This window comes from Clostridium beijerinckii (assembly GCA_003129525.1).
GTDB lineage: Bacteria > Bacillota > Clostridia > Clostridiales > Clostridiaceae > Clostridium > Clostridium beijerinckii_D.
Genome location: CP029329.1, coordinates 332672 through 390342 on the forward strand (window position 1 = coordinate 332672; position 57671 = coordinate 390342).

A 57671-nucleotide genomic window follows, 5' to 3' on the forward strand; every position below is an offset into this window, starting at 1 on the left:
ATTTTAGCAACAATTTTGTTATGAACACATTGTATCAATTCAACTTTTACAAAAAAATCTATCTTAATTCCTTTTTCAAAACTTCCTTCTAATATTATTCCATCATCAATAAATACACTTTTTACAGTCAAACCTTGAATTTTAACAAACTCATTAATAATACTTAATATGTCCGGCCCAAGTAACTTAACCTTAACCTCTGATATGTTCATAATTAATTCCCCTTATAGAGTATATTTCTACTTTTAATTAAACTTCTCTCATATTCATTTGCTCTTAATACTACGTATATAATAAAATAGCAAGTCAAAGATTCAATAGTATATTTTGCGTCAGAGAACAGGAAAGGATGTTATTTCATAGTAGGCTTTTATGTGAGTATGACACGAAATATATTACCATACTGACTTGTTATTTTTTAACATTCCTAATTTTAATAATATAAATATAGAACTTATATTTTCACTTAAAAGTATACAATAATTCAAAGAATTATTAAAGATATGCTTTCCCTTTAGACTAAACTTCTTTATCAAGGTAATATTATGAATCAAAACTTTCTATATGTATTAAATGCAATGGACATGCATCTACGCATATAGGATTTTTACCTTGTTTAAGTAATTCAATGCACATATCACATTTTATAGCTTTTCTTGTTTTTTGTTGTAATTCTATGGATTTATAAGGACAAGAACCTACACATACACCGCATCCAACACACTTTTCTTCATTTATAGTAACTATTCCATCTTCTTTTCTTTTTATTATTGCACCTACTAGACATTTTTCTACACACATTGGCTTATTACAATGGTTACAGGTTGTACTTATATAACTTACTTTTAAATTTTGATTATCATCTATAATTTCTTTACCAATTACTTTTCTTAAATTTATTCCTACTTGTAAAGAATGTTTATCCTTGCAGGCTTGTTGACATGTTTTACAACCAGTACAGTATTCATTTTCTTGTATAAATTTCGATTGCACTTTCTAGCCTTCTTTCTCCACCAATTTTACCTCTACTAAATTACTATGTTGAGGGTTTCCCTTTGCAAGAGGTGTTGGTCTTGAACTAGTAATAGTATTAATACTTCCTCTAATATCAATTCCATTTTTATTAGGTTTATACCAAGCTCCTTGCGCTACTGCAACTACTCCTTTTACAATACGTTGTGTTACATGAGCTGGAATTTGTATTATTCCTCTATCGTTCCAAATTTCAACTAAATCACCATCTTTTATATTTCGTAATTTTGCATCAATCGGATTAATCCACATTTTATGAGGTTCTATCTCCTCCATCCACTCATTATTATCATGAGTGGAGTGACATCTTCGTTTTGTATGCCATCCTATCATTTGAAGTGGAAACAGTTCTCTCTTAGGATCACTTACCCCTTCAAAAACACCTATATATTTAGGAATTGCAGGTATTTCTTTAGGATTTTTTATATCATATAATTTTTTAGAAAAAATTTCTATTTTACCTGATGACGTTGGAAATGGATTATTATCAAAGTCTTCTATTTGCTCTTTAAATGCAATATAACTTTCTCTTGGCTTATATTTATAAACTCCTCTTTTAGTAAACTCCTCAAATGTTGGTAGTTCTGGTTCTTCCTTTTTAGTTTCTTCATATATTGCTTTCATCCATTCTTCTACAGTTTCATGTCCATCAGTGAATTTTTCTTTAAGCCCCATTTTTTCTGCAACTTCTTTTAACCAATCATATTCAAATCTTCCTTCAAAGAGTGGTTCTATTGCTTGATTATTATACATTATATAATCACCTTGAGACCAAGGAGTTGTAATATTCACACCTTCAAACATTGATGTTCCTGGAAGTAGAATATCTGCAAATTTAGCACTTGGTGTCATAAATAAATCTGAACAAACAATAAATTCACATTTAGAAGTATCCTTTAAAATTTCTATTGTTCTATTAATATTAGAATGTTGATTAATAAGCGTATTTCCAGCTAAATTTATTATCATCTTTATATCGCTTTTTAGTTTATCAACACCTTGAACACCATCGTTTTTTGAAGTCATCTCTGTTCCTCTTATAATAGCATCTGTCCATAAAAAAGTTGGTATTTTGCCTTTATATGGATTGTCAAGAACATCGAGTTCTGGTTCTTCATGTTGTTTCACATAGTTGGCTCCAGCAGCACTTCCACCTTTAATACCAACATTTCCTGTTAAACACGCTAACATAGTGGAACTTCTTATGGTTTGTTCTCCATTGGAATTTCTTTGTGCCCCATATCCTTGAACAATCGCAGCCGGCTTAGCTGTAGCATATTCACGAGCTAAATTATAAATCATCTTCTTATCTACACCTGTAATTTTCTCAGCCCATTCTGGAGTTTTGGGAATTTTATCTTTTTCTCCGAATACATATGAATAATAGCTTTCTTCTTTATCAAAGCCCTCTGGCATGTGCTCTTTGTCAAATCCTAAGCAGTATTTATCCATAAACTCTTGATTTTGTAGGCCTTCTGATAAAATCACATATGCCATAGCATCCATAAGTGCACTATCTGTAGTTGGTTTAAGTCCTATCCATGTATCCCCAAATCCAGCTGCAGTATCACTATAACGAGGATCAACTACTATAATTTTTGCACCAGCTTCTTTTGCCTTTTTTAAATAATAACCCATTAGCGGATCAAAGATTGTTTCAGCCGGATTATGTCCCCAAAGTATAATTAATTTAGAATTCACTAAATCCTTTGTACTATTTCCAGCATAAATTGTTCCATAAGTATATGGAGTTGTATACTTAATGCATGCAGTACTATAGTCATTATAATAGCCTAAATATCCTCCATCTAATGCTAATAATCTTCTTGATAATCTATCGCCTCTGAGAACTGCACTGACTCCTGTTGAGTAATTAATATATCTAGATTCAGGTCCATATTCTCTTTTTATTCTTTGAAATTCTGATGCTATTGTATCTACTGCTTCTTCCCATGAAATTCTTTTAAATATACCTTCGCCTCTTTCTCCAATTCTCTTCATAGGATACCTCAAGCGATCTGGACTTAGAAAAGTTTTACGATACCCTCTCCCCCTAACACAGGCACGAATTTGGGGTCCTCTATCAGTTTCTTCCTCTGTATCAGTTGTTAATTTAATTATATTTCCACCCTTTACATGAGCTTTTATTATACAACGGCCACCACAATTATTACGTCCAGAAGTAGAAACTATTTGCATTTTTTCTTCATATTTTCTTTCATATTCATCTAGTTCATACAATCCTATTGGTTTTTTATTTTCCACACCGCTTTCCATATGTATAGGATCATCATCACGTTCGAACTGTTCTATATCTTTCATTTCCCATAATGAATTTATTTCTTTTTCAACATACTCTAATAAAAATTGTGCCATACTTTTGTAAAAATCATGACTTGCTTTTTCTCTTAGTCTTTCGCAAAATAATGGTAAAAACGTTAAAACATGTTTATTAAAAAATTCTAATTGTCCTTCTATGTGATTCTTAAATTCATCAATATTATTTTGCTTTAAAGTTTTTAACATAGATTTGTTAATCCAAGCTAAAAAACTAAGTTCTAACCCAATATGGTCACAAGGTTGTTTTATGTCTTTTGTTACTCCAATTCCCCATGCTTTATAATACTGTTGAACTTTAAAAGTATTTTCATCTAATAAAATATTTTCGCTTCCTTTGTATGCAGATTCCCATAACGGAAGATTAAATCCTCTGGTCCCTTCAAATAAAGCAGAATATTCTTCTTGCAACTCAATCCATTCTTCACTTTTATAGCCCTTTATTTTTTCCAATTCTCCAATAAATATCTGTACTTCTTTTGTTTGAATTTCTTTAAATTCTTGGATTATCTTATCTTCTAAAAGACTTTCCAAAGCTTCTTTTGATGGCATTTTTAATAAATTTATTGAAAAATAATTATAAACCCATATTTTTAAATGAATTTTATTTTCTATTTCTCTTATTCTCATCCTTTATATTTCCTTTCATAAATCTTTTATCTAATATAACTTGAATAGATTATTTTGAAAATAATATTAATTATACTTGAATATTCTTTACTGTCATATAATATAACTATTATCTTACTCTCTTTAGGTAATATAAATACTAATTAGATTAGATTTTATTAGATGTTTTAATGTCTTAAAAATTTCAAATTTTTCACTACATTAAAAAGAGGATAAGCATTTTGCTCATCCTCATATTTACTTCTATATCAATCCTATTAAAATACTGGAATTACTGATCCACTATATTCTTTTTCTATGAATGCTTTAACTTCTGGTGAAGTCAATGCTTTTACTAAAGCTTCAGTCTTTGCTTGTTTTTCATTACCTTCTTTTACAACAACTATGTTTGCATAAGGTTTAGCAGCTTCTGAGTTTTTATCTTCAATTGCAAGTGCATCTTTTGTTGGATCAAATTTAGCTTCTATTGCATAGTTACCATTTATTACAGCTGCATCAACATCATCTATTGCTCTTGGAACCGCTGCTGCTTCTAATTCAGTAAACTGTAAGTTCTTTTTATTTTCTGTTATATCCTTTGGTGTAACTAATTCACCATCTTTAACTTTAATTATTCCCTTACCTGCTAATAGTTTTAATGCTCTAGCTTCATTTGTTGCATCGTTAGGAATCGCAATTGTAGTACCATCTTTAAGTTCATCTAAACTCTTGATTTTATTGGAAAATAATCCCATTGGTTCTAAGTGAATAGCTCCTACTGAAACTAGTTTAAATCCTTTTGATTCATTTTGATCCTTTAAATAAGGCGCATGTTGAAAAAAGTTTGCATCTAATGACCCTTCTGATACTGCAGTATTTGGTTGAACATAATCATTAAATTCAGTTATTTCTACTGTATATCCTTCTTTTTCAAGTAAAGGCTTAGCTATTTCTACTATTTCTTTATGTGGTTTTGGTGTTACTCCAATCTTTATTATCTTATCATTTTTAGAATCTGTACTTCCTGTATTAGTTGAACCCCCACAACCTGCTAATCCTACTGCCAATACTCCTGCTAAAACTACTGATAAAATTGATTTCTTTTTCATTTTGTTTCCCCCTATTTTGATAATTTATTATACAAATAATTCCCAATAAGTTGTAATACTTGAACTAATATAAATAAAATAATACATGTTACTATCATTACATCTGTTTGGTATCTTTGATATCCATAACTTATTGCTACTTGGCCAAGTCCTCCGCCTCCAATTGTGCCCGCCATTGCTGAATATCCAACAATGCTTATAATTGTAAGAGTTATTCCTGACATTATTGAAGGAATTGCTTCTTTAAGCATAACCTTAAATATAATTTGAGTGTTTGATGCTCCAAAAGATTTTGCTGCTTCAATAACACCTTTATCAACTTCTCTTAATGATGATTCTATAACTCTTGCAACAAAAGGTGCTGCTGCAATTGTAAGCGGAACAATAACCGCTTCTGTACCTATAGATTTACCAACTATTAATCTAGTTAAAGGTATAACTACCACCATTAATATAAGAACTGGAAAGCTTCTTAATGTATTGACTATTAAATCTAAAATATTGTAAATAATTTTATTTGGCTTTAATCCATCATTAGCAGTAATTGTTAATATAATTGCAGGTATAAATCCTAAAATAACTGCAAAAATAGTTGATACAAATACCATTTCTAACGTTTCTATTAAAGCTTTTCCTATTATTTCACTCATTATTCAATCACCTCCAATAGAATATCTTTATTTTCAAGGTATTTCATAACCTTATCTTTATCTTCTTCTTTTATATTTATTACAAGGCCTCCCAATACGTCATCCCTAAACTTTTCAAGTTTACCCCAAACTATTGAAAAATCTATTTCTAGTTCTCTAGCCATTTTAGTTATAAGTGCATTTTCTGAAGAATTGCTTGGGAAAAATAATTTAATATTAACTCCATCATCCGGTAAAATTTCATCATCTTCTTCACCTAAGAATTTCTTTAATGACTTTCCTGGTTTTAAAAATAAATCTTCGGCTTTTCCTTCTGCTTTTATTTCTCCTCCGTCTAATAAAGCAACTCTCTCACAGACTTCTTTTATAACTTCCATTTGATGAGTAACCATTACTATCGTTATACCTAATTCCTTATTAATTTTAGAAAGTAAGGCTAAAATATCTTTTGTAATTTTAGGATCCAATGCTGATGTTGCTTCATCACAAAGTAATATCTTTGGATCTAATGAAAGGGCTCTTGCTATTGCTACTCTTTGCTTCTGCCCACCACTAAGTTCCGATGGTTTACTAAATCTTTTGTCTTCTAAACCAACTAGCTTTAGTAAATCTAATACCTTATCTTTTATTTCACTCTTATTGTAGCCCCATACCTCAAGAGGAAGAGCAATATTATCAAAAACATTTTTTCTTTGCATGAGATTAAAGTTTTGAAAAATCATTCCTAAATCTTTTCTAAATTCTCTAAGGTTCATACCTGTTAATGACGAAACTTCTTTCCCCATTACATTAATAGATCCTCCATTATACGATTCAAGCCCATTTATACATCTAAGTAATGTAGATTTTCCTGCTCCACTATGTCCTATTATTCCATAAATTTCGCCTTCTTTAATACTTATTGATACATCTTTTATAACTTGTGTTTCCCCAAAACTTTTAATTACATTTTTAATTTCTATCAAAACACATTTCCTCCTCTGATTTTGTTTTTCTTAGTTTTCGGATAACAAAAACAAAAGCGCCAGAGAATAAATCTCTAGCGCATAAAACACCATGCAAATTTATCCTCTCATCTATCAGCTAAAAAAGCTGCTGGAATTAGCACCATAAAAACATTGATAAAAGAATCAACATTTCGGTTGCCGGGTTTCACAGGGCCAGTCCCTCCACCACTCTTGATAAGATATCCGATTATTTAATTTAGTTTCTGACATGATTATATAAGCATTTTTTTTATTTGTCAATATCTAAAAAATAATCATAAAGTTCTTTTAATCCTTAGTATTGTCATCAGATTAGTTTTATTATATATACTTATTGATAATATTGCAAGTATTTTTATTAATTATTATCATTATAACAATTAACTTTAAGTTTAATTCACAGAAACATTATTTTATTCTGAAAACTTCATCTCAAAATTCTTAGTTTTAAAGGTTTAGAGCACTACTATTTATCATAAAAACTTAATTTCACAGAAAAAGAGATGCTATTATATAACACCTCTTAATCATAAAATACAATATTTCTATTTTTAAGCTACCCATTCTCCATTTGAATCTAATGTGTAACCATCAGCTGTAGTAGTATTAGAAGCCATTGAACCATCTGAATTTAAGTAGTACCATTTGTCATTAGTCTTTACCCAGCCAATAGACATATAGCCACTTTCATTTAGATGATACCATGTATTCCCTTGTTTATTCCAACCTGTTTGCATAACTCCATTAGATGGTGATAAATAAACCCAACCAGCATTATCTTTTTGCCATCCTGTCTTTGGATCACCAGTTGCATTTACTAAATACCAACTATCAGATACTTTTGCCCAACCTTGAGTCACTGTTTCTGTTGGAGCCATTGGTACTGTAGCTGCATAGTAAGTTGCATTAGCTTGAGTTGGAAGCGTTATAGCATCTGTTCCTATTGTAACTCCTTCAGTTAATTGAATGTACTTACCTAGTAGAGGTACAAACTTATAAACTGCTTTTACTTTTCCTTGAGTAGATGATACAGGTATTGTTGTTGCAGCACTATCTTTTTCTGATGTTACAACTGCACCTACATACTTTCCTTCTTTGCTTATTGCAGTTAAAGAAAGTTTATTTCCATCTACGTTAGTTAATTGTTTTGGTGTTTCAGCAGTTACACCTACACCAACTATTGTACTTAAAGTATCTATTACTTTTTTAGTAACAATTTCAGCATTAGATGCTTTTTCTTGTGTCTTGTCTGTTTTTGAAATATTATTTTTGTGCTTGTTACTACTTGAACTACTAGATCCTGTATTATCTACTACAACTTCTTTAGTAGATAATCTCCAGTTATTTGAACATACTGGATTTATTATCTTAGCATCTTTAATATATGAAATCATCAAGTTTCTAATTTGTCCATCATCACCAAGAGCTTTAGCAGAACTATAAGTAACTATACTTGGATCTGTGTTACTTAATCCAGCTTCTTTCATAAAGCCGCCTCCGCCATTATATCTGTAATCATTAATGGCAACAGTGAATACATCTGTATTATTGATTAAATTTCCATTGTATTTCAAATTAACTATTCTGCTTCCAACAGGTTTTGTTAAATCGATATCGTAAGATGCACCATATAATTGATCTAAATTATAATCTGGAATATTTAATTGAGCATCTTTTTCAATTTTGTCTGTTTCATTTGAAACTTGTTTATAATATCTTACAGAATATTCCAACCACCTTTTAACTTGTTCTCCAGTCATCTTTACTCCATAAAGATAATTTTCAAATACATAAGTTCCCATAATGTCCTTATTGGTTACATTTCCACTTGGTATATTAGCAGTTGTACTTAATGGTGCTGCTATTGAAAGTTGTGCATTAGCATATTGAGCTTGCACTTTATTTATTAATTCCATTATAGCAGTTGCAGATGTAATTTGGTCTTTACCTGGAAATGCATCTGTTGCTTGTCCTATTTGTGTACCTGTATATTGTAGTGTTGCATCTTTATAAGGTTTCATTATTGAAATAATATTTTGATCTTCTGCTATAGTTTTATCCATTGCAACATTTTTTATATTTACAGCTTTAACTGCATTGTTGCTATCTAAATTTATATCTATTTGTGATATAAAACTTGCGCCTTTATTTGGCTCAAGTACTGGTACAATTTTTCCATCTGGATTTTTTAAAGTAAGATCATTTATAGTTGAATGAGCATGTCCTGCAATTATTGCATCTATTCCTGAAACTTTAGTAGCAAGTGCTTTAATTTGGTTTTCTGGAATAACATCACTAGCTCCTTCTTCTCCACTATGAGCAGCTACAATTACAACATCTGCTCCAGCTTTTTTCACAATAGGAACCCATTTTGTAGCTTCATCAACAATATCATTAAAATGAAGTCCTTTATAATGTTCTGGATTTTCCCAACTAGGAATGCATTTATTTGTAAGTCCTACTATTCCAACCTTTACAATCTTTCCATTTGCATTTAAATCTTTAATATAATAAGGTTCTACGAAATTACTATTATCAGTATTATAAGCATTAGCTGCTAAAACTTTAATTCCTTGATCTTTATAATCATTTTTTACTCTATTTAAAGTATCAAGGCCAAAATTAAATTCATGATTACCTAAAGTCCATGTATCGTATTTCATTGCTCCCATTACTTTTGCCATTGGATAAACAGAAGTTTTGTCTTTCATATTGTAATAGTAAACAAGAGGAGTACCTTGCATTGTATCTCCATTGTCTATTAACATTACATTAGGATTAGAAGCTCTTAAATTGTTTACATAAGTTGAAACTTTTGCTAATCCTCCCTTTCCAGTAGTACTATTTGTACCATAGTCCCAATCGAAAGCAGCTCCATGAACATCTGATGTTGCTACTATTGATATTGTAGAGTTTGAATCTTCACTAGGATTAACTACATCAGATGCATCTCTTACAATTAATTGAACATTGTTAAATTTACTTACCATAGCTGTAACATCTTTTACATCATTAACTTTTAATGCAGTTACAGTTGGCATTTTATAAATAATAGATGTTCCTGTTGAATCTTTTATAGCTGGAGATTCGTCTAAACTTGTAAATGTAACTTTTTTAAGTTTAATTAATATTCCTTGTAAGTCATCATTTATATCTTTTATAGTAACTACTTTAGGTGTGATTGTATTATTTTGGCTTGATACTGAAACGTTTGATGTCGCAGCAAGTGTTATTTCTATTAATCCATTATATACTGATAATGGTCCTGTTACTGTAATCTTATCTCCCTTAGTAACAGTAGATCCACATGCATTATATAAAACTATGCCTGCTGTTGGATTAGTAGGATCATCTTGTAAAAATACAGTTTTTCCACTTACTCCACTAACAAAGCCTTCTATTGTTGCTGAAGCTTTACTTGCTGCTGCTGCTTTTGCTTCTTTAATTGTCATTGTTGGCGCTGAAGTTTTACTTAGATTCACTAATCTTTTATCCATAGTTACATTTATTTTTTTATTAGCTGTAACATCTGCAAGTAAAGCATCTCTTACAAGAGTGTGAGTATCATAATAAGTATCTGCAATTGGTTTGTCTAAAAATCTTGTAAAAGCATCTCCTCCAGTAGCAAGGAAATCTGGTGCTGCTACTGTTAACATATCGTCACTCTTTATAGGTGTTCCATCACTTTCTCTAACCATACTTACAACTCTTTCTCCATCTGTAACCGCTTCCTTATAAGGCGTTTTAGAGGAATCATAAGCAATCTTTACTCCTGAGATTTGAAGTCCTTTTCCACCATCTACTATTCCTTGTTCGATAATAGTCTTTAATTGAGCACCAGTCATTTTAACTGTAGTAACAGTATTATCAAATGGCATTATAGAAAAAATTGTACCAACAGTTATATCTCCAGCTGGAGTGTCTATTCTTATTCCACCGTTATTTACAATACCCACATCAGCCTTAACATTATTTCTAACTACATCTGACATCCAATTCCCAAGCTGTGATTCTCCATAAGGTGAAGCAGTTTGAGTTCTTGTATAAGCTACTTCATCATATCCAATTTTCTCATTAAAAGTTGGCGCTAATGCGCTATAAGCTCTAGCTACAAGGTCTTTGCATTCTTTATCTACAGATGTATCCGCTGTAACTTGAGGAAGACCATTCCAATTTTTACCTTGTTGTGAAAATCCAATTATTTTTTTATTTTCGTCTAGTGAAATTTTTAAATCCATAAACCCTTTACCTGAAGAATATGCAGTTAATGTAGGTATATTATTATCATCTTTGTCTTGTAATACTACATCATCATTTGAATGAGTGTGTCCACCGAAGACTGCATCTACTCCATGTAAATTACTAACAATATTCTTTAATGATTCCTTTCCATCATGTACAACTGATAATACAACATCTGCTTCATTATTATCTCTAATTTCTTTTGCACATTTATTAATTTCAGTTGCAGGATCAGTAACTGTATAATCTTTCATATTAGCTGGTAAAACTATAGTAGCTACATCCTTTAGTATAGCTCCTATAACAGCTATTTTTACGCCACCTTTTTCTACTATCTTGTAGGGTTTATATAGTGGTTTATTTGTTGACTTGTCATATAAATTAGAACAAACTATTTCATAACCTGCACCCTTCATTGTTTCGTTATTTATTGTATTAAGACCCCAATCAAATTCATGATTTCCTAGTGTTGTTACTTCCATTCCCATTTTTGATAATACTTGTTGAACTGGAACTCCGTGTAACATATTTGATACTGGTGTCCCTTGATATAAATCTCCACCACCAATTACAAGAGTATTACCTGGATTTTCATCATTAACATCTTCAACAGCCTTTGCTAGTGCTGCTCCAACATGATAAGTATTACTAGTATCTAAAAGTTGACCATGAAAATCTGTAATCTCTACTATATCCAAAGTAACTGCTGCTCCTGTTGTAACAGTAACTGCTGAACCAGTTGTAACATTTACTGAGGAATTACTAATACTAATTGTATCTGCCTTGGCTATTTTAATTTGGCCGAACATAACAAAATTAGATAGCATAAATGTGAATACTAATAAAGCACTCAATATTTTTTTGTTTTTTTGTTTAAGCATAATAATTATTGCCCTCCCTAATTTTATTTATAATTTAAGCAAAAATTTAGTTAATATTTTCCTCCTTTCAAATTTTATGAATAACTATACTGTAAAATTTTACATAATATATATATTATACAATTAATTCTATTAATTACAAGTGATTACATAATCGAACATAAATATATATCATGTTAATTTTTTACTTTAATCCATGAAAAAAAATAGTAAATAACCTTGTTTTTACACAAAGCTATTTACTATCTATTATATTATTTGATTATCCAATTATGCTAATATTTATTTCGTTCTTTAATGGCTCTATCTATATCCCTTTTATGATCTTTTTCTAACATAGAATCTCTCTTATCATAGTTTTTCTTACCTTTACATACTCCAAGCGCAACTTTAACCTTACCTTCTTTTAAATAAAGTGATAACGGTATTAAAGTATACCCATCTTGAGATACTAAACCATCAAGTCTTTTTATTTGATCTTTATGAAGCAGTAATTTTCTTTCTCTTATAGGGTCAACATTAAATATATTGCCTTGTTCATAAGGACTTATATGCATACCTTTTATAAATATTTCTCCATTGGAAATATCAGCATAGCACTCCTTAAGATTAACTCTGCCTTTTCTTATGGATTTAACTTCTGTTCCAACTAACACTAGTCCAGTTTCCATTGCTTCTTCCACAAAATAATCGTGTCTTGCTTTTCTATTTTCTGCTAAGGAATTCTCATTCTTTTTTCTTGCCATTTTTATCACCCACTTAATTCAGTTAACAGTTAACAATTAACAGTTAACAGTTTATGCTAATAAAATTATATTACACCTATCTTTTTAAATCAACAAATGTGTATTAAATAAAATAATAAACTAAAAATTAAATTTAGGTGGAATATAAATTCCACCTGAAAAGCTTCACTTCATTATTCTACTTCATCTATTTCATTTTTTAATCCTTCTGTACTATTTTTTGGTATCTTTAGCTCTTCTGTCTCTTCTCTCTTTGGTTCTTGTGTAATTTTAAAGAATACTTCTCTATTTGCTATATCTACATTTACACATTGTACTTTTACTTTATCTCCGAGTTTATAAATCTTCTTAGTTCTTTCACCCATTAAACTAAGATGTGCTTCATTAAATATATAATAATCATCATCTAAATCAGTAATATGAACTAAACCTTCAATTGTGTTTGCTAGTTCCACAAATAATCCAAAAGTTGTAACTGAAGATATAACTCCATCAAACTCTTCTCCAATTTTGTCTTCCATATATTCAGCTTTTTTAAGGTCATCAACTTCTCTTTCTGCATCTTGTGCTTTTCTTTCCATTTCTGATGATTGCTTAGCTGCATATCCTACTATATTTTTTAATTTATTTATTCTCTTTTCATCTACTTCTCCATGCAGAAATTCCTTAATAATTCTGTGAATTTGTAAGTCTGGATATCTTCTTATTGGAGAAGTAAAGTGACAATAATATTGCGCCGCTAGTCCAAAGTGACCAGTACACTCTGGTGCATACCTTGCTTGCATCATAGAACGTAGCAATAAAGTACTTACAACAGTTTCTTCGTTTTTTCCCTTGACTTTTTCCAGAACACCTTGGAAACTCTTTGGACTTATCTCCTCTGTCCACTGAACTGTATATCCTAAATTATAAACAAATTCTTTAAATTTAGCTAATTTCTCCTCATTTGGATTCTCATGTATTCTATATACAAAAGGTAAATGAGTCTCAAACATATGCTCTGCAACTGTTTCATTAGCAGCTAACATAAATTCTTCTACCATTCTATTAGATATTTCACGATCATAAGGTTTAATTTCAATTGGTTTTCCAAGCTCATTTAATGTAATTTTGGCTTCTGCAATTTCGAAATCAATAGCTCCTCTTCTAGTTCTCTTTGCTCTTAATATCTTGCAAAGCTCTTCCATATTCTTAAAGTCTTCATAAAGGTAATCATATCTCTTTATTAATTCTTCATCATGATCCTTTAAAATCTTTGTAACGTCTGTATATGTCATTCTTTCATTAGTTTTAATAACAGATTCCACTATTTCATGATCTACTACTTTTCCTTTATGATCTATTTCCATAAAACAAGTTAATGTCAATCTGTCTACTTTAGGATTCAAGGAACATATACCATTAGATAATTTTCTAGGTAGCATTGGGACAACCCTGTCTATTAAATAAACTGAAGTTGCTCTTTTTAATGCTTCTTTGTCTAAAGGGTTATTTTCCTTTACATAGTGAGTTACATCAGCAATGTGAACTCCTAGCTTAAAGTTTCCATTACTTAACTTTTCAATAGATACAGCGTCATCTAAATCCTTTGCATCTTCTCCATCTATTGTAACCATTTTTAAATCTCTTAAATCTCGTCTTCCTTTATATTCTTTTTCATCTATTTCCTCGGAAATACCGTCAGCGAAATTCAACACTTTATCACTAAATTCTTCAGGAAGTCCAAGTTTCTTTATAATCATTAAAATATCTATTCCTCTATCGCCTTTTCTCCCTAAAACTTCTGTTACAACACCCTCTGCCTTTCTTTTTTCATCTGGCCATTTAGTAAGTTTAACTGTAACAACATCTCCATCTTTAGCACCATTTCTATCCTTCTTTGAAATAAAAACGTCTTTAGATATTCTGGTATCTTCTGAAACTACAAATCCAAAATTCTTACAATCTTCATATATACCTACTATATTAGTTGTATTCCGTTCAATAATTTCAACTACTTCTCCTTCTCTTTTCTTAGTATTTGTATCTTCCCTAGTTACTTTAACAGATATCTTATCCCCGTTCATAGCACCATTCATAGAAGTACTTTGAATAAACACATCATTTTGTCCTTCTTCATCTGGAATTAAAAATCCAAATCCCTTTGCATGTGATTGAAGCTTTCCTATAACTAATCCTTCTTTTTCCTTACCGCTCTCAGCTATCATATATTTATTTTTCTTAGTTCTCATAATAAAGCCTTCATCTTCCATTATTTTTAAAGTCTTTTTAAAAGCATTATATTCATTTCTCTTTATATTAAATACAGCAACCAATTCTTCAATATCCATTGGTTTATACGCAGATTCTTTCATAAAATTTCTTAAAGTTTGTTTAATTCCCATGATACTTACCTCCATTATACATTTTTATATGTATTATTACTTTATATCTATATACTACCACATTAATGTTCTACAACATAGATTTTATCTTTTTTATATTATTAGTATTGACATATAATTGTTTTTTATTTAATCTTTTTTTTAGATAACAATCTCACTTTTTCAAAAGCTTATTCATCATTAACTTTTATTATTCCCTCTTATATTATTAATGTTATAGGCTAATCCTACTTCTATTTTTTAACTTAGCACTCTAGTATGCATTTCATTTAGTTCTTTAGGTGTATTAAGATTTATTAAAGATAATAATTTATCATCATATAACTTGATTTCATTTTCATAAATCTCTCTTACTTTAATCTCAGTAAAAATATTTGAAATTTTTAATTTTTCTTCACTTAAATGTTGCTTCATAACATTCAAACAATTTTTAGAATATGTTGCAAATAATGGCTGAAATCTACCATCTATTTTAGGAACCACTGCATCATATCCTTTAATTTGTATTATATGATTTATTAATTGTAAATTTATAAAAGGCATATCACATGCAACTACGAAACACTCATTAAAAGTTGCTTCTTTAATACCTGTATATAATCCTCCAAGTGATCCTTTATTGGTTATTATATCTTTCACTAAACGGACATTTGTGTATTCAAAATCTTCTGGTGCATTTGTAACTATTATTATTTCTGAAAAAAGCTCTCTAAATATATTTAAAATAATATCAATAATAGGTATGTCACCTATTTTTATAAATGCCTTCTTCCGTCCCATCATCCTGCTATTTTTTCCTCCAGCTAATATTATCCCTGTCATAGTATCACCTCCTAGAAGAACAATAAACTATACTAAGTGTGCTTCTAAATAACTATAGAATCTCCCTTATTTTAATATATTTGTCTTCTATAAAATTAGCAATTGAATTAATATCATTTAAATCTAAAAGTTGTATATCTATATTCAGCTCTTCATCACTAGCTACTGCAATAAAAGTTGAAATATTAAAATTACTATCTTCACACAATAATTTATTATCAACAGATTTTCTGTGAACTTCAATTTTAGGATAATTATTGTTTTTGAAACCTTCAATTAAAACAATATCTAAATTAGTAAAATATCTCATAATATCCTCAATATCTAATTCCTGCCTTACTGTTTGAATCATAGCAAGTTTTTCCGAAGAAGAAATTATTACATTATCAGCTCCTGCTTGTGTAAATCTATAGCTATCTTTACCTTTTTTATCAATATCAAGTTTATGAGCATCATGTTTTAATACTCCTACACTATAATTTCTCTGTTTTAAAATTTTAATTAAGCTTTCAATAAGTGTAGTTTTTCCAACATTGGACTTTGTTGCAACAATAGAAATTACTAAATTTTCTTTTTTATTTAAATATAAATCTGCCATTAAAAACTTCTCCTACATGCACATCTTCAACATCTTCCGGTATAATAACAATTCCATTTGCTTTACTAATAGTCACTAATTGATTTGAACTTTGTGAACCAATTTTATGTGCATAATAAACTTCATTTTCTTTTTTTAAATCAACGTAAACAAAATCTCTTCTACCTACTTTAGACTTAAAATCATCTGCTAAAATCACATTAAATTCTTCATTATAAAAATTATTTTTCCTCATAATTTTTTTTATTGCTGGTTTAACAAATTCCTCAAAAGTATTAATTGCAGATAACGGATTTCCTGGAAGTCCAAAAAATAGTTTTTTCTTATAAGTAGCAAAGGTTACAGGCTTCCCAGGTTTAATAGCTACTTTATTAAATTTTATATCCGCTCCAATGTCGCCTAAAATCTCTTCTATAAAATCATAATCACCTACTGAAACTCCTCCAGAAGTTATTACAATATCGGATTCCTTTAGAGATAAATTAATCTTTTCACGTAAGATGTCTTTGTCATCACAAACAATTCCAAAAGATATTACCCTTGCCCCTATTTTTTCAATTAAAGAAATTAAAGCATATTCATTGCAATTTCTTATTTTACCGTTTGATATTGTACTATCTATATCTACTAATTCATCTCCAGTTATAATTAGTGCAACAACAGGACTTTTATGTACTTTAACCTTTTTATAACCTAACGATGCTAATAATCCTATCTCAGAGGGCCTTATAATACTGCCTTTTTTTAAAGCTAAATCCCCTACTCTAAGTTCCTCCCCTAATTTAATAATATTTGTGTCTTTTTTTACCTTTTCATTTATATATATTTTATTATTTTCTACAATGACTTTTTCAATTTCTATTACAGAATCAGCATAATTGGGTACTGGTGCTCCAGTCATTATTTTATACGCCTCACCATGTTCTAATATTTCCGTGCAATACTCCCCTGCTTTTATTGTATTTTTAATTTTAAATTCAGTTATATTTTCATTACTAGCACTTTCTGTATCTTCACTTTTTATTGCATACCCATCCATAGCAGATTTATTAAATGGTGGTAAATTATCTTTAGAATAAATATTTTCTCCTAAAACTCTGTCATTGCATTGTAGTATGTCTCTTTCCTCTAAAGACGATAATTCTATATAATCAAAAATTATTTTTTGAGCTTCCTTAAAATTAATCACTGTATAATTTCCTTTCAATAATTATTTTTATTTATATATTTCATAGTTAAATTGTTACCTTTTTTACTCTAAACATGCTAATACGCTTGTAAATATTCCTTCCCTAAGAAGGACATAATCACCTACTAAGTTCTTAATTTCACAACCATTATGGCATTACTTTACTATTTGAGTTGCTTCTAATAAGAAAAGATGTCATGATTCTGGTGTGTTCCGAACCTATTTCTGATACTCCAGTTAGAGACATCTAATGCCTCTAGCTTTCTAGTCAGCTTAAGGTAAATTATTCATACAAGTTTTATATATATAAAAACACCTTATTCTATACTTGTCAATTTTAAATTTAGTATTTACTTTAAAAGAATTGCCTCCCAATGAATTTAATCTGTTGAGAAGCAATTCTTTTATTTTATAAACAAAAAAAGCTACTTGAATAAAGTAGCTCAGATTTATTATTTTACTAAATTTAATACAATCGAATTTATTGCAAAAAGTGCCATAAACATAACTGTTAATCTTACAAGAATTACTTCTTTAGTTCTTGATTTGTTTTTTGAAAAGAATGTTTCTTGTGTACTTCCTTGTATTAAACCACTTAAAGCATCAGATTTACCAGGTTGCATAAAAATTGTTACGACAACACCTAATCCAAATAACACTTCAAAGACTAATAATATATTTTGCATAGGTAACACCTCCTATAATGATCAATAACGTCAATCTAAATAATATCACATTTATTCATTCATTACAACTTTCTGTAGTGAAAATTTCATACTACTACAATAAAAACTTGTGTAAATATAAAAATAGTTGATAATACAAAAAATTCACATTTCTTATACTACCAACTATATGTCAATTCATTTTATTTAATGTTAAAGAAAGCTTTCTTACCTCTATATTCAGCTACATCATCTAATTCTTCTTCTATTCTTAATAATTGATTATATTTTGCAACTCTTTCAGATCTAGCTGGTGCTCCAGTCTTTATTTGACCTGCATTCACAGCCACAACTAAGTCAGCTATTGTTGTATCTTCAGTTTCACCTGATCTATGAGAAACAACTGCTGTATATCCAGCTCTGTTAGCCATTTCAATTGCATTTAGAGTTTCTGTTAATGTACCTATTTGATTTAACTTAATAAGAATTGAGTTAGCTACACCAAGGTTAATTCCTTTTTCAAGTCTTTCAGTATTAGTAACAAATAAATCATCACCAACTAATTGTACTTTCTTTCCTAATCTTTCAGTAATTAGCTTCCAACCATCCCAATCTTCTTCAGCCATACCATCTTCAATTGAAATAATAGGATATTTATTGACCCATTCTTCAAAGAAATCAACCATCTCTGCTGATGTTAATGTTCTTCCTTCATGTTCTAATACATACTTACCATCTTTATAATACTCTGATGAAGCTGCATCAATTGCAATAAATATTTCCTCTCCTGCTTTGTATCCAGCTTTTTCTACTGCTTCAATTATAACATCAAGTGCTTCTGCATTTGACTTTAAGTTTGGAGCAAATCCACCTTCATCACCAATACCAGTTGAGTATCCTTTATCATTTAAAATTTTCTTTAATGTATGATATACTTCAGCACACATTCTTACAGCTTCACTAAATGTTGGTGCTCCAGCTGGCATAATCATAAATTCTTGTAAATCTACAGAGTTATCAGCATGTGATCCTCCATTTATTATATTCATCATAGGAACTGGCAATACTTTTGCATTTACTCCACCTATATATTTATATAAAGGCATATTCAACGAAGTTGCAGCTGCATTTGCAACAGCTAATGATACTCCTAAAATAGCATTGGCTCCTAATTTTTCTTTGTTTTTAGTTCCATCTAATTCAATAAGCATTTTGTCAATATAAGTTTGGTCAAATACATTACTTCCTATTAATTCTTCTGCAATAGTGTCATTTACATTCTTAACTGCATTTAAAACGCCTTTTCCTAAAAACTTATTTTTGTCTCCATCTCTTAATTCTACAGCTTCATACATTCCAGTCGATGCACCTGATGGTACCGCTGCTCTTCCTACAGTTCCATCTTCTAAATATACTTCTACTTCTACTGTTGGAAAACATCTCGAGTCTAAAATTTGCCTTGCAACCACATCTACAATTTCTAAGTAATCTTTCATTTAATATTACCTCCTCATTTTATAATTACATTGAGAATTCTTCTCATTGTAATTATAATACATAACATCTAAATTTAAAAGCTTTTTTTCATTTACCATAATATTATTAGTAAATTATTTAATGAATATTCATATTAATATAGAATAATAAAAAAATTAACTATAGATACTCCAAGTTTAAGTTGAACTTAGATTTAGAGTATCTATAGTTAACCTTTATTTTTATTCTAATGTAGATAAATTTGTTCTTTCACAATACCTTTTAAATTTCAATTCCCATGATATTGCTATCTTTGAATCTATTTTTTTTATACCTGTAAAAAATTCTTCTAGCACTCCAATTCTATTTAATCCTTTCATTAAATGCCTTGGATGATCAACTTTTCTAGTATAAGCTTTTTTAGGGTCTATTATCATAAGTTTTTCATTATCTGAAACATAAATATCTCTACATCTAATATCTAACTTCTTGAATTTAAGCCTCTTAAATTCTAATAGTAAATCATATATATTTTCAATTAATCTTTGACTAATTCCATTTTGTTTTATATATTTGTCAAGTCTTTTGCCTTCTACCATATCTCTTATAACATAGAATTTCCCCCTTTTATATAAATACGGAAAATATTTAGATCCATTTGTTTTAGCAAGAATACTTCCTTCATCATTACATACCTTTTTTCTTAAAAATATTTTGATAGCTTTTTTATTTGGTAATTCGTACACCACTCCATTATTCCCTTGACCTAGATAATTAGCCTCTCTAAATAAATTTTCAGTGATTTCATCAAAATCAGCAGAGTATGCAAAATTCTTTTTCATATCATCAACCTTAAATCTTTTTTATAAATATATTAATTTAAAATTTAGTTTATGCGGTTTTACTTAAATGATTCTCTAAAATTTCGCAAATTTTATTACTTTAAAATACTTTCTGTAAAAAAAATTGTCTCAAAATAAAATAAACTTGTATACTTTTACGAATATTATGTTGTTTTTAAGTAGATAAGTCTGAATCATTTAGTCTACTAATGAATGTGAGTATAGTTTCCTAAGTATCATTATTTTTGAACATATAAAAACTGCCTTAAAACAATTTAAAATTATCTTAAGGCAGTCATCTTATGTAAGGCCCTTGAAAATAACTAGTCAATATCCTAATCTATATTTGACTTATTATTTTTTCATTTACCTTTAAATTATTTATTTACTACTAAATTTTCACCAGTCATTTCAGCCGGTATTTCAACACCTAATTGAGTTAACATTGTTGGTGCAATATCAGCAAGTTTTCCATCATTTAACTTCTTATTTTCTGTATGATTTGATACCCAAACAAATGGTACTGGTTGTGTAGTATGAGCTGTAAATGGAGTTCCTGTTGAGAAATCTATCATAGTTTCAGCATTACCATGGTCTGCAGTAATAAACACGCATCCATCCTTTTCTAATACCTTATTTACAACATTCCCCAAACATTCATCAACTGCTTCTATTGCTTTAACAGCTGCTTCAACAATTCCTGTATGACCAACCATGTCTGGATTTGCAAAGTTTAAGATTATCATGTCATATTTATCACTATCTAATCTAGCTAATAATTCTTCTGTTACTTCATATGCACTCATTTCTGGCTTTAAGTCATAAGTTGCAACCTTTGGTGAAGGAATTACTATTCTATCTTCACCTGGATTTTCTTTTTCTACTCCGCCATTAAAGAAGAAAGTAACATGGGCATATTTTTCAGTTTCAGCGATTCTTAATTGATTTAATCCCTTACTACTTACATATTCTCCAAGAGTATTAGCTAAAGTTTGTGGAGTATATGCAACATTTACACCTTCTAAAGTCTTATCATATTGAGTCATTGTTACAAAAGTAAGGTTTAAAGTTTCTCTCTTAAACCCAGCAAATTCTTTATCGTTAATAGCTCTAGTTATTTCTCTAGCTCTATCTGGTCTAAAGTTAAAGAAGATAACTGAATCTTCATTTTTTATGTTACCACCTTCAGTTATTACTGTTGGTAGAACAAATTCATCAGTTTTATTATCGTGATATGAATTTTCCATAGCTTCTACTGCGCTATTTGCAGTTTCACCTTTTCCTAAAACTACTGCGTTATATGCAAGTTCAACTCTTTCCCATCTATTATCTCTATCCATAGCATAATATCTACCGCTTATAGTAGCAATCTTACCTATACCTACTTCAGCCATAATTTTTTCAGTTTTTTCTACGAATTCTTTTCCTGATGAAGGTGGTACATCTCTTCCATCCATAAATGCATGAAGATAAACATTTTGAACTCCTTCTTTTTTAGCAAATTCTAAAAGTCCTCTTAAATGATCAATATGTGAGTGAACCCCACCGTCTGATAAAAGTCCCATTAAGTGCAAAGCTGATCCACTTTTTTTTGCATTATCCATAGCTAGCTTAAGAGCTTCATTTTCAAAGAAATCTCCATCTGAAATTGCTTTTGTAATTCTAGTTAATTCTTGGTATACTATTCTACCTGATCCAATATTCAAATGTCCAACTTCTGAATTACCCATTTGGCCTTCTGGTAATCCAACTGGCATTCCACTTGCTTGTAATTGTGAAGTAGGATATTTTTCAAACAATTTATCTAAATTAGGTTTATTTGCTAAACTTACAGCATTTCCTTCTGATTTTGGTGCAATTCCAAAACCATCCAATATCATTAACATAACAGGTTTTTTTGACATTTCCTATCCCTCCAAATTTCCTCAATTTTAGATCATAATATATTAATCTTACTTTATTATATACTATATTTAATCTATTAAATTATATTATTTTTTTACACTTATTGCAACTTATAAAGGCTAAAATAGGTGTATATAACTTAAATAAGAGAATATAAATACTTTGTTTGACCATAATAATAAAAATTGCTTAAAAAATGGAATTTTTAAAATTAAAATTTATTTTTTAGGCGATTTCTATAGAAATATGTGATTTCTTGATAAATTCTAGAAAACATAACTTTAATCAGTATTTTTTTATTATATAATAAAAAAAGCTATGAACAAAAAGTTCATAGCTTTAAAAAACATCTTAATAATTAGCTATTGCAGAGAAATCAGCAGCAACTAAACTAGCTCCACCAACTAATGCTCCATCTATATCAGACATTTCCATTTGAGCTTTTATTGTGTTTGGTTTAACTGATCCACCGTATTGAATTCTTACTTTATCAGCAACTTCTGATCCATACATTTCAGTAACCATAGCTCTTATTGCTTTAATTGTTTCATTTGCTTGTTCATCAGTAGCAGTTTTACCTGTTCCAATTGCCCAAATTGGTTCATAAGCAATAACAAGTTTTTCTGCTTGATCATTTGTTAATCCAGCTATATCAACTTTAATTTGAGCTTCGATAACTGTATTAGTAGTTCCATTTTCTCTTTGTTCTAGAGATTCTCCACAGCAAAGAATTGGAGTAATGTTGTGTTCAAAAGCTTTTTTAACCTTTTTATTTAGTGCTTCATCAGTTTCATTGAAGTATTCTCTTCTTTCACTGTGACCTAAAACAACATATTCAATTCCCATAGCTTCTAGCATTCCTGGAGAAACTTCTCCTGTGAAAGCTCCACTTTCTTCAAAGTGCATGTTTTGTGCAGCTACCTTTATATTTGATCCGGCTACTGCCTTTTTAACAGCATCTAAACATACAAATGTAGGGCATACAACTACGTCACATGTAGCATTTTTAACTAATGGCTTTAATTCTTCTACCATTTTAACTGCTTCATCAATAGTTTTATTCATTTTCCAGTTTCCTGCAATAATTGCTTTTCTCATTATATCCACCTCATAATTAAAATTTTAATAAGACACATGAAATAAAATAACATACTTAAGAAGCTTTTGGCCGAAAGCTTCTTAAGTACTAATTGAATAAAATTTTTAAGTATACTTTATAATTTTATTAGTAATTACTATTTTAAATTTTCCTTATTTTAATACATTAGTTGTTAATATATTAAAATAAGAGATATTAATTATTTTTCATATAAATTAGTTATTTAATGCAGCGATTCCTGGTAATACTTTACCTTCTAAGAATTCAAGAGAAGCACCACCACCAGTTGAGATGTGAGTCATCTTGTCGCCAAATCCTAAGATGTTAACAGCAGCTGCTGAATCTCCACCACCTATAATAGTAGTAGCATCTGCATCTGCCATAGCCTTAGCTACTGCAATTGTTCCCTTATTGAAGTTTTCGAATTCGAATACTCCCATAGGTCCATTCCAAATTACTGTCTTAGCATCTTTAATAGCATCAGCATATAAATCATCAGTCTTTGGTCCGATATCTAATCCCATGCTTCCAGCTGGAATATTTTGATCTTCTGTAACTACAGCTTCTACATCTTTAAATTCTGCAGCAACTCTATGATCTACTGGTAATAAGAATTTAACACCTTTTTCTTCAGCTTTTGTAATCATTTCTTTAGCATAGTCAAGTCTATCTTCTTCAACTAATGAAGTTCCGATTTCATATCCTTGAGCTTTTAAGAATGTATAAGCCATTCCACCACCAATAATGATTGTATCAACTTTATCTAAAAGATTATTGATAACAGCAATTTTATCAGAAACCTTTGCTCCACCTAAGATAGCAACAAAAGGTCTTACTGGACTTTGAACTGCATTTCCTAAGAACTTTAATTCTTTTTGAATTAAGTATCCACATACAGCAGTATCAAGATAATCAGTTACTCCAACTGTTGAACAGTGAGCTCTATGAGCTGTTCCAAATGCATCATTAACAAATACGTCTGCTAATGAAGCTAATTCTTTAGAGAAGTCTGCAATATTCTTAGTTTCTTCTTTTCTGCATCTAGTGTTTTCTAATAATACGATGTCTCCATCTTTCATATCAGCAACAGCTTTTTTAGCATTTTCGCCTACAACTTCTTCATCTCTAGCAAAAATAACTTCTTTACCTAGCATTTCGCTTAATCTTGTAGCAACTGGTGCTAATGATTTTGAAGCATCTTTTCCTAAATGTGAGCAAAGAATAATTTTTGCATTATGTTCTACTAAATACTTGATAGTTGGAAGTGCTCCAGCTAATCTGTTTTCATCAGTTATAACGCCATCTTTTAATGGTACATTAAAATCACATCTAACTAAAACTTTTTTACCATTTACATCTATATCTTCAATTGTCTTTTTATTAAAATCCATTAAAACTCACCTCAAAAAATTATTTTATCCGATAGCTAGCATCCGTAACACGCCCTCTTCTTCAAGTTGGAGATAACGGCTGCACGCTCCTGGACATTGTGACCCTTGTGGTTATAAGTTCAACTAAATTTAGCTGGAGTATAAAACTCCACCTCAAAAGTTTCACTTTATATGAATATTTTAAAATAGTCTGGCTTTATAGCCTTATACTACAAAACCAGACTTATTTACTTTAACATAAAATTTGCGCAATTATGTTCAGTTAGTTTCAAATTACTTTAAGTTAGCGAAGTATCCTAAAGTTCTGATTAATTGGTTAGTGTATGACATTTCGTTATCGTACCAAGAAGCTACTTTAACTAATTGTTCTCCATTAACTTCCATAACCTTAGTTTGTGTAGCATCGAATAATGATCCGAAGCTGCTTCCTATAATATCACAAGAAACTATTGGATCTTCAGTGTAACCAAATGATTCAGTTGCAGCAGCAGCCATAGCAGCATTAATTTCTTCTGCAGTTACTTTCTTATCTAAAGTACAAACTAATTCAGTTAATGAACCAGTTATTGTTGGAACTCTTTGAGCTCCTCCATCTAATTTTCCAACTAATGCTGGAATAACTAATCCGATTGCTTTAGCAGCACCTGTTGAGTTAGGAATTATTGAAGCTGCAGCAGCTCTAGCTCTTCTTAAATCACCATTTCTGTGTGGAGCATCTAAAGTATTTTGATCGTTAGTGTAAGAATGGATTGTAGTCATAAATCCTTTTGTTAATCCAAATTGATCACTTAATACTTTAGCAAATGGAGCTAAACAGTTAGTAGTACATGAAGCACCTGAAATAACTGTATCTTCTGCTTTTAATATATCATGATTTACATTAAATACTACTGTTGGTAGATCATTTCCTGCTGGAGCTGAAATAACAACTTTTTTAGCACCTGCTTTAATATGAGCTGAAGCCTTTTCTTTTGAAGCAAAGAATCCAGTACATTCTAAAACGATATCTACGTTTAATGCTCCCCAAGGTAAGTTTGCTGGGTTAGAATCAGCAGTTACTTTGATTTCCTTTCCGTTTACTACGAAAGCTCCTTCTTTAACTTCGATTTCTCCATCGAATCTACCTTGAGCTGAATCATATTTGAATAAGTGAGCTAACATTTTAGCATCTGTTAAGTCATTGATTGCAACCACATTAAATTCAGGGTTGTTAATCATTAATCTTAAAGCCAATCTACCTATTCTTCCAAAACCATTAATTGCTACGTTTACCATTACAATTACCTCCTAATTATACTTTCTTTTTTTTTATAAAAATAAATTTTACAAACTAATTTAATAACTGAATTTCATTATCTAGTTTTTTTAGTATTCCATAGGCTGTTGCCTCATCTGTAACTAATACTCCATTTACGTCGTTAAATTCAGTTGATATTATTGACTCAACTTTATTCTGCCCACCAGCCACTGCAATATGTGTTTTTATTTTTCTGGCTTCATTGATTTTAATTCCAACAGCGGTAGTTTCTGAGATTATTTTTGAGTCTTTGTTAAAATAACATCCAAATGCTTCTCCAACAGCCCCTTTATTAATTAGATTATCTATTTCTAGCTGTGGAACTCCTCTTTTTCTTGCCATCTGAACAGCATTACCTATACCATATATTAATATATCTGCTTTATGTATAGTATCTATTACTGCCTTAACGGCTTCTTCCTTAAGTAATGTATCTATTATATCTAAACTTAAGTTTTCCGAAATATGAAGCATTTTGTATGTACCATTTAGCTTTTTAGCTAAGGTAGCAGCTAAAGTATTTGCTTGAGTTTCAACCTTTTTGCCCATTCCACCTCTTGCAGGTACTACTTGGATTTTTGATAAATTTGTTATTTTAGGAAATGCTTCTACAACTTCTTTTAATGTGCTTCCACCTGTTAAAGCTATAATAGAATTATCTTCTAAAACATCTTTTACATAATTTGCACAAGCTTTCCCTAAATCCTTTAACACTAAAGGATTTTCTTCAATGTCTCCTGGGACTATGATTACTTTTTTTAAATTAAGAAAAGATTCTATTTTCGCCTCAACTTCTGAAAGACCTTTTATTTCATGAATAAAATCATTTAGTTTATATATAAGTTCTATTCCTTCACTTGTAACTGTCATTCCAGAAGCATTTATCTCAATTAATCCTTGTTCCTTCAAAAAACCTATTTCTGTTCTTGCTGTTCTTTCACCAACATTTAGAATGTCTGCAAGGACTCGCCTTCCTATAGGTTCATTATGACAGATTGTCCTGAGTACGTTATACCTTTTCTCTAATGTATTTACGAGCTCAGGAACTATCTTTTTTTGTAATTCTAATATTTCCTGCAACTCCAACACTCCTTTGGCCACTAAGTGTCCCATATTATTTTATTATGTCCCACAGCTATTATTATAGAACACATTTATAAAATTTTAAAGGCTTTAGGCAAATTTTTTTTATAATATTTCAAAAAACACATAAAAACTCTAATAAATTCAATTATTAGGAAGCTTTCATGTGTGTGTTTACAATATCTTACTGCAGAAATTTTTAAAGTCATAGGTCTTTCTCATTAATTCCACATTGATAACTAAAGCCTTTTTCTCATAGAAGAAGCTTTAATGCCTAACTCTTCTCTATATTTCGCAACTGTTCTACGAGAAATATTCATATCTTTATCTGCTAGCATAGAACTTAATATTTGATCTGAAAGAGGCTTCCCTTTATTTTCTTCGTTAATTATTTTCTTTATTTCATTTTTTATTTTTATAGTTGATGTATCATCATCATTATTTGAAGATATTCCACTTGCAAATAAATCTTTTATTTTTATAGTTCCATAACTTGTTAATACATATTTGTCTTTAATTGCTCTGCTTACAGTAGAGTCATGAACTCCAATTACTTCTGCAACTTCTTTTAATATCAAAGGTTTTATATATTGTTTACCAAATTTAAAGAACTCCTCTTGTTTACTGATCACACATTCTAAAACCTTATATAGTGTATTTTTTCTTTGCTCTATTGATTTAATTAAAAATAATGCTTGATTAATCTTATCTTTAACATAATCATTTGTTTTTGAATCTTCATTATTTTGCAAAACATCTTTATAAGTTTTGCTTATCATAAGTCTAGGTAAAACACTTTCATTCATTAATATGAAAAATTCACCATCTATATTTTTTATTTCAGCATCTGGAATTATGTAATTAACTTCTTCACCTGTATAAAATCCTCTTGATGGCTTAGGCTCTAGTTTTTTAATTAAATCTCCATATCTCTGTGCTTCTCTTGGTGATATATTAAAATCTTTTCCTATTAATTCATATTTATTTTCTGCAACATTTTCTAAATGATTTGAAATTATTTTCTCTATTATGTTATCTAAAATATTCAATTTTAAACTCTGAATAAGTAGACATTCTTTGATATTTCTAGCTCCTATACCATAAGGTTCCAATGATTGAACTATTTTTAAAGCTTTTTCCACTACATCTTCAGATATATTTAATTCTTCAGCAAGTTCTTCTATTGATATTTCTAAATAGCCTCTATTATCTAATGACTCAACAATATATTTGCATATAGTTAACATATATTGATCTATATTTACTTCAACTAATTGTTCTTGTAAATAATCCTTTAGTGATACCTTTTTTTCAATAAAATTTAGTGGTGAAACCTCTTCACCAGAATAACTTTTTTCTGATCTATCTTTATAATTGTCAGAATATAATTCATCAACTATTTCTTTATGATCATATTTATCTTCTATATTCGTTTTTTCATTTATTGGTGCATCATCATATGAAATTACTTCCTCATTGATCTCTAAAACTGGATTTTCTGAATACTCATTGTCAATATATTCTCTTAAATCATGAAGAGACATTTGTAAAAGCTTTATAGATTGTTGCATATTTTGAGTTAATATCAATTTCTGTTCTTGCGTCATCTTCATTCTATAATCTAAATTCATAAATATCCCCCTTATTACTATTTATCATGACTTTAGTTAAACGTATTCATCACGATGATAATTTAATAATTAACAATCTTTCATATAGTATACCCTGTCTTACTATCACAATGCAAGTTAACTATATTAATTTTAATCATAAAAAACATACCTTATTTATTATGTCCACGTTAATCCAAATTAATTTAGACATATAAAAAGTATCAGGGTAGTATTATAATCTATTTTGCGCATACTAAGTCATCATGTTTAACTAATAACTTGATATTAGCCAAGCATCATCCTTATCTAACACAAAACACAACTACATCATTACCTTGTTATTTTCTATATGCCTTACTTAAAATCATATAACTCAAAAAAATTAAAGAATGTCTTTAATTTTTTATTATCTCTTAATATTATTTATTTAAAAATACTAATCCACAACACCCCGGACCTGAATGTATACATACAGTTGATCCAACAGGACATTCCACAAAATTAACTTTGTTGCTTTTCATATATACTTTAAGAGCTTCTTTAATTTCAATATTATTTACATCAATTAATATGACCGGTACTTCATCATCTAAATTTGCATTTTCTAAATCACTAATAATTTTCTCAATTGATTTTCTATTCCCTCTAATTTTATCTTTTACAGATACAAGACCATCTTTTATTTCCAATATTAGCTTTATTCCAAGCATACCGCCAACTATACCAGCTGTCTTAGAAATTCTTCCGCCTCTAACAAGATACTCTAAAGATTCAAAATAAATTGAAACCTTTATTTTTTCTTTAATAATATTCAATTCTTCTTCAATTTTTGCAATATCATATCCTTTATTTATAAGCTTAGCAGCTTTTATAACTAGTATTCCAAGCGCTGCTGTAACATTTTGAGAGTCAATAACAGCTACATCTTTAGTTTCTAATGTTTCCTTTGCTATACATGCTGATTGATATGTTCCGCTCATTGCAGAAGACATATGAATTGATATAATTTTATATCCTTCACTCAGATATTTCTTGTATGCCTCAATAAATCTATTTGGAATAACTTGAGCTGTAGTTGGAAATATACCCTCCTTTTCTATTCTTTCAAATACTTTCTGAGGATTTATTTCAACTCCATCTAAATAACTTTCTTCACCAAAGTTTATTAATAATGGTAAAACTTCTATATCATACTTCTCATATATTTCTTTGGATAAATCAGCAGTACTATCTGTTATGATTTTTATCTTTTCCATATATCTTCATTCCTCTTCGTTTATTTCATATTAGGAAATCCTATTTGTCTTAAAGCTTCATAAGCAATTATAGCTGCTGTATTTGACAAATTTAAACTTCTAGTACTTGATTTTATCATAGGAACTCTAAGGCCAGTATGTCTATTATGCACTGCTTCCGGAACTCCACTAGATTCTCTTCCAAACATTATAAAATCTCCTTCTTCAAAGGCAATTTCATCAAAATGGGTTCCTCCATGAGTAGTGGCTAAAAATATTCTTTTATCTCCGTATTTATTTATAAAATCTTCATAGCTTTCATGTATTTCTAATTGTAAGTCTTTCCAATAATCTAAACCTGCTCTTCTAACTTGTTTATCATTTATTTCAAATCCTAATGGTTTTATTAAATGCAATTTACTATCTGTAAGAACACAAGTTCTTGCAATATTGCCTGTATTTTGGGGTATTTCAGGTTCATATAATACTATATTTAAATTCAAAACTTCACCTTCTCCTATTTTTATCAAAAAATCAGTCCACTTTTATTTTAAAATTATACTATACGGTTCAGAACAAGTCAAAATATTCATTGCCTAATCATATAGATATAATTTAAAATTTATATCACTTTAACTTTTAACTCAAACTTATTTACTAATTTTAGGCTTTCTGACTTTTTACAATTAAAAAACATATTTTCTTTAATACATTCATCTCAATTTCAAAGAAAATATGTTTTAATTCTATTCTAAATATTTAATTTATTATGCTGGGTTTGCTATTGTAGGTGGTGTTACTGGCGGTGTTGATGTTGGTGGTATTGTTGGCGTAACAGTTGTCGCCGGTTGCGTTCCTTTTTTAACCACGATTCCAACACTTGCATAATTATCTGTTGATATAACTTCCCTCTTGACTTCTACTCCATTTTCATAAGTGACTTGATATGATCTTGCTTTATATCCAATCATCCCTATTCCTTCACTCACTTCTTTACCTTCTGGCAAACTACTATCTGCTACTACCTTAGTTTCAGGTGGTATAGTTTGAAGAACTTCATTTACCATATCATATGTTTTTCCGTTTAATGCACTAGTATCTCCATATATATTATAAATCATTACTTTGCCTGCAGTACTTCCTTTAATATAAATAGGGAAATCATAAGTATTTTTAAACTTGTAATCTAAATAACCATAAGAAACTGTTGCATCAAGTCCTGGCTGTGCATAACCTACTACCATAGAATGATTTGTTCTTTCAACAGATCTTAAGTTAGCTTTCATTACTGCTCTATAAATAGCAGTAGATACTTGACATATACCCCCACCAATTCCTGGTTCTACTTTATTTCCTACATATGTTCCAGCTTCTTGATATCCTCTTTCAATTGTTCTAGGTCCTACGACATCATTAAAACTAAATGTTTCTCCTGGCATAACTATAGTTCCATTTATTGCAGCAGTTGCTATTTCTATATTAGTACTTCTACCTGCTGCAGATGTAGCGTAGTTAGATGAGAAAGTCCCCATTACACCTTTTATTTTAGATAAATCTTCGTTAGTTATTCTTGGTTTCGTTATTTCTAACTCTACTGTTGCTTTATTCGTAGAATTAAGCTCCTCGTTTATATTTTCTTTTAACGTTTTGTCTAACACATCTAAATTTATTGTTCTTCCTTCGGTTCCAGACTTAACAACTATCTTACCATTTTCCACACTAATTGTAGCATCCTTAGCTAATTCTGTAACATCCTTTTGTAATTTCTCTTCATATTTTTTTAATTGTTCTTCATCATATGAAAGGCCTAATGAAATCTGACTTTTTTCATCATCCGAATTTTTTATGGCCATATATTTCTTAAAAATTCCATTTTCTTTTCCAAATTTATAAGCTTGTTCTACTGCTACATCTATATCATATTTTGGCATTATATCTGAATAAATAAGTTCGTATTGCTTGTCCCCTATAACTATAGGTAATTTTTTATTGCTTATAGCTGTTTCAAATGTTTCAGTAAGCTTATTTTTTGCTTCTTCCTTAGTCATACCTCCAAGATCCACATCTTGTACAGTTACTCCTGGATATATTTTATTATCCCACTCTTTAACTATACTTTTTATTGATAATGAATATGCAGCTAATGCCGCAACTCCTATTACTATAAACGCTGCTATTACTAACATAATATTCTTTCGTTTCTTTATAATTTTCTTGGAAGCTCGTGCTCTTTTACCTGTTCCTTTTTCCACTCGATCTTCTCCTTTCAAGGACTTAGTAGTGTTTTAATAATCTAAAAGTCATATTTTTATTATCACTTTTAAATACATTATTGCTAAAAATTTACACTAATATTAAATTTTCACCAATGTTTTTATTATATCATATTCAAACTGTTATATGATAGTAATTTTATTATATATGATCTTAAATATGAGTTAAACTTTAGATATAAAAAAAATAACAAACCAATATATTGTATATATTTTGTACCATCTCAACACATTCTAACCACCTATAGTATTAACCATAAGTACGTTGTATCAGCATAGTATGGTTCAGAATAGACTCATATATTGACTAGTTATTTTTTTAATATACCTTATCTATAAATTTACTTTAGCACGTGTTTTAGATGTTTCTCCATCATAATCAAAAGCTTCAATTGTAACTTCTATAGGAATATTTTTTTGAACATTTAATTTATTTCTAGTTATCAAATAATTTGTAGCATTTTCATCAACTGTACCTACCCATTCTTTATTTACAAAAATATTATATCCTAACAAATCTACATCTTTATTCTTATTCCAAGAAACATATATGTTTCCATTTTCGAATCTTCCTCGTAAACCAGTAACAACATCAGGTTGAGTTAATAGATCTATATTATCTGGGCCCCAATTTGCATCAACTGGATTTCCAATTCCCGAAACAGTTGCATCTTCACTATATTGCCATATTCTCCATCTAGTCCATCCTCCAGCATTTGGCGGAAATTTAGGATTAATAGGAATCTTTGTATACATAGCAATCCATAATGGCATATTCTTTAAAGGATAACCACGTCCTGGAATATAGAAATTATCATAACGTTCTATAAAATCTACTCCTGTGTAAATCATAAGTCTTCTTCTAGTTTTTCTTTCAAATCTTTTTCTAAATCTATCAATCCAATCAATTAATGTTTTTGTAGATATTGATTTATCTGTAGGTGCTTCTACATCTATAACAGGAAATAAATCTCCATAATCTTTGTTTCCAAATCCCTCCTGCAGTATATTTATAAAATCATCACATTGTCTATCAGCATCAGTCAAATCATAAGATGGTAATGAAAAATGATATGCTCCAACAGGAATTCCATAGTTTCTACTAGCAGCTGCAAATTCCACGAATTTTTTATCAGGTCTAAATCTTCCTGTTGCTGATCCTGAAGCTCTTAAATATAAAAAATCTACTTTCGTTGCCAGTATATCAAATTGAACACTTTGGGTATATTCATTTATATCTACTCCAAAACGACTATTAGGGTTTTTATCTTGCATATTTCCTCCGACTAAAAAAATACTTCTCTACTATAAATATTAACTTACTTCAAAAAAAGTACCTATAATTATAAATTAATTATAAGTTTAGTTGTACATAGAAGCTTATATTATCTCCTACTGATTCAGCCCATATCTTACCTTCATGTAATTCTACTATATTCTTTGAAATTGCAAGCCCAAGCCCAGATCCTCCCGTATTAGTATTTCTTGATTCATCTAGTCTATAAAATCTATCAAATAATTTCTCTGCTTTTTCCTTTGAAAGATGATCTCCTTTGTTTCTAAAGACTACAATTACAGTATTATTTTTTTCATATAAGCCTATTAATATTTCTCCTGGTTTATATGAATATTTTATTGCATTAGTTATTAAATTCTCAAATACTCTAAGCATTTTTAAGGTATCTATTAAAACAGATATCTTTTCCGTTTCAAATTTTCTATATACTGTCAATTTATTTTCATCAAATAGTGGTGTTAATTCCTCTATTAGTTGCGATAAAAACTCTGATAAATTAACTTTAGTTTTTGTTAATGTTATTCCATTATTATTTAGCTTAGTATATTCAAACAAATCCTCAATTAGTAATTTTAGCCTTTCCGCTTTATTAAATGCTATATTTAAATATTCCTTCATTTCCTCTTCATCTTTATACCTGTTTTGAATTACAAGTCCTATATACCCCATTACGGATGTTAGAGGGGTTCTTAAATCATGAGAAACGTTCGTTATTAGATCTGTTTTTGTTTTCTCCGCATCTCTTTCTGCATTAATTTTTTCTCCTATTTCTGTAGCCATATAATTAATATTATAAGCTATATTCTTAATTTCATCTGTACCTTTTTCTTTTATTCTATAGCTTAAATTTCCACTTGCTATTATTTTAAGACCAAGTGCAATTTCATCTAAATACTTCATTTTGTTATTTGTTATAATAACAAAAGAAACTATAAATACTATAAATGTTAGAATCAATGCTAAAGATGAATTTGATGTATTAATTGTATTATATTTTATGGTTGCCTCTGGAATTTTTGAATATATCAAATAAATTCTTTCACTCCCCACTTTCAATGGCATTATATAATTTTTCTCTTTTACTTCTCCAATTTTTTCATAATTTACATTTGTCATGGCACTTTTTAATGCACTATAAATATCTATATTTTCTTCAACTACATTTGTGGTTTTGTATAATACTTTTCCATCCAAATCTGTTATATAGCTTTTATCACTACTTGATACATTTTCTAAAATCTTATTAACTCTATCCTTATCTTCTAAACTTAGATTTTTTTCTAACTCTATTTGTTTAGCTAAATTACTAGCTCCTCTTTCAATAGAATCATAATCATATGTTATTTTAGGCTCTGTATATTCTCTTTTCAAAAGATTATTTGTAAAATTATAAAAAATAAATGATATCAAAAAACATATTCCAATAACCATCATAAGTTCAAATCTAATACTCTTTTTAATCTTTTTCTTCGTACTGCTAACTAGCTGTTCAATACGTTTTACTATCTTTAAATCTGATATATTATAGTTTGAATTTATATGTTTTTGAGAATTATTATTTTTCAATTTTATATCCTACCCCCCAAACAGTTTTTATGAATCTAGGACTTCTTGGATTTTCCTCAATTTTCTCTCTTATTTTTCTTATATGCACCATAACGGTATTATCTGATGTCATAAATTCTTGATTCCAAACACTCTCATAAATATTTTCTATGGAAAATACTTTCCCTCGACTTTGTGCAAGCAATAATAAAATATCAAATTCTGTTGGAGTAAGTTTTAACAGATTATCTCCTAGTAACACTTCATGAGTTTCTAAATTTATAACTAAATCATCTATGTGAATTATATTATTATCATCTTCTGATAATAAATCTATTTTCTTGCTAAACTTATGAAACCTTCTAAGTTGAGATTTTACCCGGGCAATGAGTTCCAATGGATTAAATGGTTTTGTTAAATAATCATCAGCTCCCATATTAAGTCCTAATATTTTATCTATATCTTCACTTTTAGCTGATAACATTATTATAGGCATTTCTTTCAACTCTCTAATTTTCAAGCAAGCCTCTATTCCATTTAAATTAGGCATCATAACATCCAAAATTATTAAATCCACATCATTTTCTTGTAGCAAATTAATTGCTTCTAACCCATCACAAGCTTGTATGGTATCATATCCATCACTCTTAAGATATATATCAACTAAATCCCTTATTTCCTTCTCGTCATCAACAATCAAAATAGTTCCCTTTTCCAAAATGCCATCTCCTATCTAACTTTTTATTTTACTTAATAACTTTCATACTAAACTTTATTTTAATCTTAAAATCTTTACTTATTTTTAGTATTTATTCCTTTTATGGATTTCAAAATATTCTCTATTTAATTTTTACTATAATTCAATTTTAACTTAAATACCTTAAAAAAATCATCAAAAATTCTTAATACTTTCTAAAATATATTTCTAAATATAATTGATTTATATATTGTGTATTTGGCGAATTAGTTAATAACTTACGATTCTTGAAAATTGAATAAACTACCGAAATGAAGGTCATGCATTTGTTCGGGTTACTGAGGATTTAGCTGTGAATTTCTAGCAGCAGAAGTTGTACCCATTTCCACATGTTCCCAATATACATTGGGATAAGTAAAAACGGAACAACTTCTACTGAAGAAATATCTACAGCTAAATCCTCTGATGTAACGCCTCCACAAAAGCATAACCTTCATTTCGGTTTATTAGTAGTAAACTTAAATTTTTACATTACTGCAAGTCTTTTTATATTTCGCAATACCCGTATTTTTAGTACTAGTTTGAACTTTCTTCCCACTCTTCGTAGAGCTTTTCTATAATCTTTTCAAGAACTTTAATTTCTTTACTTACTTTTTCACTTTCAACTGGGTTTGAGTAAATTTCTTCTTTACAAAGTTCTTCTTGTAACTTTTCAAGAGCCTCTTCATTTGTACTTATATTATTTTCTATAGTCTTAATCTCATTTTGTTTGGCTTTAGTTTCTTTATCTAAAGCTTTTTTCTTTTTCTTTTCTTCATTTAATTGAGTTTTAGTTTTTCCTGTTGCTAAACCTTCATAACTTTCAAATCTTTGAGGATTCTTTTTCTTTTCGGTATAATAGGTATAATTACCAAGATATTCTTGAACACCATCTTCTTGTAATTCTAATATTCTATGAATTACTTTATTTAAAAAATATCTATCATGTGAGATTACAATTAATGTACCTTCATAACTTAATATTGCTTCCTCAAGTGCTTCTCTAGATGGAATATCCAAGTGATTTGTAGGTTCATCTAACAGAAGTAAATTTGATTTTGACAGCATTAATTTCAAAAGATTTATTCTACATCTTTCTCCACCACTTAATTTATTTATCTCTTTAAATACATCGTCACCTCTAAAAAGGAAAGAACCAAGAAATCCCCTAAGTTCACTTGTAGTTAGTTCAGGAAAATCGTCCCATACTTCATTTAATACTGTTTTATCTTGATTAAGATTAGATTGTTCTTGATCATAATAACCAACATTAACATTTACACCTAATACTTTAATTCCAGAATCACTTTTAATTTTATCCATTATTATATTGAAAAGAGTAGTTTTACCACGTCCATTTTCACCTATTAATGCAATCTTTTCTCCTCTTTTTAAGTCAAAAGATAAGTTGGAAAATAACTTTTTATCAACATAACTCTTAGCTAAATTTTCAATATGAAGTACATCATATCCACTTTTAACTGATGGTTCAAATTTAATTTTTGATGCAGCTTTTTCTTTATCTGGAGCATCTATAATTTCCATTTTATCAAGTGCTTTTTCTCTGCTTTCAGCTGCCTTTATACTTTTCTCTCTATTAAATGATCTAAATTTTTCTATTATTGCTTCTTGCCTTTTAATTTCTGATTGTTGCAGATTATAAGCTTTTAATTTAGAATCATGATCCTTTTTCATTAATTCTAAGGATTTGGTATATGGTGCATTATAACAATTCACATGACCATTTATAACTTGAAAGGTACCTGTTGTTACAGAATCCAGGAAAAATCTATCATGGGAAATTACAATTACAGTACCTTTATAAGTTTTTAAATATTCTTCTAACCATTCAATTGCTTCTAAGTCCAAATGATTAGTAGGTTCGTCAAGTAACAATATATCTGGGTTTAAAAGTAGTAGCTTACAAAGAGCAACTCTAGTTTTTTGTCCTCCACTTAAGGTTGAAATCAATTTATCAAAATCATTCTCTGTAAACCCAAGTCCTTTAATTACACGAGATATTTCGCCTTTATATGTATATCCGCCTCTATTTTCATAAAGGTCTTGAGCTGTTCCATAATCTTTTATGATTTTTTCATGATAAGCCGCATTCTTTTCATCATAAGGCTCATTCATTTTTACTTCTAAACTTATAATTTTATTTTCTAATTTTGTAAGATCTTCAAAGACAAGTAACATTTCATCATAAATTGTATTACATGAATCTAATGCTAAATGTTGAGCAAGATATCCTAAAGACTTATTTTTATCTATAAAAACTTCTCCATCATCTTGAGTAAGTTCTTTTGAAAGTATTTTAAACAAAGTTGTTTTTCCCTCTCCGTTTGAACCTATTATTCCAACTTTGTCGCCTTCATTAATTGAAAATGTTATGTCCTTTAAAATCGTATTTATCCCATAACTTTTACATATATTTTTACAACTTAAAACAATCATCTTTTATCCTCCAGTAGTTTAACTGAAAATCTAAAATATGCTTAAAATTCACTTCAAATAATAGTTCAAATGCACATTTTGTTAATTGAACTATTATAACAAGCATAGTTCCAAACTTGATTTTCTTTAATAATTATACTATTTTATAAAGGTTATATCAATTCAACTACATTTAAATAAACTTACTAGTCTATTTGAGTCGCCATTTTCTTTCATAGTCCTTAAGCAAATATGAATTGAAATTTAAAACATCCATTTGTAAACAAGCATATAATTTTGCTTATTATTTGATTTGCTTTATAATAAGATGAGAGTATTATTAGGAGGCAAAAGATGACTTTAAAGAATGATAAACTAAGCTTTACCACAAAAAAGAAACAATTAAAAGAAAAAGAGTTATTTTTAGCAGCATATAATTTATTTATTGAAAATGGCATAGAAAAAACATCTATAGACGATATATCCAAAAATGCTGGAGTTGCAAAAGGAACTTTTTATTTGTATTTTAATGATAAATATGATATTTTAAATAAATTAATTCTTCAGAAAAGCAATGAAATCATAAAAGAAGGATTAGCTAAAACAAATGATTTAGGAATTGAAGATTTTAGACAAAGAACATTATTTTTTATAGATTATATAGTTAACTATTTAAAATGCAATGTATCCTTACTAAAGCTTATAAATAAGAATATATCCTGGGGATTATATAGAAAAGCTGTAATGACACCTGAGGAATATGAAGATGTAAAAAAAGTATTGGATATTTTTATTAAAAATTTAACTGATGAAGGAATGAAAAAAGAAGAAGCCGAAATGACATTATTTATGATAATTGAATTAGTTGGTAGCGTGTGCTTTACAACTATTATTTTAAAAGAACCTACAGATATTGAAAGTATAAAGCCAATTTTATTCAAGAAAATTTTAGCTATGCTAACAATTTGAATTTTCTAGATATATAACACCTCGATATTAAAAACCTCTAAAAGTTTTGAATTGTTTTATTTCAAAACTTTTAGAGGTTTTATTACATATTATATTAGTAGTTCTTTTCTTTATCACAATATGACAATGTTAATCTTATTAATCGTTTAACAATTACTCTTGCAATTGGACTTGGAATTCTATATGAGTAAAGTGTTGCAAAAATTCCCGGATGATTTTGCTCAATTTTTGAATAAATTTTATTAACATTATTATCAGAATGAACTCTTTCAAGGTCTTCTGTTTCATCTAAATCCAGGTCGAAACCTCTTAATGCATCAAAAGTAGTAGGTATTATATCACTATCTATGTTTATATTAGTATTAGTATTTATATTTGTATTTGTATTTGTATTAACATTTCTATTGGCAGAATCATAGGACTCACTAGAATAATAGCACAATTGTGGAAGTCCTATTTCAGAAGGAAATAAATCTAAATTAAGATTATTATTAACATTGTTGCTGAAATCATCACGAAGCTTTTTATTAACAAATGAGAATGGAGCAAATCTAATATCTGTATTATCAAAATTAACTTGAGACATATATTTTTGAGCAGGGTTCATTTTATATTACCTCCTATAAATAAATATTGTTCACTACTATTAATAATATTCAATATAGCTGTATATAGTACAAATTTAAGAAGAAAATATATTAGTTAAGCAAGTTAATTCGCATGTACGAGTTAACTAAGTTCAAATATCTGAATATAAAATTTTCACTTTCACTTGAACTTTTTATTATGACTTATACTTAGTGGAACAATAAATATCTTCTAGGAATAATATATATTGGAGGAGATGCATATGAAGATGGAAAATGAGAAAAACATCAAAGATTTATTTATTGGATTAGATGAAAAAGTTTGTGATTCAAATGGACATTGCATAGATGGAATAAACTTTGATAATGCGGCTACTACTCCGCCTATTAAGTCAAGTATTGAATATATTGGAAAATTGAGCAATACTTATGCTTCCATAGGAAGGGGGACAGGTCAAAAGGCAGAAATAACTACTAATTTATATAAAGAATCTAAAAATTTCTTGATGAATTTTTTTAATATAAAAGATACAGAGAAGTATGTTGTTATTTATGTTAATAATACTACTGAAGGTATAAATAAATTAGCTAAAACCCTTGTAAAAGAGCCAAATGAGATAATATTAACTTCAAGAATGGAGCATCACTCAAACGATTTGCCATGGAGAAGTAGAGGAAATATTGAATATATTGAAGTTGATGAAAATGGTAGGCTTAAAATTCAAGAATTAGAACAAAAACTAAAAAAAAATTATGGTAGAGTTAAATATGTGTCTCTTACCGGAGCATCTAATGTTACAGGTTATATTAATGATATTCATTTTATAGCTAAACTAGTTCATAAGTATGATGCTAAATTGATTGTAGATGGCGCACAACTTGTGCCACATAGAAGAGTTAATATTAGTGGAAACTCAGATGATGAACAAATTGATTTTTTGGTATTTTCATCCCACAAAGTTTATTCTCCTTTTGGCGTTGGAGTGATAATAGGATTAAAAGAAGATTTTATAAATTCAAAGCCTGATTATCTAGGAGGTGGAACAGTTGATTTAGTTCTCGATAATGAAGTCACATATCTCCCTCCACCGGATAAAAATGAAGCTGGGACTCAAAATTTTTTAGGGGTAATGTGCTTGATTAATTCATTAAGGACTATAAATACAATTGGATATGACTATATAGAAAAACATGAACATGTCCTTTTAGAGCATACCATCAAAGGACTTAATAGTATTCCTAGCGTAATAAATTATGGAGATACTAAAGATATAAGTGATAGACTTGGAATTGCGACTTTTAATATAGAAAACATGTATCATCACGATGTAGCAGAAGTTTTAGCTAAAAAGAAAGGGATTTCTGTAAGACATGGATGGTTTTGTGCCCATCCTTATTGCAGAAGATTAATGAATGTAAGTGAAAAAGAAGCAAAAGAATTTCTTGAAAATCCCACAAAAAAAATGTTAGGAATGGTAAGAATAAGCTTTGCACTATATAATTCAATTGATGAAGTTAATATTTTTTTAAATGTCCTGGAAGATATTTGCTCAGGAAAAATCAAATAAAAATCTCAGAATTTAGATTAGTAATTAATAATAAAAGTATATCTAATAATTATTATTTCAGCTCTGAATTTAAAAATACTATTAATTATTTATCAAATTTAAGAGATATTCAAAAAAAAATAACAAGTCATTATGCTAGCATCTTTGGCTTGTTATTTTCTTTCATATGCCTAATAAGAATTTGATTCATATTTATACATACAATTATTCTAAAATTATTGATTAAATACTTTATATTTCGGAAGATTTCCTTCAAAAGTTAAATTTGGAAGACCTTTTATTAATGGTTCAAAATAAGAACATGCCTCGTCAGTTATAAAGTTTCCTGCTTCATTAATCCATTCTTCAGGAAAATATTTCACATTATTAGCTACTTTCTCAGCATCAACTAAAGAATAAACAACTTCATAAGGTTTATTACATTCTCTATTAATGTTAACCATTTTACCAGTTTGACCTTCAGATGCATATTTCAAAGCCATTTCACCAACATTATAAGCTTCTTTTAAATCAGTATCTGAAGCACAATGCATTGCACAGCGTTGAAGAATTCCAAGTTCTACTGCTTTAACTCTAGTTGTAAAACCTTCTTCAAGAATTAACATTCTTAAATAATTCGAAACTCCACCTAGTTGAGCATGTCCAAATTTATCTTCAGATACACATTCAAATTCAGAAATAAAGTTTCCATCTTTATCTCTTATTCCCTCAGAAACTACTATATAGACTTTATTCTGTTCTTCAAATTTTTGTTTAACATCTTTTATAAATTTTTCTTTATCAAAGATTGCTTCAGGAAGATATATAAAATCTGCTACTGGTTTATTATCAAGTTTTGCAATACAAGCTGAAGCAGCAAGCCATCCAGTGTCTCTTCCCATAGTTTCTAAGATAAATATACCATTATTAATATAAACTGATGCGTCTAAATACGTTTCAATCACAGTTGTTCCTATAAATTTTGCTGCACTCCCAAAACCAGGAGTATGATCAGTAAATTTTAAATCATTATCTATAGTTTTAGGAATACCTATAAATTTTATATCAATATTATTAATTTTTGCATATTTTGAAAGCTTAGCAATAGTGTCCATAGAATCATTTCCACCAACATAAAAAAATGATGTTATCTCATATTCTCTTAGAATATTTATTAAATTTTCATATTCTTGACTGCAAGAATCCATATCTTTCAATTTATATCTACAAGATCCTAATCCAGAAGATGGCGTAAACCTAAAGTTGTTAATTTCTTCATCAGAAACTAATGATAAATCAATTATGTTTTTATTTAATATACCCTCAATACCATTTAATCCACCATATACCTTTTCAAAAGTTTTTAGTTCATTATTAGCATTTAAAAGTCCTACTACACTTGAATTAATTACTGATGTTGGACCTCCTGATTGGGCTATTATACAATTTGACATTAAATTTCCTCCTTGTTTGTTATACTAAACAGTTTATATGTGATATACTATTCAACTATAGTAATACACTATTTATTAATATACAATAAAAAAAACATTTAATAAAGACTTTTTTGATTTTTTTTTGCATATATTTAAGAAAACTTTAATTACTATAGATTAAGTTTAATATTTAGAGGAGATGATAAAATGAATTTATATGGTGTTATAATAATAGCAATTGCATTAGCCATGGATGCTTTTGGAGTAACCCTAGGTATTGGTTTAAATCCAATACTAAAAAAACAACATAAAATAAAATTTCTATTATCTTTCGCATTTTTTCAATTTTTATTTACATATGTAGGAGGAAGTTTAGGATATTTATTTGACACATATATTACTAGTATTTCTTCTATTGCAGGTGGAATAATTATGGGAATTATAGGAATACTCATTATAATAGATGGATTTAACCAAAAGGAAAAAGAGCTCCTAATAAAAAATAGCACCTGCATAATACTTGGAATATCAGTTAGTATAGATGCTTTAGTCATTGGTTTTACTGTTTTTCATCAAGTTTCAAGAAACTTATTACTTTTTATTAATTCAATTTTGATTGGACTAATAACACTATTTATTTGTACACTAGGTTTTTTTGTTTGTAGATATATAAAAAGAATAAAATTTGTAACGAGATATGCAAACCTTTTTGCAGGTATTGCACTCATATTTTTTGGTTTTAAAATGATATTTTTTAATTAACTAAATAGAGAGCAAGAAATGTTCTTAATTGCAGCATAGCTGCTTTTTTATAATGTGCATATTTTTCGGATTTAAAATGATATTTTTTTAATGAAATTGTCTTCTTATGATATAATATATTTAATATTTAGTTGTTAGGGGATATGAAAATGGAACCAAAAGAAATTCTAAAAGTAAAAGAGATTAAGATTACTAAAGGAAGAATAGAACTTTTAAATATATTAAAAAACTTAGAAAACAGTTCATCTGCTGAAAAAATATATCAAATTTATAGAGACAATAACATAAATATTAATTTAAGTACAATTTATAGAACGTTGGAATTATTTGAGGATAAAGAAATTATAGAAAAAATAACTCTTAACGATGGAGTATTTGCATATAAACTTAAAGGGAAAACACACAGACATCATTTGGAATGTGATATTTGCCATAAAGAAGTTGAAATTCCATGCCCTATGCTTCAAATTCAAGAAATAGTTCAAAATTCAACAGGTTTCACTTTAACAGACCATGACTTAGTCATGAAAGGTGTATGCCAAGATTGCAAAAAGAAAAATACTAAATCAAAGTAAAAATACAGGTATTGTAAAATACCTGTATTTTTTGTATTATCTAATTATTTTCATTGAATCTTCTATTATCATATCTATTAGTTTTGAAAAACTTATATTTAAAGCTGCTGCACTTTTAGGAATTAAACTATTTTTAGTCATTCCCGGAAGTGTGTTTACCTCTAAAATATAAGGTATTCCCTGTTCTGTAACTATCATATCAACTCTAGAATAAACTTCACATTTTAATGCTTTATACGTTGCTAGTGCCATTTTTTCTACTTCCTCATGTAATTTTTTTTCTAATTCCACTACAATCTCTTCCGCTCCACCATCTTGATACTTTGAAGCAAAATCAAAGAATTCTGATTTTGGCTTTATAGCAATTACTGGCAACATTTTATCTCCGTAAACAGGACAAGTTATCTCATCACCTTTTATAAATTTTTCTATCATAACTTCATTATCCCATTTGAAAGCTTCTAAGACACAATTTTGAATATCCTTTTCTTCTTTTACAATAAATGTTGCTACACTTGATCCACCATGAGTTGGCTTAACTACAACAGGATATCCTAATTCATTTATTTTATTAAAATCTACATTATCATTTTTTCTTAAATTAATCCAAGGTGCAGTTCGGATTCCAGCAGCGATTAGAATAGATTTTGATACATCTTTATCCATACACATAGCACTGCTTAAAGGTCCACAACCTGAGTATGGTATTCCTAAAGTTTGAAGTACTGCTTGAACAGTCCCATCTTCTCCAAATTGACCATGTAATGCCAAAAGTGCAAAATCTATTCCTTTAGACTTAGTTATTATATCTTCCTTTTTATCTATAACTATTGGTATTATTTCATATTTATCCTTATTTATATTCTCAACTATAGAATTCCCACTTTTTAATGATATTTCTCTTTCTGATGATATCCCGCCCATTATAACTCCAATTTTCATAAATTGCCTCCAAATATTTATTAATTATCACTGTCTAATCACAAAATGATAAATCATTTAATTTAGTTATTACAGCATATAATAATTTTAATAAATTAATCCTAAAATTAAAAGAACCACTAAGTCTGCAAATTATCTTAACTGTGGTTTATTTTAATATGTAATAACTATTTATATATAATTTTTAACTATTTGATTTAGCCATATTTAAATACAAATACAAACTTTAAGTTATACTTATACATTATTTGCATATTTACATAAATGACTTAAAGGACATTCCATACATTTAGGATTTCTAGCAGTGCAACATCTTCTACCATGAAATATCAAAAGATGGTGCATAAGTATCCACTCTTTTTTAGGTAATTCTCCTTGCAATTGCATCTCTACGTCCAAAACATTATCTGATTTTGCAAGTTCTAATCTGTTCGAAACTCTAAATACATGAGTATCTACAGCTATAGATGGTACATTAAATGCATTGGATAAAACAACATTAGCTGTTTTTCTTCCAGCTCCAGCAAGTGACATTATTTCTTCCATAGTCTTCGGAACTTCTCCATTAAATTTTTCTTTTAGCTGCCTAAACATAAGTATTAAATTCTTAGATTTATTTCTATATAATCCTATTTGCTTTATTCTTTCTTCAAGTTCGTCATTCGTTACTGTCAAAAAAGCATCTAAATCTGGATAATCTATAAATAAATCTTTAGTAACTTCATTTACTTTCTTATCGGTTGTTTGAGCTGATAATATTGTAGCTATAAGCAATTGAAATGGTGTCTCGTGATTTAATTCACATTTTGCATCAGGATATGTTTCTTTCAAAATATCTACAATTTTCTTTGTCCTTGCTTTCATATATTATATAAACTCCTTATCTAGGCATATTCAAGAAATAACAAGTCAATATGATAGTCTATTTTGTATCATATGCCTTGTAAATCCCTCTATATTCTTCAGGCAAAAGATTTGCTATGCTTCTCATTAGGTTATCCATGCACCTATCTTCATATTCATGTCTATCTTCATCTTTTTCTTTTGGCGGAAATACAATTTTTTGTCCTATATTTATAGTCACATTTGCATTTTGCCATTTTTCTGAACCCATATGACCATCTTTACTTATTGGTAATAGCTTATCCGTTCCAGCCATACCAATTGGGATTATTTCTGCCTTTGACATTCTAGCAAATAATAATATACCCTTTTTACCTTCTATCATTCCACCCGTTCTACTTCTAGTACCTTCTGGGAATATTAAAACATCGTCTCCACCTTTAAGAGCCTTCACCACTTTAGTAATAGCCTCCTTATCAGCTGAACTAGGCTTTATTGGTATATTTTTAACTATTTGAGTCCCAAGCTTAGTTATTGGATCATCTGTTAATTTTACTCCAGCTACAAAATACGGGTCACTTTTCTCTTTTAATATTTTTGATAAAACCAAACCGTCTGCATTGCTTAAGTGATTACATACAAATATTCGTGGTTTTTTCACATTATCTATATTATCTATACCATTAATTATTATATTGGCATATTTTTTCATATAATTAGCAACTATTTTTTTACTTACCTTTATAACTAATCCTTCTGGCAACCTTTTTATGATTGCTATTGCAATTGGTGATAACATCTCTTCCCAACCTTTCTTATAAAAACTGTATATTTATTTTATTATATATTTCATATGATTACATTATATAGATATTCTTTAATTATTTATAGCTTAAAATGCTAAATCAAGCACATTATTGTACTAATATCCATATATATTATATATTTTTTCATATACCTATGCAATTCTTAAAATATTAGTATCTATAATAGTAATATTTTTTTAATAACTTTCAGTTTTTTTAATAAATTATTTGTATGTTTTAAATTATATAACTCCCCAAACGTAAAAAGATATGAACATTAAACTTGTTCATACCTTTCACATCTAATCATTAGGAAATATTTATCCGATAGCTAGTATCCGTAACACTCGTATATTTAAATAACCATTTCATTAAATATTTTCTTTTTACGTCCTTTTATATCACTTATTTCAATTATAGTTGCAGTAGCTGTAATTCTTACAATATTTTTAGCTGGACTTCCTACTGCTGTTGCTCTTTCTGGTACATTTTTTAAAACTACAGCATTCGATCCTATCTTAGCACCTTTTCCTACATTAATTGGTCCAAGTACTTTTGCTCCTGTTCCTATTAATACATCATCTCCAATAGTAGGATGTCTTTTCCCTACATCTTTTCCTGTGCCCCCAGCGTTACTCCATGATAAAGGGTCACATTATCTCCAACCTCAGCAGTTTCTCCAATTACTACACCCATTCCATGATCTATAAATAATCCTTTTCCTATTTTAGCTCCTGGATGAATTTCTATACCTGTAAAGAATCTAGATAATTGTGAAATTAATCTAGCTAAGAAAAACCTGTTATTCAAATAAAGAAAATGTGCTATTCTATATGCTATTAATGCATGAATACATGGATATAATAAAAATACTTCTATTTTACTTTTAGCTGCTGGATCTTCATTTAAAATTCTTTCTAGATCATAATTTAATCTCTTAAACACAGCTTATTCTCCTTTTTTCATAGTTTTCAGTAGAATTTGTTAAAAGAAACTCGACTCACATACGTTCGCTGAGTACTCACAGAGTAAGCGACCATCATCAAATTATAAATTTGAGATGTCTGCTTAACTGATTCACACAGAATGAATAAGGAAGTTAACTAGCAGAGCTAGTTAACTAAGTTCCAATAACCAAATACAAGATGCTCACAGAGAAAGTTCTGCTGACCAAATATAAAATTTGGAGCATCACTTTTGGTTTCTCACTTATCTACTTAGTCGTATAGTCCCATTGATATATATTTTTCTCCTCCATCTGGAGCAATAGCTAATACCTTTTTACCTTTTCCAAGTTTTTTCGCAACTTCTATAGCTGCATATACTGCTGCTCCTGAGGAAATTCCAATCAATATACCTTCAGTTTCAGCAAATGCCTTTGCTGTTTTAAACGCATCTCCATCTTTTACTTGTAGTATTTCATCTACATATTCTTTTTCATAAATTCCCGGAACAAATCCAGCTCCAATTCCTTGAATTTTGTGTCCACCTGGATTTCCACCACTTAAAACTGGTGAACTAGCTGGTTCAACTGCAATGGCTTTAATATTAGGATTTTTCTTTTTCAAGTTTTTAGATATTCCTACTACAGTTCCACCTGTACCAACGCCTCCTACAATTGCATCTAATTCCGGTATATCTTTATATATTTCTTCTGCTGTTGTTTCATAGTGCTTTTCTGGATTAGCTATATTTTCAAATTGTTGTGGAATAAAGAAACCTTCTCCACTTCCTATTTCTTCAGCTTTTTCTATAGCACCTTTCATTCCTTTGGTACCTTCAGTTAATATAAGTTCTGCACCATAAGCTTTAATTAAATCTCTTCTTTCCTTACTCATTGTTTCTGGCATAATTATAATAACTTTATAACCTCTTAATTTACCTATAAATGCAAGTGCTATTCCTGTATTTCCACTTGTTGGTTCCACTATTGTTGTTCCCGGTTTTAATATTCCTTCTCTTTCAGCTTTTTCAACCATTCCAAGAGCTGCTCTATCCTTAACACTTCCACCTGGATTAAATTTTTCAAGCTTAACATATATGTCTGCAATATTTTCATCTTTAATTAAATTGTTTACCTTCAAAATTGGTGTGTTTCCGATTAATTCTAGTCCTCCATTATAAATCATATTATTTATCCTCCTAAAATTTATATTCATCATCTAATTTTTCTTTTTTAGTATTCTTAATTTGAATATTTCTTCTACTTGTTTGTATAACAAAAAAACTCCATCTCCTATAAACATATAGAGACGAAGTAAAATTTCGCGGTTCCACTCTAATTGGATTAAGTAATTAATCCCTCTCAGTTAAGACACTTTAAAATGCCATATCACTATAACGGGTGAACCCGGAGAATCTTACTATACTTCAGATTTCAACTCCAAAGGGCACTTCACATAAATTCTTGATAAAAAGTTCTCAGCTTTCTTTTCTCTCTGTAAACTTCCTTCATGTTACTTTCCTTTTTCATAGTTTTTAATTCTTAGTACTTTACTATGGTTTATAGTATTATTATATTCTATATAACAAAAAAGTCAACACTTTTTAAGAATTTTCCTTAAAAAATGTCGACTTTATTAATTTTTCTTTTTCCAAAGAGGATATAAAAATTCATCTATTAAGTCATGAATAATTACTATTCCTACTAGTCTTTCCTCTTCATCTACTACTGGTACAGAATTTAAATCATATTTTGCTGCAACTTCTATAACTTCATTTATTTCATCATCATGCTTTACACGTGATACTATTTCATCCATTATTTCTTTTATTTTTATATTAGTATCATTTATTATTAAATCTCTTAAAGAAACCACACCTTCAATATGTTCTTCTTCATTTGTTATATATATATAATGAATAACTTCTTCATCTGGTTTCATTTCTTTTAACATTTCAATTGTATCTCCAACAGTAATATCTAGATTAACAGATATAAATTCTTTACTCATTATACTACCAACAGTTTCATCTTCGTATTTTAAAAGTTCCTTAACCTCATCTGCATCTTCCTTTTCTAGATTTACTAATATTTTTTCTCTTTCTTCTTCATCTAAATCATCTAATAAATCAGCAATTTCATCATTAGGCATATTTTCTAATACTTCAACAGTTTTACTATCTGATAACTCCTTAATTATAGTTCCTTTGTATTCTGAATCTATTTCTTCTAGAGTGTCAGCTGCTAAATCTTCATCTAAAGACTCTAATACTTGCTTTCTTGAATTTGTATCTAAATTTTCTAATATATCTGCAAGGTCAGCAGGATGTAGCGTTGATAACTTCTTATATGGCTCAGTTAATTTTAGATTATTATCAACCATTTCTAAGGATTCAACATCATCCCATCTTAAAACTTTATCTTCTAAGTCTTTTCTCATAAACTTATATAAAAACTTCATAATGCCTGCTATCTTTAATCTTCTATATCTAGCGAGTGGTCCTGTTTCAACTCCAATAACCCTATACTCTCCAGCAATTTTTGCAATCCTTAAATCATTAACTCTAACAACTTGCTTTCCATTTATATCAACTATCTTTTTATCTAATAGATTTTCAGAAAGAAGATAACTATATCTCATTGGAAGTATTTCTTTACTTCCCCTTGTTTTTATCTTAACTTTTCCATCTTTATTGGCAAACTCTATATACCTAAATTCATAATGAAATGTCACTCCATCTCTTTTGAGTTTATAACCAATTACTCTAGGATAACCTTCTTCTGTAGTTACATAAACATCTCTTAAAAGCCCTAAAACATCTCCAAATTCATCATAGACCTTTTTATCTATAATATTTGTATATAGAAATATAGATAATTCCATCATAACTATGTCCTCCCTACTTTCGCACAGAAAGAAAGTCTTTAAATGGAACTCATACTTCTAAATAAATCTTACCTTTACTTATACATTTTGAGTTTGCTTTCAGATAAAAGACTTTTCTTCTGAATATATTTAGTTTTTGCTATATTGTATTTTATATTCTGAGGTCCATCCTCCATCTTATTCACCACCCTTATATATTACTATCTCTACTTATTATATTACATAGACGTAAAAACGCAATAAATTTTTATTCCTTAGAAGTATTTTTAAATTCACCTAGTCTTGAATATAAAATCTTCCATATATTATATGTGTATATTGTTTGTAAACTAATTATTGTTATGTTAATATACTTTAAGAATAAACTTTGAAGAATTTAAAGAATTGGAGTTAATAATATATGAAACTTTGCAAGGAATTTTTACCTATTAGTAAAGAGGATTTAGAAAAAAGAAAAATTGAACAGCTAGATTTTATTATTGTTTCTGGTGATGCTTATGTAGATCATCCTTCTTTCGGAACTGCTATTATAGGTAGAACCCTTGAAGCACAGGGTTTTACTGTTGGAATTATAGCTCAACCAAGATGGAATGATTGCGAAGACTTTAAAACACTTGGTAAACCTAAGTATGGTTTTTTAGTTAATTCAGGAAACATAGACTCTATGGTTAATCATTACACTACTGCCAAAAGAACAAGGCGTGAAGATTTATATTCTCCCGGTGGTGAAGCTGGTCATAGACCTGATAGAGCTGTTATAGTTTACTGTAATAGAATACGAGAAGCTTATAAAGATGTAACTATTGCAATCGGCGGAATAGAAGCAAGTCTGAGACGATTTGCACATTATGATTATTGGGATAATAAGGTACGACGCAGTATTCTTGTGGATTCAAAAGCGGATCTATTAATGTATGGTATGGGCGAAAAGACGGTAGTTCAGCTTGCTGATTTATTAAGATATGGCGCAAGTATTAAAAATATTACTACTGTACGTGGAACTTGTTATTTAACTAAAGATGTGTCCAATATTAAAAATGCAGTTACATTACCTTCCTTTGAAGAAGTATCTACTGATAAAAAGGCTTATGGTGAAGCTTATAAATTAGAATATTATGAACAGGACTCTATAAATGGACGCACTTTAATTCAAAAATATGGAGATAGATATTTAGTTCAGAATCCTCCTCAAGAAGACTTAACACAAGAAGAAATGGATATAACCTATGATTTGCCTTATACAAGGACATATCATCCAATATATGAAGCTAAAGGTGGAATACCTGCAATACAAGAAGTTGAATTTTCAATAACTAGTCATAGAGGATGTTTTGGTTCATGTTCCTTTTGTGCTTTAACTTTTCACCAAGGAAGAGTTATTCAAAATAGAGGCCAAGAATCAATAATTGAAGAGGCAAAACTATTAACAACTTTGCCTAACTTCAAAGGATATATCCATGATGTTGGAGGACCTACTGCAAACTTTAGGCATAGAGCTTGTAATAAGCAAATAGAGCATGGAACTTGTAAAAATAAACAATGTATGTTCCCAGTTCCTTGTAAAAACTTAATAATTGATCATACTGAATATCTTTCACTTTTAAAGAAAATTAGAAATCTTCCTGGAATAAAAAAAGTATTTGTTCGTTCAGGAATTAGATATGATTATCTTATACATGATAAAAATGATTCCTTTTTTAAAGAATTATGTGAACATCATATAAGTGGTCAATTAAAGGTTGCTCCAGAGCATGTTGTTCCCAGAGTATTAAATCAAATGGGTAAGCCAACAAAGGAAATTTATGATAGATTTGTTAATAAGTATTTTCAAATAAATGATAAACTAGATAAAAAACAATTTTTAGTTCCTTATTTAATGTCCTCTCACCCTGGTTCAGACTTAAAGGCAGCAATAGAGCTAGCTGAATATATAAAACAAATGGGATATACACCAGAGCAAGTACAAGATTTTTACCCAACTCCAGGTAGTTTATCAACTACAATGTATTATACGGGTGTTAATCCAATTACAGGAGAAGAAGTTTATATTCCAACAACTTCCGAAGAAAAAGATATGCAAAGAGCATTAATACAATTTGCTGTACCTAAAAACCATCTAAAGGTTAAGAAAGCATTAATCAAAGCCCATAGAGAAGATTTAATTGGTAACGGAAAAGATTGCTTAATAGGATTTGTTCCCGGAAAGCTTGGCTATCAAGGCAAACATAAAAATAACAGTAAATCTTCTACTGATAACGTGACTAAAAATAGTAGTGATTCCTCTAAAAGAAAATCAGTTACTAGTAAAAATAATAATTCTAATATAAACAACAAGAATTCTTCTAATAAAAACTCAAATGTTACTGGAAATAATAATTCAAATAATAATTCAAAAAATATTTCAAATAAAAATTCAAAAAGCTCTGTTCGAAAGAACAGCAATACTAAAAAAAGAGTACATTAAAAGAATAGCTATCTTACGATAACATTGCATTTGTGAGGTAGCTATTTGTATTTAAAGAAAATTATTCTTGTTTATATAGCCCCTATTCTTATGGTAATATAAATAATATAATTTAATCTATTATGTTAGATTAAATTATATTATTTAACCTTCAACTTATTTTAAAATATTGAATGTATTTAGTTTAAATAGAAATTGAGATTATTTATTCATACTAGAGAGATATAACTTAAGTAGAAATGGGATGGTAATTATTAATAAAAATATTTATATAATGATAAGTCAAACTGGGACAAACTGTTCAAAAATATTTCAATTATTTACACGTGCGCCATATAACCATGCTTCCATAGCTCTTGATGAAGATCTCAATTCATTATATAGCTTTGCTAGACAAAATTTATATATGCCTCTAATTGCAGGTTTTGTTAAGGAAGATGTAAATGAAGGTGTTTATAAAGCGCATGATGATACTCTATGCCAAATTTATCGTATATCTATATCTGAAAATCAATACTTAACTCTTCAACAATCAATACTTAACTTTGAAGAAAATAAAGATAAATATGGATATAACTTTGCAGGACTTGTAGCCATGTTGTTTAATATACCTTATAAGAGGCAATACCATTATGTTTGCTCACAGTTTGTAGCTTATGTATTGCAAGAATCTAAATCTGTTAAATTAAAAAAACATTTTTCTTTAATGCGTCCACAAGATTTCCCTTCTTTATCTGGATTAGATTTAATCTACTCGGGAAAATTAGCAGACTATACAGTGTAGTAAAAATGAGCTGTCTCTATTGAAACAGCTCATTTTTTATGTTTTCGAATATACTTTAAATTTTTTTAATACTGAATTTATAATTATGAGGAATATCACATCCCCTATTACTGAATATGGAAAAATTTTAATTCCACCTAAAATAATAACATTTTCTATCATTGTTATTGAAATTGCTATTATTATAGACCATATACCCATTTTATTTACAAAAGGTTTATCTAGTAGAATTACATTTAATACAAATAAAGCTCCAAGTAATATCAATGAAAATAAAAATAAAGTTGTTTCTTTATCTATATCTAATATAAAGCCATATAAGTAGCTTACTTGCACTGTCACTTTAGAAATATATATTATTTCCATATAAATAACACATATTATTATTGCAATAATATAACTACCATCAAAATTTAATTTTTCCGATCTTACATAAATATAAGTTATAGCTAATATTATAAGCGGAATTGATAAATGATTTAAAAATATTATTGATTTTAAATAATATATTATAGTGCTGTTCTTTAATATACACAAAAGAAATAATGCTATATTTCTTAATAAAAATAATGTAATTACCAGGGTTAAATAAATTTTTATTTTCTTTGGTGAAACTTCTAAATTCTTTTTCATAATTGAAATAGACAAAAAAATTATAAGTAACAAAAACAAATAGTATGCAAAGTTCACAAAATTACGCTCCCATCCACATTCCTGTTACTTATATTTATTATAATTTATTTTATTTTATACCTAAAATTTCAATTCCACCTTTAATACATTGAATTCTTAATGGAAAATCTGGTCCTCTTTCTCCATCAATATCTGTTACAATGTCTTCCGAAGATTCAATATATACATCATCTGTTTTAAAATAAACAACCTTATCCGAATCTAAATGTTCTCCCTTTAAAAGTTTTATAAACAATGGTAATAATTCGATTATTTGTATAGCTTTAAACATTATTACATCTAATTTCCCATCTGTGATTTCTGCTTCCGTTGCTAAATTAAGATTTCCAGCTGTCTTACCATTAAATACTAAAAGTAAATACATCTCTCCATCATAATCACATTCTTTTGATGATAACTTTACTTTTAACTTTCTAAAGTTAGGTAATTCTTCAAGGCCTTTTAAATAATATGCTAACTTTCCTATTGTATTTTTTAAATTTCCATCTATTTTTTGCGATATATCAGTAAAAAGTCCTGTACTCGCAACATTTATAAAGTAATCGTCATTTATTTTGCCAACATCAACTGCTACTGGTTTTGAATCTAAAATTTGCTTACAAGCTTCTTGTATATCGCTTGGCATATTAATGAACTTTCCAAAATCATTCGCAGTTCCAACCGGTAATATTCCTATAGGTATATTTATATTTCTATGTTTCATAGCATTTACTAAAGAATCTACAGTTCCATCACCACCAGCTATTAAGATGTAGCTGTACGTTTCATCTATTATATCTAAGGCTTCTGCCAAATCTTTACCCTTTTGAATTCTATATGGAACAACTGTTAAGTCTACTTCTTGATGCAACTTTATAACATTATCCAATTCATTTATTATGTTATTTTCTCCTGAGTATGGGTTGTATATGAATCTTACCTTTTTCATAAATTAACGTACCTCCCATAATTTTTTTATATAAATTTTTTTAATTCTCCCTAAAATTAACTCGCAAAATTTTATTTTAAAAAATCAAACTTAAATATAAGAATTTCCACTGTATATATGTTAAATTTCTAGCAAATCATTACATATATTTATTATCAGATAACTTTAATTATATCATTTTACTTATTTAATGTCGATACTATACAATCTTAATAAAATATGAAAATAAATTTATCCCTTATATTATTTTCATTTATATGCTATAATAATGCTTTATAAGTATTTTATATAATTTTAGGAGTGATTTTATGAGGAAAAGTTGTATTCCTAATGTATTTACCTTTATTAATTTATCTTGTGGAATTATATCCATATTATCAGTAATGGATGAAAAATATGCAATGGCAGGTGTATTTATTTTACTTGCAGGATTGGTAGATAGATATGACGGAAGAGTAGCTCGTTTTTTAAATGTTTCTAGCGATTTAGGTAAAGAGTTAGATTCTTTAGCTGATTTGGTTTCTTTTGGAGTAGCACCATCTATATTAGTATATATATTATTTAATCTGGAGTCTTTTGGACCAAATGGATTATTAGGTTTTGTAGTACTATTATTATTTCCAATCTGTGGTGCATATAGATTGGCTAGATTTAATACTGCTGAGTTTGATGGTTCCTTTACTGGTGTACCAATAACTATAGTTGGTTGTTTTATGGCCTTTTTTTCACTAATAATTATCAAACTTAACTTACAATTGATAATATCACTTTATCTTGTAGTTCTTTTAATGATTATTGGTTCCTATTTGATGGTAAGCAAAATTAAATTGAGGAAAGTTTAAAATATAAGGATCAATAAAAAAACTCTGTCTTATAATTTCGAGACAGAGTTTTTTTATTAACATTTATTAAAACTTAACTTTTTAAGGTTCATCAAAGATGTGATTAATATTCTTCTCTTTCAGAATTTTGAAAATTTAATTCATTATCTATTTCTGTGAATATCTTATCTTTTTCTGTACTTATTGTAATATAATCAGATTTAATCTTACAATATTTTAAATATGATCCTTCACATTTATCTAATATATTTATTAGTTTGTCTATTAATTCACCAACATTATCAACTCTATCGAGTGCTTTCCTGACCTCACTTTTCTTTGTTAAATTCACATTATTTAATTCTGATGCTCCTGCGATTAATAATCTATAGGAATCTACATAACTTTTTAATAACGCACTTAAATTATCTATGTCTTCATATTGCTTTTTAGCTAAATCCTCAAACTTCATACCTTATCCTTTATACAATTAATTTCACTTTTATATTTAAATATTTAAGGTTTCACTATTTGCATAATCCTCATCTACATCACTTAATATACTTTTTATACTTTCATTATCTAAATCCGATTTAACTATATCACCCTTAATCATAGGTTTTTGAAATTCTTCTCCATCCATGTTTAAAAAATTTATGTCTTTATTTTGAAATGTTCCATATATATCTATCTTTGCTAAAAACATTTCATCTTCTTTTGATTCTTCATCTGGTATTGCTAGTTCACCTTCATTTAAGTATTTAGAGTCTTTGCATCTATAAAAAGTTTTACCTTTAAAATCCTGAACATAAACAACAGGCACTATAAATTCTTCCGGATATTGATAAATCATTTATTTTGCCCTCCTATTTGCAATCCTTGTTATCTAATTTTTTAAAATATGATTTTGGATATTTGCATAATGGGCATTTCATAGGTGCCTCTGTACCTTCATAAATATATCCACAATTTAAACATAACCATTGACTTTCTTCATCTGATTTAAACATTTTTCCATCTTTAATCTCTTTAGCTAATTTTAAGAATCTTTCTTTATGATGTTCCTCTACTTCTTGAAGTTCTTTATAGAAATCTGCAATTTCATCAAAACCCTCATCTCTAGCTATATCTTCAAATTCTTTATAAATGACCTTACTTTCTTCTGACTCTCCAAGTGCCGCTTCTATTAAGTTATTCTTTGTACTA

General features: G+C 28.8%; 47 protein-coding genes, 1 pseudogene and 1 riboswitch (2 of these 49 running past the window's edge). Of the genes and pseudogenes, 7 read left to right on the forward strand and 41 right to left on the reverse strand.

Going from position 1 to position 57671, the window contains the following annotated elements:
• The 28 genes from DIC82_01380 to DIC82_01515 all read right to left on the reverse strand — a co-directional run.
• Positions 1–212 carry the start of a hypothetical protein gene (locus DIC82_01380; GenBank protein ID AWK49824.1) on the reverse strand. 751 nt of this gene lie to the left of the window's left edge, so only the first 212 of its 963 coding nucleotides appear in the window; its start codon is at positions 210–212; its stop codon lies beyond the left edge, outside the window.
• Positions 213–543: 331 nt separating this feature from the next.
• Complete coding sequence (locus DIC82_01385) at positions 544–993, reverse strand: hypothetical protein (GenBank protein ID AWK49825.1); 450 nt, start codon at positions 991–993, stop codon at positions 544–546.
• Between the two features lie 3 nt (positions 994–996).
• Positions 997–3921 (reverse strand): dimethyl sulfoxide reductase, encoded by a 2925-nt coding sequence (locus DIC82_01390; GenBank protein AWK53007.1) that lies wholly within the window; start codon positions 3919–3921, stop codon positions 997–999.
• A gap of 335 nt (positions 3922–4256) precedes the next feature.
• The gene (locus tag DIC82_01395) at positions 4257–5087 is read right to left on the reverse strand and encodes a methionine ABC transporter substrate-binding protein (protein ID AWK49826.1); all 831 of its coding nucleotides are present in this window, start codon (positions 5085–5087) and stop codon (positions 4257–4259) included.
• Between the two features lie 11 nt (positions 5088–5098).
• Entirely contained in the window at positions 5099–5737 is a 639-nt protein-coding gene (locus DIC82_01400; protein ID AWK49827.1) for a methionine ABC transporter permease, read from the reverse strand.
• Positions 5737–6702: a methionine ABC transporter ATP-binding protein gene (locus DIC82_01405; GenBank protein AWK49828.1), complete on the reverse strand. Its 966-nt coding sequence runs from the start codon at positions 6700–6702 to the stop codon at positions 5737–5739. Before DIC82_01405 ends, DIC82_01400 begins: the two co-directional genes overlap by 1 nt.
• A gap of 104 nt (positions 6703–6806) precedes the next feature.
• Positions 6807–6925, reverse strand: a riboswitch (SAM riboswitch).
• Between the two features lie 349 nt (positions 6926–7274).
• Positions 7275–11846, reverse strand: coding sequence for a multifunctional 2',3'-cyclic-nucleotide 2'-phosphodiesterase/5'-nucleotidase/3'-nucleotidase (locus tag DIC82_01410; GenBank protein ID AWK49829.1), 4572 nt, complete (start codon positions 11844–11846; stop codon positions 7275–7277).
• A 275-nt stretch (positions 11847–12121) separates the two neighbouring features.
• The gene (locus tag DIC82_01415; GenBank protein ID AWK49830.1) at positions 12122–12592 is read right to left on the reverse strand and encodes an SsrA-binding protein; all 471 of its coding nucleotides are present in this window, start codon (positions 12590–12592) and stop codon (positions 12122–12124) included.
• A 173-nt stretch (positions 12593–12765) separates the two neighbouring features.
• Complete coding sequence (rnr, locus tag DIC82_01420) at positions 12766–14976, reverse strand: ribonuclease R (protein ID AWK49831.1); 2211 nt, start codon at positions 14974–14976, stop codon at positions 12766–12768.
• A 240-nt stretch (positions 14977–15216) separates the two neighbouring features.
• Positions 15217–15798 (reverse strand): molybdenum cofactor guanylyltransferase, encoded by a 582-nt coding sequence (locus tag DIC82_01425; GenBank protein AWK49832.1) that lies wholly within the window; start codon positions 15796–15798, stop codon positions 15217–15219.
• Between the two features lie 52 nt (positions 15799–15850).
• On the reverse strand, positions 15851–16396 hold the full coding sequence (gene mobB, locus DIC82_01430; protein ID AWK49833.1) for a molybdopterin-guanine dinucleotide biosynthesis protein B: 546 nt from the start codon (positions 16394–16396) through the stop codon (positions 15851–15853).
• Entirely contained in the window at positions 16374–17585 is a 1212-nt protein-coding gene (locus DIC82_01435) for a molybdopterin molybdenumtransferase MoeA (protein AWK49834.1), read from the reverse strand. The genes mobB and DIC82_01435 overlap by 23 nt, the downstream gene beginning before the upstream one ends.
• 452 nt (positions 17586–18037) lie before the next feature.
• A complete protein-coding gene (gene secG, locus DIC82_01440; protein ID AWK49835.1) occupies positions 18038–18271 on the reverse strand; it encodes a preprotein translocase subunit SecG in 234 nt (77 codons plus the stop codon).
• 182 nt (positions 18272–18453) lie between these two features.
• Complete coding sequence (locus DIC82_01445; GenBank protein AWK49836.1) at positions 18454–19746, reverse strand: phosphopyruvate hydratase; 1293 nt, start codon at positions 19744–19746, stop codon at positions 18454–18456.
• A 222-nt stretch (positions 19747–19968) separates the two neighbouring features.
• Positions 19969–20568 carry a protein kinase gene (locus tag DIC82_01450; protein ID AWK49837.1) on the reverse strand — a complete coding sequence of 200 codons (600 nt, stop codon included), beginning with the start codon at positions 20566–20568 and terminating at the stop codon, positions 19969–19971.
• Between the two features lie 377 nt (positions 20569–20945).
• Entirely contained in the window at positions 20946–22472 is a 1527-nt protein-coding gene (locus DIC82_01455; protein ID AWK49838.1) for a 2,3-bisphosphoglycerate-independent phosphoglycerate mutase, read from the reverse strand.
• 352 nt (positions 22473–22824) lie between these two features.
• Positions 22825–23571 carry a triose-phosphate isomerase gene (locus DIC82_01460; GenBank protein AWK49839.1) on the reverse strand — a complete coding sequence of 249 codons (747 nt, stop codon included), beginning with the start codon at positions 23569–23571 and terminating at the stop codon, positions 22825–22827.
• A 216-nt stretch (positions 23572–23787) separates the two neighbouring features.
• Positions 23788–24963 carry a phosphoglycerate kinase gene (pgk, locus tag DIC82_01465; protein ID AWK49840.1) on the reverse strand — a complete coding sequence of 392 codons (1176 nt, stop codon included), beginning with the start codon at positions 24961–24963 and terminating at the stop codon, positions 23788–23790.
• A gap of 273 nt (positions 24964–25236) precedes the next feature.
• On the reverse strand, positions 25237–26238 hold the full coding sequence (gene gap / locus DIC82_01470; protein ID AWK49841.1) for a type I glyceraldehyde-3-phosphate dehydrogenase: 1002 nt from the start codon (positions 26236–26238) through the stop codon (positions 25237–25239).
• Between the two features lie 55 nt (positions 26239–26293).
• A complete protein-coding gene (locus tag DIC82_01475; protein AWK49842.1) occupies positions 26294–27373 on the reverse strand; it encodes a Cro/Cl family transcriptional regulator in 1080 nt (359 codons plus the stop codon).
• A gap of 209 nt (positions 27374–27582) precedes the next feature.
• Positions 27583–28974 carry an RNA polymerase factor sigma-54 gene (locus DIC82_01480; protein ID AWK49843.1) on the reverse strand — a complete coding sequence of 464 codons (1392 nt, stop codon included), beginning with the start codon at positions 28972–28974 and terminating at the stop codon, positions 27583–27585.
• A gap of 401 nt (positions 28975–29375) precedes the next feature.
• Positions 29376–30212 carry a fatty acid-binding protein DegV gene (locus DIC82_01485; protein AWK49844.1) on the reverse strand — a complete coding sequence of 279 codons (837 nt, stop codon included), beginning with the start codon at positions 30210–30212 and terminating at the stop codon, positions 29376–29378.
• A gap of 20 nt (positions 30213–30232) precedes the next feature.
• On the reverse strand, positions 30233–30694 hold the full coding sequence (locus tag DIC82_01490; protein AWK53008.1) for a tRNA (uridine(34)/cytosine(34)/5-carboxymethylaminomethyluridine(34)-2'-O)-methyltransferase TrmL: 462 nt from the start codon (positions 30692–30694) through the stop codon (positions 30233–30235).
• Between the two features lie 264 nt (positions 30695–30958).
• Positions 30959–32443 carry a vanomycin resistance protein VanB gene (locus DIC82_01495; GenBank protein AWK49845.1) on the reverse strand — a complete coding sequence of 495 codons (1485 nt, stop codon included), beginning with the start codon at positions 32441–32443 and terminating at the stop codon, positions 30959–30961.
• 354 nt (positions 32444–32797) lie between these two features.
• Positions 32798–33739, reverse strand: a complete 942-nt coding sequence (locus DIC82_01500; GenBank protein ID AWK49846.1) for a muramidase — start codon at positions 33737–33739, stop codon at positions 32798–32800.
• 79 nt (positions 33740–33818) lie between these two features.
• Complete coding sequence (locus DIC82_01505; protein AWK49847.1) at positions 33819–35327, reverse strand: two-component sensor histidine kinase; 1509 nt, start codon at positions 35325–35327, stop codon at positions 33819–33821.
• Positions 35317–36024, reverse strand: coding sequence for a DNA-binding response regulator (locus DIC82_01510; protein ID AWK49848.1), 708 nt, complete (start codon positions 36022–36024; stop codon positions 35317–35319). Before DIC82_01510 ends, DIC82_01505 begins: the two co-directional genes overlap by 11 nt.
• Positions 36025–36579: 555 nt before the next feature.
• On the reverse strand, positions 36580–38499 hold the full coding sequence (locus DIC82_01515; GenBank protein AWK49849.1) for a thiamine ABC transporter substrate-binding protein: 1920 nt from the start codon (positions 38497–38499) through the stop codon (positions 36580–36582).
• Positions 38500–38832: 333 nt separating this feature from the next.
• On the opposite strand from DIC82_01515, the gene DIC82_01520 reads away from it, so the two are divergent.
• Positions 38833–39447, forward strand: coding sequence for a TetR/AcrR family transcriptional regulator (locus tag DIC82_01520; GenBank protein AWK49850.1), 615 nt, complete (start codon positions 38833–38835; stop codon positions 39445–39447).
• 94 nt (positions 39448–39541) lie between these two features.
• Here DIC82_01520 and DIC82_01525 read toward each other — a convergent pair whose 3' ends face one another.
• Complete coding sequence (locus DIC82_01525) at positions 39542–40054, reverse strand: hypothetical protein (protein ID AWK49851.1); 513 nt, start codon at positions 40052–40054, stop codon at positions 39542–39544.
• Positions 40055–40297: 243 nt separating this feature from the next.
• Between DIC82_01525 and DIC82_01530 the strand changes: the two genes are divergently transcribed.
• Positions 40298–41602 (forward strand): aminotransferase, encoded by a 1305-nt coding sequence (locus DIC82_01530; protein ID AWK49852.1) that lies wholly within the window; start codon positions 40298–40300, stop codon positions 41600–41602.
• 215 nt (positions 41603–41817) lie between these two features.
• On the opposite strand, the gene DIC82_01535 is transcribed toward DIC82_01530, so the two are convergent.
• Positions 41818–43035, reverse strand: a complete 1218-nt coding sequence (locus DIC82_01535) for a 6-phosphofructokinase (protein ID AWK49853.1) — start codon at positions 43033–43035, stop codon at positions 41818–41820.
• Between the two features lie 189 nt (positions 43036–43224).
• On the opposite strand from DIC82_01535, the gene DIC82_01540 reads away from it, so the two are divergent.
• Together DIC82_01540 and DIC82_01545 are read left to right on the forward strand one after the other, a co-directional pair.
• A complete protein-coding gene (locus DIC82_01540; GenBank protein ID AWK49854.1) occupies positions 43225–43779 on the forward strand; it encodes a hypothetical protein in 555 nt (184 codons plus the stop codon).
• Between the two features lie 149 nt (positions 43780–43928).
• Positions 43929–44354, forward strand: coding sequence for a transcriptional repressor (locus tag DIC82_01545; GenBank protein AWK49855.1), 426 nt, complete (start codon positions 43929–43931; stop codon positions 44352–44354).
• Between the two features lie 36 nt (positions 44355–44390).
• Here the strand turns inward: DIC82_01545 and DIC82_01550 are convergent, their stop codons facing one another.
• The 6 genes and pseudogenes from DIC82_01550 to DIC82_01575 form a co-directional block, all read right to left on the reverse strand.
• Positions 44391–45296, reverse strand: a complete 906-nt coding sequence (locus tag DIC82_01550) for a D-alanine--D-alanine ligase (protein AWK49856.1) — start codon at positions 45294–45296, stop codon at positions 44391–44393.
• Positions 45297–45533: 237 nt separating this feature from the next.
• Positions 45534–46160: an endonuclease III gene (nth, locus tag DIC82_01555; protein AWK49857.1), complete on the reverse strand. Its 627-nt coding sequence runs from the start codon at positions 46158–46160 to the stop codon at positions 45534–45536.
• A gap of 58 nt (positions 46161–46218) precedes the next feature.
• A complete protein-coding gene (locus tag DIC82_01560) occupies positions 46219–46938 on the reverse strand; it encodes a 1-acyl-sn-glycerol-3-phosphate acyltransferase (protein ID AWK49858.1) in 720 nt (239 codons plus the stop codon).
• Positions 46939–47300: 362 nt separating this feature from the next.
• Positions 47301–47890, reverse strand: a pseudogene (gene cysE, locus DIC82_01565) (serine O-acetyltransferase).
• Between the two features lie 272 nt (positions 47891–48162).
• Entirely contained in the window at positions 48163–49074 is a 912-nt protein-coding gene (gene cysK, locus DIC82_01570) for a cysteine synthase A (GenBank protein AWK49859.1), read from the reverse strand.
• Between the two features lie 450 nt (positions 49075–49524).
• The gene (locus DIC82_01575) at positions 49525–50772 is read right to left on the reverse strand and encodes a hypothetical protein (GenBank protein AWK53009.1); all 1248 of its coding nucleotides are present in this window, start codon (positions 50770–50772) and stop codon (positions 49525–49527) included.
• Positions 50773–51175: 403 nt separating this feature from the next.
• Between DIC82_01575 and DIC82_01580 the strand changes: the two genes are divergently transcribed.
• Positions 51176–53239, forward strand: a complete 2064-nt coding sequence (locus DIC82_01580) for a YgiQ family radical SAM protein (GenBank protein ID AWK49860.1) — start codon at positions 51176–51178, stop codon at positions 53237–53239.
• Positions 53240–53492: 253 nt separating this feature from the next.
• A complete protein-coding gene (locus DIC82_01585; protein ID AWK53010.1) occupies positions 53493–54023 on the forward strand; it encodes a hypothetical protein in 531 nt (176 codons plus the stop codon).
• Positions 54024–54059: 36 nt separating this feature from the next.
• Here the strand turns inward: DIC82_01585 and DIC82_01590 are convergent, their stop codons facing one another.
• Both DIC82_01590 and DIC82_01595 read right to left on the reverse strand, forming a co-directional pair.
• Positions 54060–54713 carry a hypothetical protein gene (locus DIC82_01590; protein AWK49861.1) on the reverse strand — a complete coding sequence of 218 codons (654 nt, stop codon included), beginning with the start codon at positions 54711–54713 and terminating at the stop codon, positions 54060–54062.
• Between the two features lie 52 nt (positions 54714–54765).
• Entirely contained in the window at positions 54766–55644 is an 879-nt protein-coding gene (locus tag DIC82_01595) for a lipid kinase (GenBank protein ID AWK49862.1), read from the reverse strand.
• Between the two features lie 308 nt (positions 55645–55952).
• Here DIC82_01595 and pssA point away from each other — a divergent pair, with 308 nt between their 5' ends.
• A complete protein-coding gene (gene pssA / locus DIC82_01600; GenBank protein AWK49863.1) occupies positions 55953–56486 on the forward strand; it encodes a CDP-diacylglycerol--serine O-phosphatidyltransferase in 534 nt (177 codons plus the stop codon).
• A gap of 103 nt (positions 56487–56589) precedes the next feature.
• Here pssA and DIC82_01605 read toward each other — a convergent pair whose 3' ends face one another.
• The 3 genes in view from DIC82_01605 to DIC82_01615 are tightly spaced (at most 36 nt apart) and all read right to left on the reverse strand, a layout consistent with a single transcriptional unit that may run on beyond the window.
• A complete protein-coding gene (locus DIC82_01605; protein AWK49864.1) occupies positions 56590–56937 on the reverse strand; it encodes a hypothetical protein in 348 nt (115 codons plus the stop codon).
• Between the two features lie 36 nt (positions 56938–56973).
• Positions 56974–57318, reverse strand: coding sequence for a hypothetical protein (locus tag DIC82_01610; protein ID AWK49865.1), 345 nt, complete (start codon positions 57316–57318; stop codon positions 56974–56976).
• A gap of 13 nt (positions 57319–57331) precedes the next feature.
• Positions 57332–57671 carry the 3' portion of a rubrerythrin family protein gene (locus DIC82_01615; GenBank protein AWK49866.1) on the reverse strand. The gene runs 203 nt beyond the window's last position, so 340 of the gene's 543 nt are visible here — the last part of the coding sequence; the start codon falls outside the window, past its right edge; the stop codon is at positions 57332–57334.

Excerpts from the sequence above, each read along its gene's own strand:
- gap (AWK49841.1), bottom strand. The coding sequence starts at position 26,238 with ATGGTAAACGTAGCAATTAATGGTTTTGGAAGAATAGGTAGATTGGCT.
- DIC82_01415 (AWK49830.1), bottom strand. The coding sequence starts at position 12,592 with ATGGCAAGAAAAAAGAATGAGAATTCCTTAGCAGAAAATAGAAAAGCA.
- pssA (AWK49863.1), top strand. The coding sequence starts at position 55,953 with ATGAGGAAAAGTTGTATTCCTAATGTATTTACCTTTATTAATTTATCT.
- DIC82_01410 (AWK49829.1), bottom strand. The coding sequence starts at position 11,846 with ATGCTTAAACAAAAAAACAAAAAAATATTGAGTGCTTTATTAGTATTC.
- DIC82_01395 (AWK49826.1), bottom strand. The coding sequence starts at position 5,087 with ATGAAAAAGAAATCAATTTTATCAGTAGTTTTAGCAGGAGTATTGGCA.
- DIC82_01520 (AWK49850.1), top strand. The coding sequence starts at position 38,833 with ATGACTTTAAAGAATGATAAACTAAGCTTTACCACAAAAAAGAAACAA.
- DIC82_01455 (AWK49838.1), bottom strand. The coding sequence starts at position 22,472 with ATGTCAAAAAAACCTGTTATGTTAATGATATTGGATGGTTTTGGAATT.
- DIC82_01485 (AWK49844.1), bottom strand. The coding sequence starts at position 30,212 with ATGGAAAAGATAAAAATCATAACAGATAGTACTGCTGATTTATCCAAA.
- DIC82_01515 (AWK49849.1), bottom strand. The coding sequence starts at position 38,499 with ATGATTGTTTTAAGTTGTAAAAATATATGTAAAAGTTATGGGATAAAT.
- DIC82_01525 (AWK49851.1), bottom strand. The coding sequence starts at position 40,054 with ATGAACCCTGCTCAAAAATATATGTCTCAAGTTAATTTTGATAATACA.
- DIC82_01480 (AWK49843.1), bottom strand. The coding sequence starts at position 28,974 with ATGAATTTAGATTATAGAATGAAGATGACGCAAGAACAGAAATTGATA.
- mobB (AWK49833.1), bottom strand. The coding sequence starts at position 16,396 with ATGGCAGATTTATATTTAAATAAAAAAGAAAATTTAGTAATTTCTATT.
- DIC82_01575 (AWK53009.1), bottom strand. The coding sequence starts at position 50,772 with ATGGAATTATCTATATTTCTATATACAAATATTATAGATAAAAAGGTC.
- DIC82_01450 (AWK49837.1), bottom strand. The coding sequence starts at position 20,568 with ATGAAAAAGAATTTTGCATACTCTGCTGATTTTGATGAAATCACTGAA.
- DIC82_01610 (AWK49865.1), bottom strand. The coding sequence starts at position 57,318 with ATGATTTATCAATATCCGGAAGAATTTATAGTGCCTGTTGTTTATGTT.
- cysK (AWK49859.1), bottom strand. The coding sequence starts at position 49,074 with ATGATTTATAATGGAGGACTAGAATTAATCGGAAACACACCAATTTTG.
- DIC82_01530 (AWK49852.1), top strand. The coding sequence starts at position 40,298 with ATGAAGATGGAAAATGAGAAAAACATCAAAGATTTATTTATTGGATTA.
- DIC82_01595 (AWK49862.1), bottom strand. The coding sequence starts at position 55,644 with ATGAAAAAGGTAAGATTCATATACAACCCATACTCAGGAGAAAATAAC.
- DIC82_01425 (AWK49832.1), bottom strand. The coding sequence starts at position 15,798 with ATGACAGGGATAATATTAGCTGGAGGAAAAAATAGCAGGATGATGGGA.
- DIC82_01550 (AWK49856.1), bottom strand. The coding sequence starts at position 45,296 with ATGAAAATTGGAGTTATAATGGGCGGGATATCATCAGAAAGAGAAATA.
- rnr (AWK49831.1), bottom strand. The coding sequence starts at position 14,976 with ATGGGAATTAAACAAACTTTAAGAAATTTTATGAAAGAATCTGCGTAT.
- secG (AWK49835.1), bottom strand. The coding sequence starts at position 18,271 with ATGCAAAATATATTATTAGTCTTTGAAGTGTTATTTGGATTAGGTGTT.
- DIC82_01475 (AWK49842.1), bottom strand. The coding sequence starts at position 27,373 with ATGGGACACTTAGTGGCCAAAGGAGTGTTGGAGTTGCAGGAAATATTA.
- DIC82_01390 (AWK53007.1), bottom strand. The coding sequence starts at position 3,921 with ATGCCATCAAAAGAAGCTTTGGAAAGTCTTTTAGAAGATAAGATAATC.
- DIC82_01460 (AWK49839.1), bottom strand. The coding sequence starts at position 23,571 with ATGAGAAAAGCAATTATTGCAGGAAACTGGAAAATGAATAAAACTATT.
- DIC82_01535 (AWK49853.1), bottom strand. The coding sequence starts at position 43,035 with ATGTCAAATTGTATAATAGCCCAATCAGGAGGTCCAACATCAGTAATT.
- nth (AWK49857.1), bottom strand. The coding sequence starts at position 46,160 with ATGAAAGCAAGGACAAAGAAAATTGTAGATATTTTGAAAGAAACATAT.
- DIC82_01540 (AWK49854.1), top strand. The coding sequence starts at position 43,225 with ATGAATTTATATGGTGTTATAATAATAGCAATTGCATTAGCCATGGAT.
- DIC82_01545 (AWK49855.1), top strand. The coding sequence starts at position 43,929 with ATGGAACCAAAAGAAATTCTAAAAGTAAAAGAGATTAAGATTACTAAA.
- pgk (AWK49840.1), bottom strand. The coding sequence starts at position 24,963 with ATGGATTTTAATAAAAAGACAATTGAAGATATAGATGTAAATGGTAAA.
- DIC82_01500 (AWK49846.1), bottom strand. The coding sequence starts at position 33,739 with ATGCAAGATAAAAACCCTAATAGTCGTTTTGGAGTAGATATAAATGAA.
- DIC82_01560 (AWK49858.1), bottom strand. The coding sequence starts at position 46,938 with ATGTTATCACCAATTGCAATAGCAATCATAAAAAGGTTGCCAGAAGGA.
- DIC82_01445 (AWK49836.1), bottom strand. The coding sequence starts at position 19,746 with ATGAAAGATTACTTAGAAATTGTAGATGTGGTTGCAAGGCAAATTTTA.
- DIC82_01605 (AWK49864.1), bottom strand. The coding sequence starts at position 56,937 with ATGAAGTTTGAGGATTTAGCTAAAAAGCAATATGAAGACATAGATAAT.
- DIC82_01400 (AWK49827.1), bottom strand. The coding sequence starts at position 5,737 with ATGAGTGAAATAATAGGAAAAGCTTTAATAGAAACGTTAGAAATGGTA.
- DIC82_01580 (AWK49860.1), top strand. The coding sequence starts at position 51,176 with ATGAAACTTTGCAAGGAATTTTTACCTATTAGTAAAGAGGATTTAGAA.